Here is a 55,697-nt window from a genome sequence, read left to right on the forward strand (position 1 = left end):
GGAGGGTGGCGCGCTGCCCGGCAGCGCCGAGCAGCGCGGTGGCGCCCGCTACCAGGAGGACACCGCCGGCGAACACTGACACGCCAGCCACAAGCGAAACGCCCGCTCCCTGCGAAGGGGGCGGGCGTTTCGCATGAATGACCGTTGCAGGCCGCGCTGCCGTGCGTGATGGCCGTTGACGCGGCGCCGGCCGCGGTGATCAGGCGACCCGGGATGCGGGGGACGGTACCCGTGCCCGCAGGGTTCTCGGAGAGATGGTGGGCGCCGCCGGGATGCCGAGCATCTCGGCGACCCCCATGACGGTGAACAGCGTGGCGATGAAGGGGTTGGGCTGACAGATCTGGAACTCGACCGCCACGTCGTCACAGATTCGGGCGGCTGCCACGAGGGTGCCGACTCCGGTGGAGTCCAGGTGCGTCACGCCGGCCAGATCCAAGGTGATCTTGTCGACGTCACCGGTGCTGAGAATTGCGGAGATTACGGCCCGAAGCTCGAGGGCCGTGGCGTAGTCGACCTCTCCGTGCAGGGTGATCAGGGCTTCCCGTTCGCTCTGCCGGCGGGTCTGGATCGACAGGCTCACTGCGTCGCCTCCCGCGTGTGACCACCGATACGGTGGCCCTCTGAGGTGCGGTTAGCGTAGCTGACCCGACCGCAACTGCGCTACGGTCCGTAAATCCGGAGATTACTTATTGTCCGGGACGAACTACTCAGGACCGGACGACCGGCTGCCCCTTCAGGGTGACGCCCGCCGACCTCAGCTCCGACAGTGCCTTGTCGACGGTCGCCCGGGCCACCCCGGCCGTCAGGTTCAGCAGCACGGTGGTGTCGAAGCCCTCACGGGCGGCGTCGAGCGCGGTCGCGCGTACGCAGTGGTCGGTCGCGATTCCGACGACGTCGACCGCGTCCACGTCGCGCATCCGCAGCCACGCCGCCAGGCCGATCCCACCGGCGTGCCCCTCGAACCCGGAGTACGCCGCGGCGTGGTCGCCCTTGGTGAACACCGCCTCGACGCGGTCGGTGTCGAGATTGGCGTGGAACACCTGTCCGGCCGTACCCGCGACGCAGTGCGCCGGCCACGAGTCGACGAAGTCGGGGTGCTCGGCGAAGTGCGCGCCCGGGTCGATGTGGTGGTCCTGGGTGGCCACGACGTGGTCCCAGCCGCCGCTGTCAGCCGACAGCGCCTTGGAGATCGCACTCGCCACCTCGGCGCCGCCGCCGACGGCCAGGGAGCCGCCCTCGCAGAAGTCGTTCTGGACGTCAACGATGATCAGAGCGCGGGTCATGGCGTCTCCTTCGCAGGCACACAGGTCACCGGGATCGCGGGCTCGCCCTGGGACAGCTTCAGGCCCTCCCAGGGGATCGAGATCAGGTTACGGCGCAGCAGTTCGCGCGACTCGGTCAGCGTGGGCAGGTCGGCCACCGGTTCGCCGCCGCGCACGTACGGCCGCTGCAGCGCCCGGTCGTGCGGCTGCGGCTCCGCCGTACCCTGCGGCACGATGATCTCCTGGGTGGCCGTGCCGGTGGGCTTGTGCCGGCGCACCGCCGTCTTGCGCCCGCCGACCGTGGCCTTGTTCTCCGAACGCTTGACCACCGGCTGGCCGTCCACCTCGACGAGCTTGTAGACCATCCCGGCGGTCGGCGCGCCGGAGCCGACGACGACGGCCGTACCCGCGCCGTACGCGTCGACCGGCTCGGCGGCGAGCGACGCGATCGCGTACTCGTCGAGGTCACCCGAGACGATGATCCTGGTATCGGTGGCGCCCAGCTCATCGAGCAGGTCCCGGGACTGCTGCGCGAGCACGGACAGGTCACCGGAGTCGATGCGGATCGCGCCGAGATCGGGACCGGCCACCGCGATCGCGTTCCGGATGCCCTGGCTGATGTCGTACGTGTCGACCAGCAGCGTGGTGTCCTTGCTGAACGTGTCGATCTGCGAGGCGAACGCCGCCTTCTCGTCGTCGTGCAGCAGCGTGAAGGCGTGCGCGGCGGTACCGGCGGTCGGGATGCCGTACCGCCTGCCGGCCGCCAGGTTGGAGGTCGAGGCGAAGCCGGCGAGGTAGGCGGCCCGGGCAGCGGCGACGGCGGACTCCTCGTGGGTACGGCGGGAGCCCATCTCGATCAGCGGCCGGCCCCTGGCGGCGGTGACCATCCGGGCGGCCGCCGACGCGACGGCGCAGTCGTGGTTGAGCACCGACAGCACGAACGTCTCCAGCACCACGCACTCGGCGAACGTCCCGCTGACCGTGAGGATGGGGGAGTTCGGGAAGTACAGTTCGCCCTCGGCGTACCCGTCGATGTCGCCCCGGAACCGGTAGGACCGCAGCCAGTCAGCGGTCTGCTCGTCGACCACCTGCCGGGCGAGCAGCCAGTCGACGATCTCGGGGGAGAAGGTGAACTCCGACAGCCGCTCGACGACCCGGCCCGTGCCGGCGACCACCCCGTACCGGCGGCCCAGCGGCAGCCGGCGGGCGAACACCTCGAACACGCACTGACGGTCGGCGGTGCCGTCGCGCAGGGCGGCCGACAGCATCGTCAACTCGTAATGGTCGGTGAGCAGCGCCGTATCTGAGTTCACGGGTCACCAGCCTAATGCGGCGCGGCTACGGCTCGGAATCGTGATCGGTCAGTCGTCCGCCGGCAGCGCCCGCAGCGCGCCGGCCAGCTCCGACCGGCCGGCCACGCCCAGCTTCGCGTACACCCGGAGCAGGTGGTTGTCGACCGTGCGCGCCGACAGGAAGAGCTGGTCGGCGATCTCCTTGCTGGGTACGCCGGCCGCGGCGAGCCTGGCGATCTGGCGCTCCCGGGTGGTCAGCGCCGGCTGCGTGACCACCAGCGTGGGGGACTTCACCCCATCGCAGCGCGCCAGCAGGACGGTCAGCAGCTCCGCGGCCGCCGTGGTCTGGGGCGCCCGGCTCGCGCGCAGCAGCGGGATGGCGGTCGCCGCGGCCTCCGCCGCGTACATCGACAGGCCGAGGTTGGCGAACGCCTCGGCGGCCGCGAGCAGGCCACGTCCGTCCCGGTCGGCGGCCGCGCGGGCGTGCCAGGCCATCACCGGTGCGAGCGGCCCCTCCAGCCGGGTGGCCAGCTCCGCCAGGCGCTCGACGACCTCGTCGGCCCGGCCGAGGCGGACCAGGTCGTGGAGAACGTGCAGCTCGTGGCCGGCGAACCGGTCGGCGCGCAGCCGGCCCAGCAGGTCGGTGAGCGTCTCGACGCCGGTGCGGGTGTCGCCCGCGCCGATCGCGACCCAGGCCCGGGCCTGCTCGAGCCACGGATAGTGGATGTCCACGGTGGGCCGGTGGCTGGCGTCGCACTGCGCCATCGCCTGCGCGGCGAGCGTCAGGTCGCCGGACAGCGCCGCGACGTGCGCGCGTTCGGCGAAGGACAGCGGGGCGTACAGCTTGCTGGTGGCGAGCAGGGCGGCGGCCTGGCCGGCGTACCGGGCGGCGTCGTGTAGCCGGCCGCGCAGCCGGGCGGCCTGGGCGCGGACCAGGGTGACGTACCCGGAGCCGAGGCGGAACTCGCCGGCGTCGGCGAGCCCGGCGAACTCGGCGGCCACCATCGTCTGCACCGCGCCCAGATCACCGGCGCGGATCATCGCGGTGCCGCGGGCCAGCTCGACGGAGAGCTGGATGTGGGGCGCCTGGGGCCGCCACCGCGGAGCGTCCGCCTCGACCGCCGCCATGGCGCGCATCGTCTGCACAAATGCGCCACGCGCGGCGTGCAGCTGGGCAATCGTGGTGGCGGCGATCGCCCGCGCGCCCGCGGCGCTTTCGGCGTCGTCGAGCACGCCCTGCGCGAGCTCGAGCGCGGTCTCGTGCTCGCCGTGGTGCAGGCGCATCACGGACTCGATGGCCCGGGTCCACGACTGGGCGCACGGCGCGGCCAGCAGTGCGCCCTCCTTGGCCAGCTGCTCGCGCGCGCACTCCTCGGCCAGGCCCCAGTACGAGATGACCGCCCGGATGCACAGCCAGGTGCAGCGCTGCTCGTCAGCGGTGATCAGGTCGGTGGCGGCGTCGAGGACCGCCAGGGCGTCGGCCGGCTGGTCGGCCAGCATCAGCAGCGTGGCGAGCGTCTCGGCGGCGTCGGCGCCCGCCCCGGTGCTCCACGCCGCGCGCGCCAGCCGGATCGCCAGCGGGATGTCGTAGCCGGCGAACGCCAGCCGGGCGGCGTCGAGCAGTTGGCGCGGATCGGCGGCGGTGTCGCTGTCGAGACGCCAGACCGCGACCCGCAGCAGGTCGTCGCGGCGGCGGGCGCCGACCGCCTCGACCAGGCCGGCGAGGTCGGCCAGCAGCCGCCGCAGCCGGGTCACCGGACAGCGCTGGCGCACGACCTCCCCGTACAGCGGGTGCGCCAGCCGGACGTTGGCCCGCCGGTCGTCCTGCACGACGCGGATGAGCTGGCGCTCCTCGGCGGTCTCCACGGCGGCGGCGTCGGTGGCCCGTACGAGCAGCGGCAGGCCGATCGGCTCGCCGAACGCCACGAGCTCCAGCACCGTGCGTACCTCAGGGGTGAGCTGGCCGATGCGGGCGTCGATCACCTCGGTCAGCGTCGGCACCAGCTCGAACCGGCCGGTCCAGCGCCACACGCCGTACGAGGCGTCGAGATCCCCGCTGGAGCGCGCCGCGAGGACCAGCTCACGCAGCAGCAGCGCGTTGCCCTGGGACAGCTGCCACAGCCGGTCGATCGACGCGGAGTCGACCGGCCCGCCGAGCACCTGGGCGAGCAGGTCGGCGACCTCCGCCTGGGTGAGCGGCCCCAGCTCGACCCGTTCGACAAGATCGTCCGTCCACAGTGCGCGGACCGGGTCGGGCACCCGCTCGCCGGTGCGGATCGTCGCGAGCACGGTCGCGTGCTCGCTGCGTGCGAGGTAGTAGACCAGCGTCGCGGACAGGGGATCGAGCAGGTGGGCGTCGTCGATCGCGAGCACCATCGGGCGTCCGCCGGCCTGCTGGCGCAGCGCGTCGACGGCCCAGCGCAGCAGGCCGGAGGTGGAGGCGGGGGCCGGCTGGTCGGCGGGCAGCATCTGGGACAGACCGCCCAGCGGGAGCCCGGCCGTCGCCGCGTTAGCCGTGGTCGACCAGACCGACAGGCGCTCGGTGTCCAGGCGGGCGACACCTTCGCGGAGCAGCCGGCTCTTGCCGATCCCGGCGGTGCCACCCACGATCAGGCCGCGGCCGGTGGCGCCCGCGGCCGCCTCGGTCAGCCGGGACAGCTCATCACCGCGCCCGACGAAACTCCACGGAGGCACGGTCGCAGCATATAGATGTTGCCGTTACTGTGCGCACCCTTGCGACGCGGAAACTTTGAGTAGTGGTGCGTCCGTCCTTTGAGTACCGTCTCTCCTGCCCTCGTAAGTGACCGCTCACGTAACGTTCCGGTGCCGACCGGCACGGGGCCGGTGGCTGCTGTCGGAGGCACTCCGACCCAGATGGTCCGTCGGTGGCACTCCGACCCAGATGCTCCGTCGGAGATCAGCTCCGACCCGAGTCCGGGAGGGCGGCGCATGAAGTCGGCAGTGCCGCATACGCCGATGATGACCCGCGGAACGGCCGTCTCCGGACCACCGGCCGCGATGTCCAGGGGCAGGGTGGCGCGGGCCGGAGCGGCGGACGCCGGCGGCGTACCCACGATCGTGATCGCGGGCGCCCCTCGGTGCGGAAAGAGCTCCGTGGCGAACGCGCTGTTGGACGCGCCCCTGCTGGCGCCGCCGGCCGCCGCCGGCGGCGGGATCGTCCCAGGGTCCCCGGTGACCTGCGCCTACGTGTCCATCCGGCACGGCGAGGAGCCGAGGGCGTACGCGTACGTGCCGGGCCGCCGCACCCCCCGACCGTTCAGTGTGGACCAACTGCGCGTGGGCGACGCGGGCGCGGTCGTACGGGGCGGGCCCGGCCGCCCGCCCCGCCGCGTCGAGGTGCTGCACTCCGCCGACCTGTTGCGCAAGGTCAACCTGGTCGACACGCCGGGAGTGGGCGGGTTCGACCGGGTGTACACCGACATCGTGCTCGACGCGCTCGACGCGGGCGCCGGGCTCCTGTTCGTGACCGAGGCCTCGACCGCGCTCCTGGCCGAGCAGCTCGACTTCCTGGCCCAGGTCGAGCAGCGCGGTGTGCCCGTGACGTTCGTGCTGACCAAGATTGACTCGTACCCGCAGTGGCCGGCGGTGCTGTCGGCCAACCAGAAGCTGGTGCACGACCACGCGCCCCGGTTGGCCACTTCCCGGTGGTACGCGGTGAGCACGATCCGCAGCTGCGACGGCGCATCGCCGGCGGCGGTGGAGGAGGCGGCCCGCGGACTCGTCGGGCTCGGCATCGGCGCGCTGCGCCGGGCGCTCACCGAGCCGGCGCCGGGAGAGCTGCCCGCGGGCCCCGACGGCCCGGTCGGGCCGAGTCCGTCCGGGGCGGGCGCGCCGCGCGTCGCCGACGGCGCAACCGACGCGCAGTGGGCGCGGGTGCTCGACCGCGAGATCCGGGCGTTCGCCGCCGAGGCGCGCGAGTGGCTGTCCGGTGCCCTGGCCGCGATCCGCCTCCGCTGCGCCCGGGAGATCAACCGCTCGGACGGCTGCGCGCGGCTGCCGTACGTCATCGACCGTGAACTGCACGCGCTGTCCGTGCGCGCGACCCGGACCGTTGACGACAGCGCCACGGCGATCATGCGTACGGTGTTCGGGACGATCCTGGTGGCGCCGCCCGACGGGGCGGCCGTGGAGCGCGTCCGGCGGGCCACCCGGCGCGCGATCCTGGCCGCCGACGGCGGTGCGCCCGAGTGGGACCGGGCCCTGCTGGTCACGTCGACCGGGGGCGTCGCCGTGACGGCGGGACACGGCGCGGTCGCCGGCTTCGCCGCTGTCGGATCCCGTCCGGCCGGTGACGAGCTGCTGCCGCCGATCGGCGCGGCCCTGAGCGCGAACTGCTACGGCGGGCAGCCGGGCAACACCGACCGCGGCCGCTGTCGCGACTGGCTCGACCACACGGTCGAGGCGCTCGAGGTCGAGCTGGGGCGAGAGCTCGCGGAGCGCTTCGCGTACCTGCGGGAAGCGCTCGCGGTTGTGGCCGCCGACACGGTCGATCACGGCGTCCTGCTCACCTGATCCGCCCGGACAGTGACGACCACCTCACGGCGATTCGGCGCGGTTGTCGCTATCCGGGATGACACGGGGAAGAATGGCGCTATGGCGGCCCCACAGGTGACCCCGGTCGAAACCCCCGACACCACAGAGGTGCCGGCGACCGACCGACCCTGGGTGACGATCGTGTGGAACGATCCGGTCAACCTCATGAGCTACGTGACCTGGGTGTTCCAGAAGCTGTTCGGCTACAGCCGGGAGAAGGCCGAGCGTTTGATGCTGGACGTGCACCACAAGGGCAAGGCGATCGTGTCCAGCGGCGCCCGGGAGCGGATGGAACACGACGCGTCCCGGCTGCACGCGTACGGGCTGTGGGCGACGGTGGACCAGTCGTGATGTTCGTACGGGAAGGCGACGTGTGCGTCGGCCGTTTCGACCCGTCCGGGGCGGCCGTGCTCCAGCAGGTGATGATCGAGGTGGTGGGGCTGCTGTCGGAGCGGCTCGACCGCGCCGACCCCGTGGTCGCCAGGCTCTTTCCAGACATGTACCCGGACGATCCGGACACCTCTGCAGAGCTGCGTCGGTACATGGAAGACGACCTCAAATCGGCCAAGCTCGACCAGGCCGGCGCCATGCTGGCCGCGCTGCCGCCGGGCGGCGGCGAGGTCCGCCTCGACGAGGAGCAGGCCGAGGTGTGGCTGCGCGGCCTCACGGACGCCCGGCTCGCCCTCGGCCTGCACCTGGGCCTGCGCGACGACACCGACCTGGTCGAGGAGATGGACGAGGCGGTGCTGCGGGATCCGGTCTCGGTCCGGGCCGCGCAGCTGTCCGTGTACGCCTACCTGAGCGAGCTGCAGGAGTCCCTGGTCGACGCCCTCATGGGGTGACCATGCACACGTGATGGCGCTCACCTGCCACGCGCCGCTGCGGGTTCGGTAATCTGGGCGCGTGCTGACCATCGACGCCGCGATCCTCGAAGCGATCGTCGCGCACGCCCGCCGGGACCACCCCGACGAGGCGTGCGGGATCGTGGCCGGACCCATCGGGTCGGATCGGCCGACCCGCCATATTCCGATGGAAAACGCCGAGCGTTCCCCGACCTTCTACCGCTTCGACTCGATGGAGCAGTTGCGGGTGTGGCGGGAGATGGACGACCGCGACGAGGAGCCGGTGGTCATCTACCACTCGCACACCGCCACGGAGGCCTACCCGTCGCGCACCGACGTCGGGATCGCCCAGATTCCGGAGGCGCACTACCTGCTCGTCTCCACGCGGGAGTCGGAGACCACCGAGATCCGGTCCTACCGCATCGTGGACGGGGTCGTCACCGAGGAGCCCGTCCACGTCGTCAACGCGGGAGTGGACCAGCACGCCGTCCAGTCCTACATGTTCGGGCAGAGCCCGGCAGCGGTCGACTACGAGTGTCCCGCCGGCAGCTGACGCCGCCGCGCGACCGATCCAGCCGTCACCACTGTCCACCCGTCTGCCCGAGTTTTGAGGAGCATCGAGAAATCATGGCCATCGAGGTTCGCATTCCGACGATCCTGCGTTCGTACACCGGCGGCGCCAAGGCCGTCGAGGGCTCCGGCGACACGCTCGCCGACCTCCTCACCGACCTGGACGGCAAGTACGCCGGCCTGCGGGGTCGACTGATCACCGACGAGGGTGCGCTGCACCGGTTCGTCAACATCTACGTCAACGACGAGGACGTCCGGTTCATCGGCGGCCTGGACGCCAAGCTCAGCGACGGCGACAACGTGACGATCCTGCCCGCCGTCGCCGGTGGCGCGCTCGCGACCTGGGCCTAGACCGATGGCTCGTTACGAGTCGCTTCTGGACGCCTGCGGCAACACCCCGCTCGTCGGACTGCCCCGGCTGTCGCCCAGCGCCGACGTACGGCTGTGGGCCAAGCTGGAGGACCGCAACCCGACCGGCAGCATCAAGGACCGGCCCGCCCTGTGGATGGTCCGGGCCGCCGAGGAGGCCGGCCGGCTGCGTCCGGGGGACACCATCCTCGAGCCGACGAGCGGCAACACCGGCATCGCGCTCGCGATGGTGGCGAAGCTGCGTGGGTACCGGCTGGTCTGCGTCATGCCGGAGAACGTCTCCAGCGAGCGGGTGGCGCTGCTGCGCATGTACGGTGCCGAGATCATCTTCTCGCCGGCGGCGGGCGGGTCGAACCGGGCCGTCGCCATGGCCAAGGAGATCGCCGCCGAGCACCCCGACTGGGTGATGCTGTTCCAGTACGGCAACGAGGCCAACGCCCGGGCGCACTACGAGAGCACCGGGCCGGAGCTGCTGCGGGACCTGCCCACGATCACGCATTTCGTGGGCGGCCTGGGCACCACCGGCACGCTGATGGGCGTCGGGCGGTACCTGCGGGAGAAGGTCGAGGGCGTCGAGATCGTCGCGGCCGAGCCCCGCTACGGCGAGCTGGTGTACGGCCTGCGCAACATCGACGAGGGGTACGTCCCCGAGCTCTACGACGCGACCGTCCTGACCCGCCGGTTCTCCGTGGGCACCCGGGACGCCGTCCTGCGCACCCGGCAGCTCGTCGAGGTCGAGGGGCTGTTCGTCGGCTTCTCCACCGGGGCGGTGCTGCACGCGGCCCTCGCGGTCGCGCACGAGGCGGTCAAGGCCGGCAAGCGCGCCGACGTGGCGTTCGTCGTCGCCGACGCCGGGTGGAAGTACCTGTCGACCGGCGCCTACACCGGCACGCTGGGCGAGGCCGAGGACAAGCTGGAGGGCCAGCTCTGGGCCTGAAGCCCGCGACTGACATCGGTGAAGCCACGCCTCCGTGACCGGGGGGCGTGGCTTCGCTGTCGATGGGCGCGGTTACGACAGGAGCGTCGCGGCGACGGTGAGCACCTCTGCCGCCGAGGCGATGCCCATCAGTTTCCAGGTCAGCTGACCTTTGTGGAGGGTGAGAAAGGCGCCCACGGTGGCGATGACGCCGGGGATGCCCAGCGCGAAGAGCAGCGTCACGTACCACAGCGGCATCGCGGTGAAGATGCCGAACAGGACGCGCGCGCCGAGGACCAGTCCGACAAGGCCGAGCAGCAGCGCCCACGCGCTGACGCCGACGAGGCGACGCAGCCGTACCTCCGTGTCCCACGTGCCGGGCATGCGCAGGTCCGCCAACGCCTGCCGGGCGAGGTTCTCCCACGGCACCGTCGACAGGCGGGTGGTCGCCGAGCGGAGCAGGGCGTTTGCCGAGCGGGGTCGGACCCTCGCCCGGTGCCGGAATTTCGTCCGGGGGACCGCCGGGGTGCTGTTCACCGCCACCGGAGTGGCGATCCTGCCGTTCATCTTCGGAGCCCTTCCTTTTTGAAGTTGATCTCACGAAATGTGGCAAGGGTGCGATTCACTGTCCGCAACGTGAAATTCACGTCACGTCACGGGTTCTCACCCGGCGTGAACGGGGATGTCACGTTGGCGACATGTCGTGCGTGATGTTGAGGGACAGTCGGGTTTGTCGGCGTAGGCTGCGCTGCGTGACGGACGCGCCCATCGGGATCTTCGACTCAGGAGTCGGCGGACTGACCGTGGCTCGCGCCATCCTCGACCAGTTGCCGCACGAACAGGTCCTGTATGTCGGAGACACCGCGAATGTGCCCTACGGCCCCAAGCCTATAGCCGAGGTGCGCCGCTTCGCGCTCCAATGCCTCGACCACCTCGTCGAGCAGGGCGTCAAGCTGTTGGTGATCGCCTGCAACACCGCCTCCGCGGCGTGCCTGCACGACGCGCGTGAGCGCTACCCGGTACCGGTCGTCGAGGTGATCCGGCCGGCCGTGCGCCGGGCCGCCGCGGCGACCCGCAACGGGCACATCGGCATCATCGGCACGAGGGCGACGATCAAGAGCCGGGCGTACGAGGACGCGTTCGCCGCCGCGCCGCAGGTCACCGTGCACAGCGCCGCCTGCCCGCAGTTCGTCGACTTCGTCGAGCGCGGCGTCACCTCGGGCCGGGTGCTGCTGGGGCTCGCGAGCGCATACCTGGAGCCGCTCCAGCGTGCCCAGGTCGATACGCTGGTCCTCGGCTGCACCCACTACCCGTTGCTGGCCGGGCTGCTCGGGCTGGTCATGGGCGACGGGGTCACGTTGGTGTCGAGCGCGGACGAGACAGCGAAGGACGTCTACCGGATGCTGACCGAGCGCGATCTGCTGCGCCCCGACGACGCGCCACCGCCGGAGCACCGGTTCCTGGCCACCAGCGACCCGGACAAGTTCGCCCGCCTGGCCCGCCGCTTCATCGGCCCCGAGGTCGGCCTGACCGGCGTCGCCCCGGTAAAGGTGGCCGCATGAGATTGACGATCATTGGTTGTGCCGGCAGCTTTCCGGGCCCCGAGTCGGCCTGCTCGTCGTACCTGCTCGAAGCGGACGGGTTCCGGCTCCTGATCGACTTCGGCACCGGCGCGCTGTCGGCGCTGCAGCGGTTCTCCGGGCTGTATACGATCGACGCGATTCTGCTGTCGCACCTGCACGCCGACCACGTCTTCGACGCCTGCTCGTACGTGGTGGCGCGCCGTTACGCACCGACCGGCCCGCTGCCGCGCATCCCGGTGTACGCGCCGCCGGGCGCCCCCGAGCGACTGGCCACCGCGTACGGCGGACCCGAGGAGGGGCCGCTCGACGACGTCTACTCGTTCTACGCGCTCCAGCCGGGCTCGTTCCCGATCGGCCCGTTCCAGGTCACCGTCGACCGGGTCAACCACCCCGTCGAGACCTACGGCGTACGCGTGGAGCACCGCGGCCGCGTGCTGGCGTACTCGGCCGACACCGCCGCCTGCGAGTCGCTGCTGCGCCTGGCGCAGGGTGCGGACGTGTTCCTGTGCGAGGCGAGCTACCTCGACGGCGAGGACAACCCGCCCGACCTGCATCTCACCGGCCGCGAGGCGGGCGAGCACGCGGCGAAGGCCGGGGTGGGCAAGCTGCTGCTGACCCACCTGGTGACCGCGTGGGGCAGCGAGGTGTCGACGGTCGAGTCGGCGTCGGCCGTGTTCGCCGGCCCGGTCGAGGTCGTCCGCCCCGGCTGCCGGTACGAGATCTGACCGCGACGGTCGTCCTACGGGCGCTAATGCTGTCCCATTGACGATTCACCGTGGGCGTTCGGGGAATCACTGCGTTGGACCCCGGAAGGAGCCAACGGTGGAACAGCGAGACCCACGGCGGGATCAGGTCGACCAGCGTGACCGGCAGCAGGAGGTTCCCCGCCAGCGCGACCGACAGCACGATCAGGGGCAGCCGGATCAGGCTCAGCCGGATCAGCGGGAACGACAACAGCAGGAGCTGGCCGAAAACCAGAAGCACGGGCCCGACGGCCCGAGCGAGCTGCGCAAGCCGGACTGGAAGGGCGTGCTGAAGCGCACGTTCAAGCAGTTCCAGTCCGACAACCTCGGTGACTGGGCGGCCGCGCTGACCTACTACGCCATCCTGTCGCTGTTCCCCGGGCTGCTGGCGCTGACGTCGGCGCTGGGCTTCCTCGGCAAGAGCGCAACCCACACGGTGATCAGCACCCTCGAGAGCTTCGTCCCGGCGACGGCGAAGCCGATCGTCGGGCCGGCGATCGCGCACCTGCACAGCGGCGGGGCCAGTATCGCGGCGGTCGTCGGTATCCTCGGCGCCCTCTGGTCGGCCTCCGCTTACATCGGGGCCTTCATGCGCGCCTCCAACGCCATCTACGACGTGCCGGAGGGGCGGCCGTTCTGGAAGACGTTGCCGCTGCGGGTAGGTCTGACGATCATGATCGGCGTACTGCTGGTCGTCAGCGCGGTGATCGTCGTCTTCACCGGCAGGCTCGCCACGGTCGTCGGCAACGCGCTGCATGTCGGTCAGACCGCCGTCACGGTCTGGTCGATCGTGAAATGGCCGGTGCTGCTGGTGCTGGTCAGCCTGGCGTTCGCGCTGCTGTACTACCTGGCGCCCAACGCCAGGCAGACCGGCTTCCGCTGGATCACGCCGGGCGGCCTGCTCGCCGTCGTGATCTGGGTGGTCGCCTCCGGCCTCTTCGGGCTGTACGCGGCGAACTTCTCCTCGTACAACAAGACCTACGGCACCCTTGGCGGGGTGATCGCGGCGCTGGTCTGGCTGTGGATCTCCAACATCGCGATCCTGCTGGGCGCCGAGTTCGACGCGGAGCTCGAGCGTGCCCGGGCCATCCAGGGCGGCCTGCGGCCGGAGGACCAGGAGCCCTACCTGCCGCTGCGCGACGACCGAAAGGTGGACCCGAACGCCGAGCCCAAAGAGAACAAGGGCCTCACGTGAGAAGCGTCGGACGCGCCGCTTAGGGTGATCGCATGGCCCGACCAGATGGACGCGCACCGGATCAACTGCGCCCGGTGACCCTGCAACGCAACTGGAGCATGCACCCCGAAGGATCGGTGCTCGTCGAGTTCGGCAACACCAAGGTCCTGTGCACGGCCAGCGTCACCGAGGGGGTGCCGCGCTGGCGCAAGGGCTCCGGCCTCGGCTGGGTCACCGCGGAGTATGCGATGCTGCCGCGCGCGACGACCACCCGCAGCGACCGGGAGAGCGTCAAGGGCCGCATCGGCGGCCGTACGCATGAGATCTCCCGGCTGATCGGGCGCAGCCTCCGGGCCTGCGTCGACCTGAAGGCCCTCGGCGAGAACTCGATCGTGCTCGACTGTGACGTGCTGCAGGCCGACGGCGGCACCCGCACCGCCGCCATCACCGGGGCGTACGTGGCGCTCCACGACGCGGTGTCGTGGCTGGCCAAGGACGGCGCGCTGAAGAGTTCGGTGGAGAAGGTGATGCACCGGTCGGTCAGCGCCGTGAGCGTCGGGATCATCCGCGGCGAGCCGCGGCTGGATCTGTGCTACGAGGAGGATGTCGTGGCCGACGTCGACATGAACGTCGTCTGCACCGGCACCGGTGAGTTCGTGGAGGTCCAGGGCACAGGGGAGCAGGGCGTGTTCACCCGGGCCGAGCTGGACACCCTGGTCGACCTCGGCGCGGCCGGCTGCGTCGAGCTGGCCCGCATCCAGCGTGAGGCGCTGTCGTGAAGGTGCTGTTGGCCACGCGTAACGCCAAGAAGCTGGGCGAGCTGCGGCGAATCCTGGACGCGACCGGGGTCGACGTGGAGCTCGTGGGGCTCGACGACGTTCCGCCCTACCCGGAGACGCCCGAGACCGGCCTCACGTTCGAGGAGAACGCCCTGATCAAGGCCCGGGCCGGGGTGGAGGCCACCGGCCTGCCGACGGTCGCGGACGACTCCGGGATCACCGTCGACGTGCTGAACGGCATGCCGGGCGTGTTCAGCGCCCGCTGGGCCGGCCGGCACGGTGACGACGAGGCCAACCTGCGGTTGGTGCTGGGACAGGTCGCCGATGTGCCCGACGAGCACCTGGGCGCCGCGTTCGTGTGCGCGGCGGCGCTGGCGTTCCCGGACGGCCGGGAGTACATCACCCACGGCCACCTGCCCGGCCGGCTGATCCGGGAGCCGCGCGGGGAGAACGGGTTCGGATACGACCCGATCTTCGTGGCGACGGGCAACAGCCGGACCAATGCCGAGCTCACGTCGGAGGAGAAGGACGCGATCAGCCACCGGGGCCAGGCGATGCGGGCCCTCGCGGAGATCCTCGGCGAGCAGTTGGCGCGCGCGGGCGACTAACCGAGCGCGGTAAGGGCCACATGAGTGATCTGGGCCGATCAGCGCCCGGGCGGCCGCCAGGAATATGTGCGGACCGGCTCCCCGACGAACGGCTCCACCATCGAGATGGCCACCCGGCCACCGAAGGGCTGGGGGAGACGCCTGCGGTGCGTACCGTGTCCAGGCGCACCGTGACCAGGTCGGCCGATCACCCCGGCGTCGTTTCCATCCCAGCGGGTAACGCTCGGGCCGCGGGTGGCGCATTATCGGCGGTAGTGGATCTGTTGGCGGGGCACGGTTGCGACCAGGGGAGGCCAGCGTGGAACGTCCGGCGGCGACGTCGTCCGTCCGGAGGGTGGGTGACGGCACCCGGATGTTCGGTCGTACCGTCATCGCCGGCGGCATCGCGATCGGTCTGATGTTCGGGCTGAGCTGGTGGCTGGCCGGCTGCCAGACCGATCGGGCCACCGTGAGCGAGGAGGCCTTTCCGCGGGGCGGGACGCAGGCCCGGCCCCTGCCGTCGGCGATGCCGTCGAGCGGGGCGCCGCAATCGGCCGTTCCGGCCCCGCCGCTGCCGAGCGAGTCTGCGCCGAGCGAGTCCGCGCCGACCTCGCCCTCGGTCCCGGCGCCGGCCCCGGCTCCGATCCAGGTCCGCCCGCCGGCCGCGACCGTGGCACCGCCGCCCCCGACGACCAGGCCGCCCGTCGTGCTGGCGGCCCATTACGCCACGACGTCGTCCTGGGACACCGGCTACGTCGCCCAGGTCGTGGTCACCACCGGCGCGGCCGGTCCGCAGTACTTCGACCTGCGGCTTCAACTGCCCGCCGGGGTCACGGTGGTCGACTACTGGAGCAACAGCGCGTCGGGCCCGCGCCAAAGCGACGGCGGCGCGGTCACGTTCCACGACGGCCCGGTCAGCGCCGGACGGTCGGTGGTCGTCGGGTTCCAGGCTCGCAAGGACCCGGCGCTGGCCAGGCCCCGCCAGTTCGAGCCCACCTCGTGCACGGTCAACGGCAACGCGTGTAGCTGACCCCGGCGCCGTGCCCGCGTATGGGAGGCTTGGGCGATGCGTCTGGCGTCCATCCACACCTACCCGGTCAAGAGCTGCCACCGCCTCGACCACGACGACGCGGTCGTGGAGCCGTGGGGGCTGGCCGGTGACCGGCGGTGGCTCGTCGTCGAGCCCGACGGCACGTTCATCACGCAGCGCGCGGAGCCGGCGCTCGCCCTCGTCCAGCCGAGCCACACCGGCGAGGGCGGCCTGCTCCTGCGTACCCCCGGAATGCCCGACCTCGACGTGCCCGCACCCGCCGGCGGCGACCTCATGGCGGTCCGCGTCTGGCGCAGCACCGTGGACGCGACGCCGGCCGGCTCGGCCGCCGACGACTGGCTGTCGACGCTGCTCGACCGCAAGGTGCGCCTGGTCTACCTCGACGACCCGACCCGGCGCTCGCCCGATCAGAAGTACGCTCGGCCCGGTGACCGGGTCAGCTTCGCCGACGGGTACCCGCTACTGCTGGCCAACTCGGCATCGCTCGACGCGGTCAACGACTGGCTCGTCGAGGCGGGCGAGGAGCCGGTGCCGATGACCCGCTTCCGCCCGAACGTGGTGGTCGGTGGCGCGCCGGCCTGGGCCGAGGACGAGTGGCTCGGCCGGCGGATCCGCGTCGGCGAGGTGGCCTTCCGGGTGGCCAAGCCCTGCGGTCGCTGCGTGATGACCACGATCGACCAGGAGACCGCGGAGCGCGGCCGGCAGCCGCTGCGCGTTCTCGGGCGGCGCCGGCGCTTCGCGGCGGGACTGCTGTTCGGCGTCAACCTGATCCCGGACCGGACCGGCACGATCGCGGTCGGGGACCCCGTGGAGGTGGACGCGCCGGCGGTGGCCGGGGACGCGTGAGGCTGTGGCACAGGCGACGTTGACGTTCTGACGTTTCATGCAATTATTGTCAGCATGTCAGACGATCGCCTGGAGCGGATCCTGGACGCGGCCTACGCCTGCTTCGCCCGCCACGGCGTCCGACGCACGACCATGGACGACATCGCCGCCGCGGCCGGGATGTCCCGGCCGGCGGTGTACCAGTACGTGCGCAACAAGGACGACGCGTTCCGCCGGCTCGCCCAACGGCTCTTCGACGGCGCCGCGGCGCAGGCCGCCGAGGCGCTCGCCGGCGGCGGAACGCTCACCGAGCGGCTGACCAGGGCGCTCGACGCCAAGCTCGAACTCACGCTGCGGCTGTGGCGTGAAAGCCCGCACGCCGCCGAGCTGCTGGGCGCCAACGCGCGGGTCAGCGCCGACCTGGACGCCGCGTTCACCACCCGGATGCGGGACCTGCTCAGCGCGGCCGTGTCCGGGGCGATGGCGGCCGGTGAAGTCCCCGGTGACCGTCTGACCGCACAGGAGCTGGCGGAGCTGGCGCTGGCCTTGACCCGCGGCCTGGAGGCGGACCTGTCCGACCCGTCCGCCCCGCGGCGGCGGCTGCGCGCCGGAGTGGCGCTGCTGGTCGCCGGTGCCGCACACGAGAGCGAGGAGAGGATGACATGACCGTTGCACTCATCACCGGCTGCTCGTCGGGGATCGGCCGGGCGACCGCGCTGCGGCTGGCCCGGCGGGGGATGACCGTGTACGCCACGGCCCGCCGGCCGGAGACGCTCGACGAGCTGGCCGCTGCGGGGTGCCGGACACTGGCGCTCGACGTGACCGACGAGGCGTCGATGCGGGCGGCCGTGACCGCCATCGAGAAGGCGCACGGCGGGATCGATGTGCTGGTCAACAATGCCGGGTACGGCGAGTACGGGATGATCGAGGAGGTGTCGCTGGACCGGGTACGGACGCAGTTCGAGACGAACGTGTTCGGGCTGGCGCGCCTGTGCCAGCTGGTCCTGCCGGGCATGCGGGCGCGCGGCGGCGGGCGGATCGTCAACGTCGGCTCGATGGGCGGCCGGCTGGTCTTCCCCGGTGGGGGGTACTACCACGCGAGCAAGTACGCGGTGGAGGCGATGAGCGACGCCCTCCGGTTCGAGGTGGCTCCGTTCGGGGTGCAGGTGAGCGTGATCGAGCCGGGACTGATCCGTACCGGGTTCGGCGACACGGCGGCCGGGACGCTGGCGCGCGCCGCCGACCGGACCGGGCCGTACGCGAGCCTCCGCGCGGCGGTCGACGCCCAGATGGCCGCGGGGTACCGGTCCCGGCTACTGGCGGCGCCGGCCGAGGCGGTGGCCGCCACGGTGGAGCGGGCGGTCCGGGCGCGGCGGATGCGCACCCGGTACGTGGTGACGCCGGCGGCGAAGCTGCTGGTGCACACCCGCCGGTTGCTGGGCGCGCGGCTGTTCGACGGGTACCTGCGGCTGCAGTTCCACGGCGCCTGACGCGCGTTGCCGGCCGGGTCCTGGTCAGCTCACCTTCGGGGTGGCGCGGGCGATGATCGCGGCGAAGTCGACGCCGGCCGGCAGCGTCCCGTACGCCTGGCCGTGGTCGCCGGTCAGGCGCGAGGCGCAGAAGGCGTCGGCGACGGCGGGGTGGCCGTGCCGCACCAGCAGCGCGCCCTGGAGGACCAGGGCGAGCCGCTCCACCACGCGGCGGGCGCGCAGTTCGGCGTCGGCCGGGTCGGACAGGTCCGCCTGGACCTGGCGGACCGCGGCGTCCAGTCGGGGCTCGGTGCCGGCCGCCGCGGCCACCTCGGCCCGGAACGCCTCGATGACCTGGGGCTCCCTGGTCATGGCGCGCAGCACGTCCAGGGCGGCGACGTTGCCCGAGCCCTCCCAGATCCCGTTCAGCGGCGACTCGCGGAACAGGCGCGGCATGCCCGACTCCTCGACGTAGCCGTTGCCGCCCAGGCATTCGAGGGCCTCGGCGGCGTGTCCGGGCCAGCGCTTGCAGATCCAGTACTTGCCGACCGCGAGGGCCAGCCGCTTGAACGCGGTCTCGCCGGCGTCGCCGCGCGCGGACCGGTCCGTGGCCCCGGCCAGGCGCATCATCAGGACGGTCGCGGCCTCCGACTCGACCGCGAGGTCGGCGAGCACGTTGCGCATGAGGGGCTGGTCGATCAGGTACCGGCCGAACGCCTTGCGGTGGGTGGCGTGGTGGACGGCCGTGATCACGCCTTGGCGCATCCCGGCCGCCGCGCCGATGACGCAGTCGAGGCGGGTCAGGTTGACCATGTCGATGATCGTGCGGACGCCCCGGCCCTCGTCGCCGACGCGCCAGGCGACCGCGTCCTCGTACTCGATCTCGCTCGACGCGTTCGACCGGTTGCCCAGCTTGTCCTTGAGCCGCATCAGCCGCAGCGGGTTGAGCGTGCCGTCGGGCAGGACCCGCGGCACCAGGAAGCAGGTGAGCCCGCCGGGCGTCTGGGCGAGCGTGAGGAAGACGTCGCACATGGGCGCCGAGGTGAACCACTTGTGCCCGACGAGCCGGTAGCTGCCGTCGGGCTGCGGACGGGCGGTGGTCGTGTTGGCGCGCACGTCCGAGCCGCCCTGCTTCTCGGTCATCGACATGCCGGCGAGCAGCCCCCGTTTGGTCAGCGGCGCCCGCAGCCCGAAGTCGTACACCCCGGCGGTCAGCAGCGGTTCGTACGCCGCCGCCAGGTCGGGGTTGTGCCGCAGCGCCGGTACCGACGCGTACGTCATTGAGATGGGGCAACCGTGGCCGGCGTCGGTACGCCAGGTGTAGAACTTCGCGGCCCGGGCGACGTGGGCGCCGACGCGGTCGTCGGCCCATGGGGCGGCGTGCAGCCCGTACGCGACGGCGGTGCGCATCAGGTCGTGCCACGAGGGGTGGAACTCCACCTCGTCGATGCGGTGGCCGTAGCGGTCGTGGGTACGCAGGACGGGCGGGTGCTCGTTGGCCAGCCGCCCCCACTCGATCGCCTGCTCGGAGCCGCCCAGCCGGCCCAGCTCGTGTACCTCGGCGGCGGCCCAGCAGGCGCCCTCCCGCTCCAGCGCGTCGAGCAGGGCCGGGTCGTCCGCCGCGTCGTAGTCGACCAGCGGTGGGACCTGGTTGAAGACCTCGTGTGTGGTCATGGCGACACTCCAAGGGCGCGGTGTGCGAAGGCGATCAGGTTGGGGATGGTGTCCGGGCCGGCCACGCCGGCGGCGAGCGGGCCCACCATGGCTTCGGCGAACGCGCCGACCAGCGCGGTCGCGGTCAGGTCAGGATCCTGCGCCGGCAGTTCGCCGCGGGCGATGCCGTCGGCGACGTATCCGGCGATGATGTGCGCGTACGCCCGGCGGAAGACCAGTCGTTCGGCGTCGACGGCCGGGTCCACCGGCTCGGCGAGCAGGGCGTACGCCAGCCGGGGCGACTGCAGGGCGCGGCCGGCGAAGGTCTCGATCACCGCGGTGATCCGGGCCGCCATCGTGCCCTCCAGGCCGGCGGCGCGGGAGACCGCGTCGACCTCACGCTGCGAGGCGATGCGGAACACCTCGGCGAACAGGTCGGCCTTGGTCGGGAAGTGGCTGTACACGCTGCCGGTCGCGATCCCGGCGCGCTCGGCGACGGCGGCGACCGAGCAGCCCGCGTACCCGTGCTGGGCCATGATCTCCAGCGCGGCGGTCACGATCCGCTGCCGGGAGGCGCTGAGCCGGGCCTTCACGCGGTCGGTGCTCCGGTAGGCCATACAAGAATTGAACCACTATTCAATCCTTCGGGGAAGCGCCGGGCCGGGCAGCGCCGGGCCGGGAAGCGCCGGGCGCAGACGCAAAACCCCCGCGGTCGTGCAGACCACGGGGGCGTTACGTAGGGCCGGTGTGCAGGTCGCCTCTCGGCGAGTGGCGCGACGCGGCTCCAGCCGGACGGTATTCCGCGAAGGCAAAGGTTGTAGCCCGGGGGACACTCAGCACACCGACGCCCTGCACAACAGCACGCACTGGCGAGTTGTTCCCGTTCCTGGTGCGGGAGAGGGGACTTGAACCCCTACGTCCGAAGACACCAGATCCTAAGTCTGGCGCGTCTGCCATTCCGCCACTCCCGCGCGGCGCCCCTGAGTCTAGAGGCCATCTCCGCGATCTTGGACACCCAGCGGGCCGATAACACCGCCAAGTGTCCAAGATCGCGGAAGGGTCAGATGCCCAACTCGCGGCGCAGCTTCGCGACGTGGCCGGTCGCCTTCACGTTGTAGAGCGCCCGCTCGATGCGGCCGTCCTCGTCGATGACGAAGGTGGACCGGATGACGCCGAGCACGGTCTTGCCGTAGTTCTGCTTCTCGCCGTACGCCCCGTACGCGGTCAGCACCGACTTGTCCTCGTCGGCGACCAGCGGGAAGGTCAGCGAGTCCCGCTCGACGAACTTGGCCAGCTTCGCCGGCTTGTCCGGCGAGATCCCCACGACCGCGTACCCGGCTCCCTGCAGCGAGGCGAGCGAGTCGCGGAAGTCGCACGCCTGCGTCGTGCAGCCGGGCGTCATGGCCGCCGGGTAGGCGTACAGGACGACCTTGCGGCCGCGCAGGTCGGACAGGGACAGCTGGCCGCCGTCCGCGGTCGGCAGCGTGAAGTCCGGGGCCGGGTCGCCCGGGGCGAGTCGAGTCTGGGTCATGACGTCAACCTACCGGTCAGGCGCCGACGGCCTGCTGAATGTTGGTCAGGGTCGGGTTCTCGATCTGCTTGCCGTCGACGTACACCGTCGGGGTGCCGGTCACGCCGCGGTTGACCGCCTTGTCGGTGACGTGCTGCACCCAGGACTTGTACGTGCCGTCGCGTACGCACTTGTCGAAGGCCGAGTCGGAGACCCCCGCGCTGTGACCGAGCTGGATCAGCTTGTCGTCGGGGAGACCCGCGCCGCCCTCCTGCGGCTGGTTGGCGTACAGCGCCTGCAGGTACGGCTGCAGCTTGTCGGAGCTGGCGGCGCAGGCGAACGCGTTCGCCGACCTGGTCGAGTAGTTGGTCGTGGAGTTGCGGTCGAGGAACGCGAGCGGGTGGTACACCAGCTTGATCTTCTTGTCGGAGACCATCTGGTTGAGGCCCGTGCCGGACTCCTGCTCGAAGCGGTTGCAGACCGGGCACATGAAGTCGAGGTACACCTCGACCGTCTTCGGCCCGGAGCCGACGACCAGGCCGTCCGCGTTGGCGGTGGCGTGCGGCGGCGTCGCGTAGCTCGACGAACGCTGGCTCTGGTACACCCCGAAGCCGATGAAGCCGGCGATCACGAGCACCGCCACGACCCCGATCGACACCCACATCCGGCGGGCGCGGGCCCGCTCCCGGGCGATCTGCTCGCGTACGACGCGGGCGGCCTCTTTCTTGTTGACCCGGGAACTCATGCTGCCTCTTCCACTAGGAGCCACTTGTCGACCGCGAGGCGGGTACGCGGCCAGACCACCAGGAACCCGGCGAGCACCAGCAGCCCGAGGTCCCGGATGATGTCCGGCCCGTAGTTCGGGTGCTGGCCCGTCGCAAGCTGCCCGCCTCCGCCGAAGCAGCCGCAGTCGATGGAGAGTCCCCGAGCCCACGCGCTCGCGATTCCCACGATATAGACCGCGAAAAGGACAGCGGAAATCGCCGCGACCAGTCGGGTCGCGAGGCCGAGCAGCAGCAGGAGGCCCAGAGCGATCTCGATGAATGGCAGGGCGGCGCCCACGAAGCGGGCCGCATCCGCCGGCATCAGCTTGAAGGCGGCCACGGCGCGTCCGGATCCGGCGAGGTCGCCGACCTTGGCCCCGCCTGCGATCAGCCACACGGCGGCCAGCCCAACCCGGGCGATCGTGCCCAGCCAGGGGCGCGCTGTGGCCCAGCGGTACGTGTTGCTCACCAGGGTTGGTCGCGCTTTCACCCGGTTTCGGTTCCAATGGTGATCTAGATCACTGTTTGATTCACGGAAAATGTACCTGATGTCGGCGGTGTCGTCGCGAACGGTGGAACTTTCCCGAGGGCCCGGCCGACTACCCGCCACGTGAGGGTTGACCGATGCCCACGTGACGACGGTACGCGCAGCCGTCAGGATGGTCGCGTGACCCGCTGCCGTCCCCTCGTCGCGCTCGCCGGGCTGATCCTCGGCGTGCTGGCCGTGCTCGCCGGCCCAGCGGCCCCCGCGAGCGCGCACGCCGCGCTGCTGCAGACCGACCCGCAGTCCGGCGCGGTGCTGCCGACCGCGCCGGCCGAGGCCGTGCTGACGTTCAGTGAGCCGGTACGCATCGTGCCCAACAAGATCCACATCATCGGCCCCGACGGCCGTACGGTCGACGGCGGCGCCCCGAGGACCGAGGGCCCGCGGCTGCACATCCCGATGAAGCAGACGACCACCCGCGGCACCTATCTGATCAGCTACCGGGTCATCTCGGCGGACAGCCACCCGGTCTTCGGCGCCATCCCGTTCTCGATCGGCGCGCCGTCGCAGAGCCCGCCGACCGTGGGCGCCGGCGGCACCCGGACCGATCCGTTGGTGGAGTGGCTGCTCGGCGCCGCGCGCTACATCGGTTACGCCGGGTTGATCCTGGTGACCGGCCCCGCGCTCATCCTGACCGTGCTGTGGCCCCGGCGGCTGTCCCGGCGCCGTCCGCTACAGATGATCAAGATCGGTGCCGGCCTGGTCGTCCTGTCGTCGCTGGCGGAGGAGTACCTGGAGGCGCCCTACCACGCGGGGACGGGTCTGTTCGGGGCGAGCGCCACCGACCTGAGCGACGTGTTCAACAGCCAGTACGGCGCGGCGCACCTGGTCCGCATCGGCGTCGTCGCGGCGCTGCTGGTGCTGCTGCCGGTCTTCGTCAACCGCCCGGCCGGCGCGGGTGGAAGCGCGGGCTGGACCGACCGTACGCTCGTCGGGCTGCTCGCCGTGGTCGGGTTCGCCACCTGGCCGATCTCGGGTCACCCCGCGGCGACCTCGGTGCCCGTGGTCACCACGGTCGCCGACGCGGCCCACCTCGGCGCGATGGCCGTCTGGATCGGCGGCCTGATCACCCTCTTCGGGTTCCTGCTGCGCCGGGCCAACGCCCGTGAACTGACGGCGATCCTGCCGGTGTGGTCGCGGTGGGCGATGACGGCCGTCACCGTGCTCGTGGTCGCCGGCGTCGTGCAGGCGCTGGTCTCACTCGGGTCGCCGCGCGGGCTGTACGGCACCACGTACGGCCGGTTGCTGCTGGGCAAGGTCGGGGTGGTGGCCCTGGTGCTCGCCGTCGCCTGGTACTCGCGCCGGCTGACCCTCCGGCCGTTGCGCGAGTCCGACGAGTCTCGTACCGCTGAGCCGGGCGGTGAGGCCGTGCTGGCCGCTGTCGGGCTGGCCGAGGCAGGGGCCCGGACGGGGCGCTCCCCGGCGCTGGTCGCCCTGTCGCCGGCCGGTGGCAGCGGCGACGGCGTCGAGACCGACGGCGATGAGGTCGGCGGCGATGAGGTCGGCGGCGATGACGAGGACGGCGACGGCGTCGAGACCGACGACGATGAGGTCGGCGGCGACAGGGACGGCGACGGTGACGAGATCGGCGACGCGGACGCCGCCACCGCGGACGCGGCGTGGGTACGCAAGCGCCTGCGCCGGTCGGTCCTGGTCGAGCTGATCGGCGCCGTCCTGATCCTCGGACTGACCTCGACACTGGTGCAGACCACGCCCGCGCGAGCCGCCCTCGAGCAGACCGCGAGCCGCCAGGACCAGCCCTACAGCGCGACGCTGACGACGAAGCTGTACTCGCTCCAGGTGCAGATCGAACCCTCGACCGTCGGGGCCAACACCGTCCACCTGTACGCCTTCGCGCCGGACGGCAGTCCCGTGTCGGTGAAGGAGTGGACGGCCACCGCCGCGCTGCCCGCCAAGGGCATCGAACCGGTCGCGCTGCCGACCCTGCCGATCACCGACAGCCACGCCGTCGCGCAGGCCCAGCTACCCGCCGCCGGCACCTGGGAGCTACGGTTCACGCTGCGCACCACCGACATCGACGCCGCCACCGTGGTCGCGCGGGTACCCGTGTCCTGACCTGCTGATCAGCTGCCGCTCGGTGAAATCCCGACAGGCGGGCGGGCGTTGGGTCGCCTTGAGCGCCTATCTTTGGGCTCGTCGGTGGCTTCACGGGGAGATGCGGTGTCCGAAGCGGTAGCAGCACGGGGAGCGGGCAGGCGGTCGCGCGACACCCGGCGCGACTGGCGGGACCGGGTTCCGTCGGTGGTCGCCGGGGTGTTGACGGTGCTCGCGCTGCTCTGCGCGGTCGCGGCGGTCAGCGCGGCGTTCCACCACCGGGTCCAGTGGGCCCGGGTGGCCGTGGACGAACTACTGATGCCGGCGCCGGCGAACCTCGGCTACGCGGCGTTCGTGGGGGTGCTGGCCGTCGCGGTGGCGCACCGCAAACGGGTGGCGTTCTGGATGCTGGTGGTCGGCTTCGGTCTGCAGGCCGCCGCGGACCTGGCGCTGTTCGGGGTGTACGACCTCATCCGCACCTCACCGTCGGACTACTGGGAGAACGACCTCAAACCGTTCGAACCGTGGCTCGCCGCCGGCAACCTGGTGCTCACCGTCGCCGTCATCGCGGTGCTGGCGGTGTCGCACCGGCAGTTCTACGCGCGGGTGCAGCGGGCGAGCCTGCCCAAGGCGCTGGCCACCGTCGTCGTCATGCTCGGCTTCTTCTCGGTGGTCGGCTGGGGGCTGGTGGAGGCGTTCCCCGGCTCGCTGCGGACCAACGCCCACGAGTTCACGTACGCCGCCGAGAAGGTCAGCGGTGGCGCGTTCGTGTTCGACATCGCCCGCTCCGGCCGGGCGCCCGGCTGGGTCAACCTGGTGCTCGGGCTGTTCGGCGCGATCAGCCTGTTCGCCTCGCTGTACGTGCTGTTCCGGTCCCAGCGCGCCGCGGCGGCCCTCGCCCCCGACGACGAGCGTCGGGTACGCGCGCTGCTGGCCGCCTCCGGCGAGCGCGACTCCCTCGGGTACTTCGCCACCCGCCGCGACAAGTCGGTGGTGTTCTCGTCGACCGGCAAGGCCGCCGTCACCTACCGCGTCGTCGCCGGCGTCTGCCTGGCCAGCGGCGACCCGATCGGCGACCCGGAGGCCTGGCCGCCGGCCATCGCCGCGTGGCTGGAGCTGTGCCGGGCGTACGCGTGGACACCGGCCGTGATGGGCGCCAGCACCGACGGCGCGACCGCGTACGCCCGGGCCGGGCTGCGCGTGCTCCAGCTGGGTGACGAGGCGATCATCCACGTACGGGACTTCACGCTCGACGGCCGGGACATGCGCCCGGTGCGCCAGGCGGTCAACCGGGTGCGCCGCGCCGGCTACACGTCCCGCATCCGCCGCCACGCCGACATCTCCTCCGACGAGATGGCCCGCATCATCGACCTCGCCGCCCGCTGGCGCGACACCGAGACCGAGCGCGGCTTCTCCATGGCCCTCGGCCGGCTCGGCGACCCCGCCGACGGCCGGTGCGTACTGGTCGAGGCCCTCGATGCGCAGGGGCGTGAGGTGGCGCTGCTGTCGTTCACCCCGTGGGGGACGACCGGCCTGTCGCTGGACCTGATGCGCCGTGACCGGTCCAGCGACAACGGACTCATGGAGTTCATGGTCGCCGAGCTGGTGGCCGCCGCGCCGCAGCTGGCCGTCGAGCGGATCTCGATGAACTTCGCCGTGTTCCGCTCGGTGTTCGAGGAGGGCGCGCGTATCGGCGCCGGGCCGATCCTGCGGGCCTGGCGCGGGTTCCTGCTGTTCTTCTCCCGGTGGTTCCAGCTGGAGTCGCTGTACCGCTCCAACGTCAAGTACCGGCCGGAGTGGGTGCCGCGTTACGTCTGTTTCGAAGACATCCGCGACCTGGCGAAGGTCGGGCTCGCCTCCGGCATCGCCGAGGGCTTCGTGGTCGTGCCGAGCCTGCGCACGCTGCTGCGCCGGGGCGCCGCCCGGCCGGCCGAGGCGCTGCCGGAGGAGGTCTCGGTCGAGCCGGAGCCCGCCGTCGTCACCGACGCCCCGTCCGCCGCCGTCCCGGCGCTGCCGGAGCAGACCCGGGTACGGCTGGCGAAGGTGGAGGCGCTGCGGGTCGCCGGGGTGGAGCCGTACCCGCCGGGCTTTGCCCGTACCCGCGGGTGTGGCGAGATCAGGGCGGCGTACGCGCGGCTCGCGCCGGACACGGCGACCGGTGAGCAGGTCGCGGTCGCCGGCCGGGTGATGCTGGTCCGCGACCACGGCGGGCTGCTGTTCGCCACGCTGCGGGACTGGTCCGGCGACGTGCAGGTCATGCTCGACCGGGACGTGATCGGTGACTGGAAGCGGGCGGTCGACCTCGGTGACCACGTGGGCGTCACCGGCGAGGTGATCACGACGCGGCGGGGCGAGGTCTCGGTCCGGGCCGCGTCGTGGACGCTGACCGCCAAGTGCCTGCACCCGCTGCCGAACAAGCATCGTGGCCTGACCGACCCGGAGGCGCTGGTACGCCAGCGGCACCTGGACCTGATCGTCAACGCGGGCGCGCGGGACATGCTGCGGGTGCGTTCCGCGGCCCTGCACGCGGTCCGCACCGCCCTGATCGACCGGGGCTACCTCGAGGTCGAGACCCCGATCCTCCAGCGGGTACACGGCGGCGCCAACGCCCGCCCGTTCACCACCCACATCAACGCCTACGACATGCGGCTCTACCTGCGCATCGCGCCCGAGCTCTACCTGAAGCGGCTCGCCGTCGGCGGCGTGGAGAAGGTCTTCGAGCTGGGCCGGGACTTCCGCAACGAGGGCGCCGACGCCACCCACAACCCCGAGTTCACGATGCTGGAGGCGTACGAGGCGTACGGCGACTACGTCTCCATGCGGGCGCTGGCCCGCGACCTGGTGATCGGCGCGGCGACCGCCGCGTACGGCGCGCCGGTCGTACGCCGCGGTGACGCGGAGATCGACGTGAGCGGCGAGTGGCCGGTCGTGCCGGTGTACGAGGCGATCTCGCTGGCGCTGGGGGAGAAGATCGACCCGGACACGTCGCTGGAGCGGCTGCGTGACCTGGCCGGGCGGGCCGGGGTGCCGGTGCAGCCGGGCTGGGGACCCGGCCACGTGGTGCTGGAGATGTACGAGCGGCTGGTGGAGGCGAACACCGAGGCGCCCACGTTCTACACGGATTTCCCGACCGAGGTGTCGCCGCTGACCCGCGCCCACCGCGACGACCCGCGGCTGGCCGAGCGCTGGGACCTCGTGGCGTTCGGGATGGAGCTGGGCACCGCGTACACCGAGCTGATCGACCCGGTGGAGCAGCGCCGCCGGCTGACGGCACAGTCGTTGCTGGCCGCCGGTGGCGACCCGGAGGCCATGGAGCTCGACGAGGACTTCCTGCACACCCTGGAGTACGCCATGCCGCCGACCGGCGGGCTGGGCATGGGCATCGACCGGCTCGTCATGCTGCTGACCGGCCGCAGCATCCGCGAGACCCTGCCGTTCCCGTTGGTCAAGCCGACCTCGTAGCCGGTGTGGCGGGTGTCGTCCGCCGGAAACAACTGTGGCCTCCGCCGCGACGGAGGCCACACTCGTCACCAGGGGGGATGGTGACTTTGTTGATGTCACCGGGGGGATGGTGACTTTATGGGTTGTCGGCGACCCGGCGCGGGGGGATGCACCAGACCGTCGTCGACGGCAACGGTACGTATGTGCCGTCTTTGCTGTCCGTGGGGATCATTTCGGACAAGCCACACGATAATGCGAGCAAAGCATGGCAACAAGGTCTGTCTATTCCCGTGAAAATGTGCTATGCCGGCTCGCCCCACGAACCGCACTCCGCCAGCGTCCGGGGGTCGTCGACCGGCGCGGCGGCCGTCCCTTCGGCTTGCGGCGCCCGCCGGAAAGGCAGCGCGACCAGTAGCGCGAGCGTGAGAAGCACGTACCAGTTGTTGATCAGGAAGCCCGGCACGCCCCGGCCGGCGGAGCGCGCGACGACGTGCCAGTCGTACCAACTGATGATGCTGAACGTCGTGGTGACATAGAGCACAGCCGCCATCGCGGCCGGCGGCCACCACCGTCGACCGGTCCGCCTCCGCTCCAGCGCGACGTCGACCAGCACCACCAGCGCGGGTACGAACCACAGCAGATGGTGTGACCAGGTCACCGGGCTCACCAGGCAGCCGACGAACGCCGCCAGGGTGAGTCCGCTGGCCTCGTCACCGGCCGCTGCCGCCCGGCGGGCGCGCCACAGCCCGTACGCCATGACCAGGACGGCCAGCAGTGCCCAGACGGGCCGGTTGGCGACTCCGTCGCCGAGCCGGGCCAGCGAGCCGGTGAGCGACTGGTTCTCCAGCCGGTCCGGGTGACCGATCCGCTCGGTCTTCCACAGCAGTTCGGTCCAGAACCACCAGGTGTCGTGCCAGCCGACGGCGGCGCCGGCCAGATTCGCGGCGAGCGCGGTGGCGATGGCGGTCGCGGCCGCCCGCCAGCGCCGGGTCAGCAGGAGATAGATGATGAAGATGCCCGGCGTGAGCTTGATCGCGGTGGCGAGACCGATGCCGACACCGGTGAGCCGGGACCGCCGGGGCGCGGCCACCAGCAGGTCGATCACGACGAGGGCGGCCAGGACGAAGTTGATCTGACCGAAGCTGAACGTCTCGCGTACCGGCTCCAGCCAGCTCGCCGCGGGTATCGCGAGCGCCACCGCGAACCACGCCGGGTACCCGTACCGGGCCGCCACCGGGGCGATCAGGCACCAGAGGGCGGCGACCCCGGCCGCGACGGACACCGCCGTGAACACGGCCTGGGCGGCCCCGAGGGGGAGCGCGGCCAGCGGCCGCAGCAGCAGCGCGGCGCAGGGCGGGTAGGTGAAGCCGAGAGTGCCCTGTACGGGGTCGGGCTGGCTGTAGGAGTAGAGGTCGTGCCCGGCCGCCCACCAGCGGACCGCCCGGTAGTAGATGCCGAAGTCGAAGAAGTGGTGACGGTTGCCGTACCAGACGTGGGCGCCGCCCGCGACGGCCCACACCGCCAGTAGGACGACGACGCGGCGGGGGCCGATTCGCACACGGCCGGCGCGTGTGGTGGGCATCGCCGCTCCCAGGTCGGTCCCAACCGGATCCCGGCAACTCTATCGGCCCGAACGCCCTGATCGCAGGTGCCATGCTGGCGCGCCGACGGGTGTCCGCTGTCCTTCCGCTGCCGGCGCTGACCGTGCGTCGCCGCGCATGGTTGCCGTGCCGTTGCCTCGCCGGTGCGGAACGCTGCTTCCGGGCGGCCCGCCACGAAAATGCCTGGATGCGGACTACGCTGTCTACGTGAGTGATCTTTTGGTCTGGATCGACTGTGAGATGACCGGGTTGGATCTGACGCGCGATGCTCTCATCGAGGTCGCCGCGGTCGTGACAGACCCGGACCTGAAGCTGCTCGACGAGGGGATCGACGTGGTGATCCACGCCGATGACGCCGTGCTGGACGGCATGGCCGACGTGGTGCAGCAGATGCATGAGCGATCCGGCTTGACGACCGCGGTCCGCGAGTCCACGGTGAGCCTGGCGCAGGCGGAGGACATGATCCTCGAGTACGTGCGCCGCCATGTCCCCGAGCCGAAGACGGCGCCGCTGTGCGGCAACTCGATCGCCACCGACCGGGGGTTCCTGGCGCGGGACATGCCCCGCCTGGACGCGCACCTGCACTACCGGATGATCGACGTGTCGTCGATCAAGGAGCTGACCCGCCGGTGGTACCCGCGCGTGTACTTCGGCCAGCCGGCGAAGGGCCTGGCGCACCGGGCGCTCGCGGACATCCGCGAGAGCGTGCGCGAGTTGGAGTACTACCGGCGGACGGTGTTCGTCCCGTTGCCCGGGCCGGATGTCGACACCGCCAAGGCGGTGGCCGCGTCGCTGTTGAACCCCGACGAGGAAGCCTGACACGCCGCGCACCGATCCCACTCGACGCGGGTGGGGCGGGTATGGCTATCATGGGTCGGCGCCGCGAACGTCGCTTCGCGTCGGCATGGTGGCTGTAGCTCAGCTGGTAGAGCACCGGGTTGTGGTCCCGGGTGTCGAGGGTTCAAGTCCCTTCAGTCACCCCATCTGTAACGCAGCAGGCCCCCTCCTCGGAGGGGGCCTGCTGCGTTGTGGGGGTACTCACACGCTCATGATCCTGAAGGTTTCGTGGGCCTATGGCACCTCGAACTCTCCACGATCATGAGCGTCAGCTTTCGTCGGCCGTGTTGACCAGGAAGTGCGCGGCGCGTACCAGGTAGTGCCACAGCTCCGTCTCCTGCTCGGACGGCAGGTTCAGGGAGTCCACGGCGCGGCGCATGTGGTGCAGCCAGGCGTCCCGCTCGGCCGGTCCGACCCGGAAGGGGGCGTGGCGCATCCGCAGCCGCGGGTGGCCCCGTGTGGCGGAGTAGGTGTTCGGGCCGCCCCAGTACTGCATCAGGAACAGGCACAGCCTGTCCGCGGCGGGCCCGAGGTCGGCCTCCGGGTAGAGCGGCCGCAGCAGCGGGTCGGTGGCGACGCCGGCATAGAACTCGTCGACGAGCTTGCGGAACGTCGGCTCGCCGCCGACCTGGTCGTAGAACGAGGGGGTCTGGGCTGCGGTTGTCACCATTTGATTCTGCCAGCTGCTCGGACGATCGCCGGTCCGTCACGCCTCGGGCGCGGTCAGTGTGACGCGCTCGGCAGCCGGGACCAGCCCTCACCGGAGTCACGGCTGTTCTGCTCGCCGAGGGCCGTGCCCCCGGCCACGTCGGCCGGCGCGACCGGGTTGACCGGTCCGTCGGGCACGCCCACGGCGTCCGCGCCGGGGCCGCCGGGCGCACTGGGGCCGGCGTCCGCGCCGGGTCCGCCGGGTGCCCTGCGACCGCCGGACGCACTGGGGCCGCCGGGTGCCCTGCGGCCGACGGACGCCCCGGGTTGGTCCGCCCGCGCTCGGTGACGGCCCACGGACGCCCCGTTCCGCGTCGCTGCCGCCGCCTGGGCGGGGCTCGCGCCGCCGGTCTCCTCGTTGGCCTGCCGGGCGCGGCGGATCGCTTCCGCCAGGCCCTCGGCGCTGGGCCAGGTGATGCTGATGAACAACATCAGGACGGTGCCGGCGACGCCCCACAGCCCGACCACGAGCGGCAGGTCGGCGCGGCTGGCCAGCGCGCCCGTGACGAAGACCGCCGCGCCCTGGCACAGTTGCACACCGCTCGCCATCACCCCGAAGGCGCGGGCCCGGAACCGGTCGGGCAGCGCCTGCACGAACAGGCCGTTGGCTGAGGGGATCATCGCCGCCGTCGCGAAGCCGCTGACCGCCCCGATCGCGGCCACCCCGTAGACGGCGGGGTCGGCCAGCGCACCCACCAGCACGAGCGGCGCGATGACGGCGAAGGGCCGGATGAGATGCTGTCGGGTCGACGGCTGCACCAGTCGGTTGATCAGGACGCTGCCCAGCGCGAAGCCGGCCGGCATGCTGCACATGATCAAGCCCTGCGCCCAGCCCCGGGTGTGCGGGTCAGCCGCCAGGTGTCCGGCCCACGCCGCCGCGAGCCCCTCGGGTATGACCGGGAAGAGCAGCGCCGCGAACACGACGGTCGCGAGCGACCGCAGCACCTTGCCGCCGAACACCACCGCGAAGCCCTCCGCGGTCTCCCGCAAAAGGTTGCTTCGCCGGTCCCGGGTCAGCGCGGGCTCGCGGTGATGCACCCGCAGCCCGACGATGCACGCCGAGATGCCGAATGTCGCCGCGTCGAACAGCAGCGCCATGCGCGGGTCGTACGCGGCGATCGCGCCGCCGGTGAAGTAACCGAGGATCAACGCCATCTGAGTGGTCGTCTCCAGCATGGAGACGCTCAGGACGTACCGCTCGCCCTCCAGGATGCGCGGATTCAGCGCCGAGCGGGCGGCCTTGAACGGCGGTTCGAACAGCGCCGTCACGAACAGGAGCGCCAGCACCGCGGCGACCGGTATGCGCGGCAGCGCGACCAGCCCGATCGTCACCATACGGGCGAGGTCGCAGACGACCATGGTCCGCCGGTACGGGTGCCGCTCGGCTAGCGCCGAGAGCACCGGCCCCACCCCCAGCCAGGGCAGGAAGCTGATGGCGAACGTGACCGCGCTGAGCAGGGCCGAGCGCGTGTGCTGGTAGACGAGCGCGGTGACCGCCGCACGCGCTATCGAGTCACCGAAGACCGACAGGCCGCTGGAGTAGAAGACTGCCCGGAACTCCCCGCTCGCCAACACGTCGCGGAACGTTGCTGGTCGACCGGCGGCGTGGTCCGGGTCGGACACCGGCTAGTCCTCCAAGTTCCGATCCGACTCGTGTCAAGTCGGGTGCGGGGCGGCGGCCGACGTCCCGGCCGGGGCCCTGGGTCAGGGCGCGGACCGGCGAGCGATGAGTACGACGTCGGGTTTGGACGATCGGACGATAGCTGACCGTCCGGCCGATGCGCGAGACCTCGTACAAAGGTTCCTGTTGGTAATGCGCAAAAAGCGCTAAAAGCCATGATCGGGTGACGCTTTTGCGAAGGCGACCACGGTCGGTAGTCGGGTCCGGGCCCGTCAGTTCTCCGCCGGGGCCGCAGTTTCGGTGGCGGCGCCCGTCGCCGGCGGCTGCGGCGCGGCGGCCGGGTGCGGCGCGGCGGCCGGGTGCGGGGATGGCGAAAAGCCGTCCAGTGCGGCTGGCGGTGCGCCGGCGCCCGCCACGGACGATTCCGGCAGACCCGCGGTCCCGGGCTGCAGCAGCACCCGCCCGGCGCCGATCCGTTCGGCGATACCGGCCTCGTCCAGCGCATGTGTCAGGCGGTGCCGCAGTTCCCGGCCCATCTTCCACTGCGACTCCGAGGTCGTCTTGACCGTGGTCCGCAGTACGGCGCCGTCGGCGGTGATCTGCTCCACCCCGAGGACCTCCGGCGCCTCGAGGATCTCGTCGCTCCACTCCGGATCCTCGGCCAGCCGGGCCGCGGCCGTACGCAGGATCGCCGCGGCCTCCTGTACGCCGGCGAAGCCGACCGGGATGTCGACAACCACCTGGGCCCAGCCCTGGCTCTTGTTGCCGACCCGGGAGATCTCGCCGTTGCGGATGTACCAGACCACGCCCTGGGAGTCGCGGATGGTGGTGATCCGCAGCCCGACCGCCTCGACCGTACCGCTGGCCTGGCCGACGTCGACCACGTCGCCCACCCCGTACTGGTCCTCGAGCAGCATGAACAGGCCGGTCACGAAGTCCTTGACCAGGTTCTGCGCACCGAAGCCGATCGCGAGGCCGACGATCCCGGCGCTCGCCAGCAGGGGAGCCAGGTTGATGCTCAGCTCGCCGAGCACGAGCATCAGCGCGATCACGAAGACGGTCGCGGAGGCGACGCTGCGCAGCACCGAGCCGAGCGCCTCGGCCCGCTGCCGGCGCCGCTCGGGCTGCATGCCGGCGTCGCGCAGCAGTGCACCGGGCATCTTCTCCCGCAGGGGCTTGAGCAGCGTGGGGGAGGAGTCGGTGGTGCTGCGCACCAGCCGGCTGATCATGCGGTGGATCAGTGCCCGCGCGAGGAGCGCCAGCGCGATGATAAGCACGATCCGTAACGGCTTCACCAGAAACCAGTAGCTGCCTTCGGCGAGCCAGAGCTGCCCGGTCTGTTTCAGAATTACGTGGCAGAGCTCGCGTGCCTGCGGACAGCTGGGGGTCGGCTGCGGGGTCGATGCGGCGAACTGGTGAAGGGGGGTCACGGCATAGTTTCGTACCTCATCGACGGCCGCGCCGTCGCGCGGCCCCGTCCGACCGAGGGGATGAATCCCGCCTTATGGCGGTAATTCAACCGGTGATTCGACCGGTACGGGGCGGCTCACACCCGTCGGCTCGATCGCGGCGACGGGTGTGTCGCGGGCGCTGCGCGCTTCACCCCAGGTCCCACCCTGATTAGCGCGTGCAATTCGACGATCTATCGGGGACGATTGGCGCCAAGAGGAGTGGGCGCGACCAGTGACGTAGAGGCGACGACGGGAGACCGCATCACCCAGGAGGGCGGCAGCGATGCCTGACATACGACGCACCATCGGCAGCACCTTGGTCCTCAACGCCACGTACGAGCCGCTGTGTGTCGTGTCTGTCAGACGCGCCGCGATCCTGATCTTATCCGCGAAGGCGGTGTGCGTCTGCGACGGCGACGGCGCGCTCCACAGCATGCGCGCTCAGTTACCGGTGCCGTCCGTGGTGCGGCTCACCCGGTACGTCCGCGTCCCCTACCGCACCCACGTCGGCCTTTCCCGGCGGGCGATCTTCGCTCGTGACGGCGGCCGGTGCGCCTACTGCCGGGGCCCCGCCGAGACGATCGACCACGTGCTGCCGCGCAGCCGCGGCGGCGCGCACGCCTGGGACAACGTCGTGGCCGCGTGCGCCAGGTGCAACCACACGAAGGGCGACCGGACGCCGGCGGAGCTGGGCTGGCGGCTGCACGCCGCGCCGACCGCGCCCAAGGGCACCGCGTGGCGCGTCCTCGGCCACCGCACACCCGATCCCCGCTGGTCGGACTGGCTCGACCTGCCCGAGGTCGCCTGAGCGTCAGGTCACCCGCGCCCGCTCGGCCGGGAAGTCCCTCCAAGCGCCCGACCGCATGATCGTGCGCAGCCGGTCGAACCCTTCGTGGACGTCCACGAACCGGGTGTACAGCGGGGCGAGCCCCATCCGCAGCCGGTCCGGGGTACGGAAGTCGGGGATGACGTTCGCCGCCTTGAGCGCCTGGCAGATCTGCCACGCGTTCGGGTGGTACAGCGTGACGTGCGCCCCCCTCCGCCCCGGCTCGCGCGGCGTGGCCAGGGTGAACCCGTCGCCGGCCAGGAGTGCGTCGAACAGTTCGATCGCGTACTCAGTCAGCGCCGCGCCCTTGGCCGCGATGCGGTCGATACCGGCCTCGGCCGTGATCGACGCGCCCTCGAGCACGGCGTACGCGCCGAGCACCGGCGTGGTGCCGACGAGGAACCGGTCGATCGAGGCGGCCGGGTCGTAGCCGCTTGCCATCGCGAACTGGTCGCGCTGCCCGAACCAGCCCCAGATCGGCTGGCGCAGCTGTTCCTGCAGGTCGGCGCGCACGTACAGGAAGGCCGGCGCGCCCGGGCCGGCGTTGAGGTACTTGTACGTGCAGCCCACCGCCAGGTCGACGTTCGCCTCGCGTAGCGGCACCGGCACCGACCCCACCGAGTGGCACAGGTCCCACAGGGTCAGCGCGCCGACCTCGTGGGCCGCGCCCGTGATCGCCACCAGGTCGGCCAGCGCGCCGGACCGGTAGGCCAGGTGCGACAGGCACACCAGCGCCACGTCCTCGTCGAGCGCCGCCCGTACGTCGGCGGGGTCCAGGCCGTCGTCGATGTCGGCCCGGAGAACCCGCAGTTCGAGCCCGCGCGCGGCGGCCAGCCCCTCCAGGATGTACCGGTCGGTGGGGAAGTTGTCGTCGTCGGTGACGATGACCCGCCGGCCGGGGCGGGCGTCGAGCGCGGCCGCGGCCAGCTTGTACAGGTTGACGCTGGTGGAGTCGGAGACCACGACCTCGCCGGGGGAGACGCCGAGCACCCCGGTGGCGAGGACGTCGCCGGCCCGGCGGGCCAGTTCGATCCACGCGTCCCAGCCGCGGATCAGACCCTGGCCCCACTCCCGCGCGATCACGTCGGCCAGGCGCTGCCGGGTGGCCACCGGCAGCCGGCCGAGCGAGTTGCCGTCGAAGTACACGAGGTCGGGCTCGTCGATGACGAACCGGTCCCGGTACGGCGCGAGGGGATCGCCGGCGTCCAGTTCCTCGGCCCTGCTCAGAAGATCCGTCACGAAGGGCAACTTAGCGGTGCCTGCCCCGGCGTCGTCATCGACCTGCTGGGCTGGCACAATTCGTACCCGCAAGGGTTCTGCGGCACCCCCGACGCGGCGTACTATGCGCCGGCCGATACCGTGAACCCGGCATATTGGTGTCCCTTCGACGCCGGGGGGCGTTGGCTTGTCAATAATTGAGACGGTGCTCATCTACGTCGGCATTCCGGTGCTGGTGGTCGTGGTCGTCTTCGGCCTCGTGTTCGCCGCCAGCGACCGTCGCGGGCACAGTAAGCGCTACCGGCCGGGCCGCCCCTACGAGTTCCGCCCGGTCTGGTTCCTGTCCTCGCCGGAGATGCTGGCCGGCCCCGGTGCCGAAGGGCACACGGCGCTGCCGGGCGCGCACGAGCACAAGGCGCTGCCCGCCGGTGCATCGGACGCCGCGGCGGAGCGGACCGCCCGTACGCCGGCCGAGCAGCGCGCGACTGGAGGCGCAAGTGACCGTTGGTGAGCAGGACGTACGCCCGACCGAGCGCCCTGAGGTGCTCGACGGCCCGTTCAACACCCGACAGCTGCTGCGTCTGGACGAGGCGCTGCGCCTGGCGGACCGGGGGACCGGTCTGACCTTCAGCGTGTACGTCGGTGAGCTCGACGAGCCGGTGCGCGGCCACGCCGAGAAGCTGCACGGTCAGCTGGCCGACCCGGACCACTCGATCCTCATCGCGGTGTCGCCCAACCAGCGGCTGCTCGAGATCGTGACCGGTGCGGAGGCGCGCCGGCGCATTCCCGACCGGGCCGCGAAGCTGGCCGCGCTGTCCATGGCGGCGTCGTTCGGCGGCGGCGACCTGGCCGGTGGTCTGGTGTCGGGACTGGCTCAGCTCACCGACCAGGCCGGCAAGCCGGCCGCCTGACGCCCGGCACGTCCGCGGCTCGATCCCTTTTACGTATCAGCCCCGGTGGTCACCTGACCACCGGGGCTGATACGTGCGTGCGCGTTCGCGATCAGGCGCTCGCCGCCGCGTCCTTCGCCCGGGCCTTCAGAGCGCGTACGACGCCGTCCCGCCCCTCCGTGACGAGGCGCCGCAGCGGGGCGGGGCTGCCCTTGCCGGCCCCGGTGAGCCAGGCGTCGGTGAGGGCCACCGTCTCCTCGCTGACCTGGTAGGAGGGGTAGGCCAGCGCCACGAAGTCCTGCGCCGGTTCGCTGTCGAGCGCGGCCCAGATGTCGTTGACCACCTCGAAGTACTTCGCGGCGTACGCTGCGGTCAGCTCCACCTGCGCCGAGTGCTGGAAGCCGAGGAGCAGCGACCGCAGCAGCCAGTTGGGCAGCTGGTGGTCGGAGACCAGCCGGCGCCACGTCTCGGCCTTCGACTCCGGAGTGGGTTCCAGCGCCCGCGCGAGCGCGGCCTGCCGCTCGCCGCTCGCGGTCCGGTCGGAGTCGAGCTCGGACTCGATCGCGTCCGGCCCGGTCGAGCCCTTGGCGACGAGCGACTGCAGCAGGCTCCACCGCAGATCCGACTCGATCCGCAGCCCCTGCGGCACGTTCTCGCCACGCAGCCAGTCCGCGAGCCGGGCGAGGTCGTTGTCGGAGCGGGCGGCCGACGCGTACGCCCGGGCCCACGCGAGCTGGAACCCGCTGCCCGGTTCGGCCCGCTCGACCGCGTCCGCGGCGAAGCGGGCGAGCTGCTCCCAGCCCTCCGGCGACCAGGACGGGTCGGTGTAGAAGGTCAGCACCGACCGGGCCTGGCCCAGCGTCGCGGTGACCAGGTTGATGTCCTTCTCGATCGCCAGGCCGCGGATGACCATCCGGATGTAGTCGCGGCCCGCCAGCTCGCCGTCGCGCACCATGTCCCAGGCCGCCGCCCAGCACAGCGCCCGCGCGAGCGGGTTGTCGAGACCGGCGATGTGCTCGACCACGGCCGCCATCGACCGTTCGTCCAGCCGCAGCTTCGCGTACGTCAGGTCCTCGTCGTTGAGGAGCAGCACATCGGCGGCGGGCAGCCCGGCCAGCTGCCGGATCTCGGTACGCCCGCCATCGATCTCGACCTCGAGGTGCTCGCGGCGGACCAGGGCGCCTTCGTCATTGAGGTCGTACAGACCGATGCCGATGCGGTGGGTGCGCAGCGTCGGGTACCGCTCCGGGGCCTCCTGGAGCACGGCCACCGACGCGTACGTGCCGTCCTCGGCCAGCGTGATCTCCGGGCGCAGCGTGTTGACCTGGGCCGTCTCCAGCCACTCGGCGGCGAACTTGCGCAGCTCCCGGCCGGACGCGGCCTCGAGGGCCGACAGCAGGTCGTCGAAGGTGGCGTTGCCCCAGGCGTGCTTGGTGAAGTACGCGCGCAGGCCGGCGAGGAACGGCTCGATCCCCACGTACGCGACCAGCTGCTTGATCACGCTCGCGCCCTTGGCGTACGTGATGCCGTCGAAGTTGACCTCCACGGCGTCCACGTCGGGGATCTCGCAGTACACCGGGTGGGTCGACGAGAGTTGGTCCTGCCGATAACCCCAGTTCTTGCGGATCGACAGGAAGGTCGTCCAGGCGTCGGAGAAGCGGGTGGCGGCGGTGTTGGCCCAGTGGCTGGCCCACTCGGCGAACGACTCGTTGAGCCACAGGTCGTCCCACCAGCGCATGGTGACCAGGTCACCGAACCACATGTGGGCCATCTCGTGGAGGATCGTGTTGGCCCGCTGCTCGTACTCGAAGTCGGTGACCTGGCTGCGGAAGATGTAGTGCTGCTCGGCGTGGACCACGCAGCCGAAGTTCTCCATCGCGCCGGCGTTGAAGTCCGGGCTGTAGATCTGGTCGTACTTCGGCAGTGGGTAGCGGACGCCGAACTCGCGGTGGAAGAAGTCGAAGCCCTGCTTGGTGATCAGCAGGATGTCGTCGGCGTCGAGGTAGCGGCTCATCGAGGCCCGGCAGAAGACGCCCAGGTCGATGCCGTCGTGCTGCTCACGCACCTCGTGGTACGGCCCGGCGCAGATCGCCGTGATGTACGTGCTCATCCGCGGCGACCGGGCGAAGTGCACCGTCTTGGCGCCGGTCATCCCGGCGGCGGGCTCTTCGCGCTCGATCGGCATGTTCGACACCACGCGCCAGTGCTGCGGCGCGGTGACGTGCCAGGTGAACTGCGCCTTCAGGTCGGGCTGGTCGAAACAGGCGAACACCCGCTGGGCGTCGGCGGTCTCGAACTGGCTGTAGAGGTAGACCTCCTTGTCGACCGGGTCGACCGTACGGTGCAGGCCCTGGCCGGTCGAGGAGTAGGCGCAGTCGGCGTCGACGACCAGCACGTTGTCCGCGGCGAGGCCCGGCACGACCAGGCCCTTGTCGGCGGCCCAGCCGGAGATGTCCAGCGGCTCGCCGTTGAGGGTGGCACCGCGCAGCGAGTCGGCGGCGACCTCGATGAAGGTGGTGGCGCCGGGCTCACGGCAGCTGAACCGCACCTCGGTCACGGAGCGGAATGTGCCCTCACCGGGATAACCGTTGCCGTCGGTGAGGTCCAGGCTGATGTCGTACGCCGAGACGTCGAGCAGGCGGGCCCGGTCGGCGGCCTCCACCTGCCTGAGGTTGCGAACTCCGGCCACGGTTTTCGTTCTCCATCTGTGTGGGAGAGGCGCGTTGTACCCGCCTCGATTGTGGGTGAGGGGTCCGTTCAGTACCCGCCACCGAGTCATGCGGTAAGAAACGATCCTTTCACAACCGCTCGGTAGCTACGAAGTGGCGCAGCTCACGATACGGGAGTCTCGCTGCGCCTACAGGGCGGCGTAAGGATCGGGGAAGGAGAGTCGACTTTCTTCGTGCGTTCACCCGATATTTCGTGCACCCGATATGAGGAGCTGTTGTGACCGAGCGCGTCACCGCCGACATGTGGTTCGACCCCGCCTGCCCCTGGGCGTGGATCACGTCCCGCTGGCTGCTCGAGGTGGAGAAGGTGCGCCCGGTCGACATCCGGTTCCACGTGATGAGCCTCGCCGTGCTCAACGAGGGTAGGGAGGACCTGCCCGAGGACTACCGCGAGTTCCTGAAGACCGCGTGGGGGTCGGTGCGGGTGGCGATCGCCGCCGAGCGCAAGTTCGGCAACGAGGCGTTGCGCCCGCTGTACACGGCGATGGGCACGCGTATCCACCTCGGCAAGGAGGAGCGCAACCGCGCACTGTACGAGGCCGCGCTGTCCGACGCGGGCCTGCCGGTCGAGCTGGCCGCCGCGGCCGACTCCACCGAGTACGACGAAGCGCTGCGGGCCAGCCACGAGGCGGGGATGCGCCCGGTCGGGATGGATGTGGGTACGCCGGTCATCCACGTGCCTGGTCCGGACGGGCAGCAGATCGCGTTCTTCGGTCCGGTGGTGACGCCGGCACCCAAGGGCGAGGCGGCCGGCCGGCTGTGGGACGGCACTCTGCTTGTCGCCGGTACGCCCGGATTCTTCGAGCTCAAGCGCACGCGCGACGTGGCGCCGTCGTTCGAATAGCCAGAATTGTCCACTTCTTTGGGTGGCGCGCGTCACGACCGCGCATCGCACATCGTTGCTTCTCGGCGAACGCTCTGCTGCATGAGGAGGACCGGTGTCGACGAGCGTGGAACAGGCGCACAGTGAAATCGTCGTCGCCGACGACGAGGTGGAGGGCAGCAGACCCGGCGCGTGCTGGTCGGTCCGCGAGTGTGGCTGGCGCAACGAGCTTCCCGAAGACGTGGTCGAGCTGCTCGCCCCTCCCGTGATCGTCTCCGCCGAGGCGTTCGCGCCGGCCGGTGCGTGCGACGTGGTAGCGGCCGAGGAGCCGGAGCCGGTGGCCTACCGACCCCGGCACGCGGCGCCGGAGGAGGCCCTGCCCGCGTTCACCGCTCCACCGCGGAGGCTGCGCCGCCGGCGCCCCGCCGCGGCCTAGCCACCGGTCGCCGCCGCCCACCCGACGCCGGGTGGGTGGTGAGCGCCGCACCTCGAACCGATACCGTCGGCCCATGACGATCGCGCACCCGATCGCCCGGGCTTGGCTGACGGCCGGTGGACGTGCCGGCCAGACCACCGCGGCGCAGAACTACGACGAGTTCGCCGACGACGCCGAGATCACCTCGATCATCGCGGCCAATCCGTTCAGTGCCCTCGCCGTCGAGATGCCCCACCGGGCGCCGGAGAGCGTGGGGCGCCCGTTCGGCGACTGTCTGCCCGACGCCGTCGCGCGGCTCACCGCGGCCAAGGAGCAGGGGCACTACGTCGAAAACGACGATGTGACCGTCCTGTACCGCATCACGTCGCCGGACGGCGCGCGCGGGTACGGGCTGTGGGCGATGGTCGACACGGCGGAGATCTCCACCAGCGCCGACGAGCCCGGCCTGGTGATCCGCAACGAGGACGTGTTCATCGAGAAGGTCCGCGAGCGGGTCGCCCTCGCCCAGGCCATCGGTCACCTGCTGTCGCCCGTACTCCTGCTGCAGACCGCCCACGGCGACGAACTGCACGCCGCTCTCGCCGCCGCGATCGCCGACGCGGGTGAGCCGGCGGCCAGCGACACCGACCCGGCCGGGCGGGTGCACGAGATCTGGCCTCTCGGGGCCGGCGCCGTCCGCGACCGGCTGCTGGCGCTGGCGACCGGTGGGGAGCTGGTGGTCGCCGACGGCAACCACCGCAGCCTGGCCGCGCAGACTGCCGGCCTGCCGCGCTTCCTCGCCGTGGTGACGACGCCGGGGTCGGTGGCGATCCAGCCGTACAACCGGCTGGTCACCGAGCTGGGGGTCAGCCCGGACCAGCTGGTCGCCCGCCTGACCGCGGCCGGCGCGACCGTCACCCCGCTCGCCGGTACGCCCGACGTGCCGGCCCGTGGCGGCACGGTCCACCTGTACACGAGGGTGGGCTCCTGGGCGGTGACGTTGCCCACGGACGGCGCGGCGAACGTGGTGGACAACCTTGACCACGCGCTGGTCGAGCGGTACCTGCTCGGCGACGCTCTCGGCCTCGACCCGGGCGACAAGCGGATCACGTATGTCGGTGGCGACTATCCGGCCGAGTGGCTGCGGGGCGAGGTGGACGCGGGCCGAGCCGAGCTGGCGGTGCTGATCGCGCCGGTCACCGTCGACGACTTCGTGGCGGTCAACCTGGCCAGGCTGAAGATGCCGCGTAAGAGCACCTGGTTCACGCCGAAGGCGCGCGCGGGATTGGTCGTGGCCGATATCACAGCCGAGGGCTGACCCGTAAACTACCCGGGCCGCTGTCACGTGGATCCTGGGGGTTTGAGGCATGCGCTTCTTCGTGGCGCTCGTGGTGTTCGTGTTCGGCTTCGGGCTGTACGCGGTGGCCGCGTTGCTGTTCGACCGCCGCCACGTCCTGGCCGGCTGGCACGCCGCCCGGCGCGCCCAGGCGGCCGGCGAGGCGGAGGGCTCGATCGGTCGCGCGCCGATCGCGGTACGGATGGTCAGCGCGCTGCCGCCGTGGGCCACCGTCGCCGGCTGCCTCGTGCTCGGAACCCTGCTGATGCTTGGGGCCTGCGCGGGCCTGATCGTGTGGTGACACACTCTGTCGCATGCGCGTTTACCTGGGCTCTGACCATGCCGGCTACGAACTGAAGGTGCACCTCGCCAGCCACCTCGCCACACAGGGCTACGAGGTGGTCGACGTGGGGCCGGCCTCGTACGACCCCGAAGACGACTACCCGGCCTTCTGCCTGCACACGGGTGCGCGGGTCGTCGCCGACGCCGGCTCCCTCGGCATCGTCATCGGCGGCTCCGGCAACGGCGAGCAGATCGCGGCGAACAAGGTTCCCGGCGTACGCGCTGCGCTGACCTGGAGCCTCGACACGGCCCGCCTCGCGCGTGAGCACAACGACGCCAACATCGCGGCGGTCGGTGCCCGCATGCACACCCTCGACGAGGCGACCCAGGTCGTCACGGCGTTCCTGACCACCCCGTTCTCGCGCGGTGAGCGGCACGTACGGCGCATCGCCCAGATCGCGGCGTACGAGAAGGACCGCGAGCTGCCCCCGCTGCCGTAGATCTTCTGGATCTTGGACACGTGGCGGTGTCATAGGCCCGCCACGTGTCCAAGATCGCGGGCGGCGGCGGCCATGCGGGCGCGGACCGTCAGCGGCGCGGACCGCGCGGCGGCAGGTCCTCGCGCGGCACCCAGCCGCGGCGGACGATCACCAGTTCCGCCTCGGCCGCCGCCAGGTCCGCGTCGCTCGGCCGCGCCGCGTCCCGCGCCCGCATGGCCGCCCCGACGGTCACCTGCGACGACCCGCCGCCGACCAGGCCGCGCAGGCCGCGCTCGCCGTACGGGTCGTCGCCCGAGCGTCCGTGCCCGACCGGGTCGTCGCCGGTCCACTCCGGACCGGCGACCGGCTCCGGCCCGTCCGGCCCGTCCGGCTCGTCGTCGGGGTCCGCCACCGCGGTCGTCATCGCGAACGTCCCACCTCGCTCGGCGAGGTCGTGCGGGGTGGGGGAGCGGGGCGCGACGGCCTCCTGCCCGGTGACCGTGTCGGCCTGCGCTGGGGCCGCGTCGGCCCCCCGTTCCGTGGCCGCGCCGCCCCCCTGTTCCGTGGCCGTGTCGGCCCCCCGTTCCGTGGCCGCGCCGGTCTCCGGCCCGGCCGCTGGCCCGGCTGTCGTCTCGGCAGCCGGGGAGGACCGCCGCATCCGGCGGCGTCGCCGCTCCGTACCCATGTGCCAGACCCTAGAAGATGTCGAGCGCCGACGGTTGCCGGCGCCAGCCGAACGCCGCCGCCGCGGCGGTGACGGCACCCGCGCGCAGCTCGCGTACGCGACCCGCCGCGGCCAGCGTGCCGAGCCCCGTGCCACCCAGGTACAGCGCCCCGAGGTCGGCCACGTCGCACGCCAGGTCGGCGGCGTCGGTCGTGGGGGCGCACACCGCGCCGTCGGCGTCACCGGTCAGCCGCCACCGGCCGGTGTTCTCGGCGATCAGGTTGTCGGACACCTCGAGCGCCAGGTCGACCGGTGCGGCGTAGCGGCGGGCCGACAGCGCCGCCGGCACGTCCACCACCCGCACCCACAGTGAGTCCGAGGCCTTCTCGCCCAGCGCGCGGGGTTCGTTGACCAGGTAACGCAGCGGCTCGTCGGCGGCGGCGAAGCGGTAGGACACCGTACGGGTGAGGTCGACCGCGAACAGGAAGTCCCACAGCGCCCGGTACGCGGCCGGCGTCGCGGCCACCAGTTCGACCACCTCGACCTCGCCCTTCGGGCCGGTGTCGGTCCACTCGCCCTTGCGCCGCCACAGCGCGTACCCGTCGACGCCGTCCGGCCCGTCGCACAGCACGGCCCGGCGCTCCGTGTAGCCGTGCCGGCGCCCTGGCGCGTCGTGCAGCCGCCAGCTCCACCAGCTGTCGTCCCGGCTGGACCACCCGGGACGCTCCGCGCGTACCCGCTCGTACACCTGCTGGAGCTCTTTGCGGACCTGCTCTGGCGTGGCGTCGCGCAGCCGGCCGACCGGCGCGCCGTCGGGGCCGGCCAGCCGGATCTCGCGCCGGTCGGCCGTGAACGAGTGGCACAGCGCGGCGAGCCCGTACCCGAACCGCTGGTAGATGCGGCCCTCGCTGGCCCACAGCAGCGCGATCGGCTCGCCGCGCTCGCGGACCTCGCGGAGCTGGTGCACCATGAGGCGGGTCAGCAGGCCGCGGCGACGGTGCGTGGGTCGTACGCCGACGCCCGTGACGTGCGCCGCCGGCACGGTCGCGCCAGGCACTGTCACGTCCCGGGTGTACGCGCCCGCGTGGGCGACGGTCCCGTCCTCGTCGTGGTCGACGACGTGCGCGCGGGTCGGCTCGAAAACCAGCCGTTCCTTCTCGATCTGCTCCGCGGTGAGCTCTTCGCCGAAGGCCGCCCCGACGACGTCGGTCATATGTGGAAGATCGTCGATAGTCTTGAGGGTGTGCAGGCGGTAAACATCCGTGGTCACCGCATCTGTCTACCCTGCGTGGCGGTTGACGGCGAGGAATTTGTCCGACGGTTACCCTGAGATTCGCCTTGAGGGGGAGGTTGGATGACTGTGAACGGTTCGGGGCTGCTGGACCTGGTCTGTGGCCCGGCCGGTCCACTGCCGGAGACCTACCAGCGCTACCGCCTCGTCGCGCACCTCGGCTCCGGGGGGCAGGCCGACGTGTACCGCGCGGTGCGGCTGTGCGGGGGAGTGTCGTCGGCGCCGTTGACGGTCAAGGTCTTCCGGGTCGACCCGCGCCGACCGGTCGTGGACGAACTGCGTTCGTGGGACAAGGGCGACGCGGTGCTGATGGATCTGAACAACCGGGGTGTACAGGCGATCTGCCGCCGCGCGGACGGCTTCTACGGCCCGCCGCCGCACCGCCCGGGGGAGCCGCCCGACGTCGGCGACGCCGTGCCCTATCAGGTCTACGACTACCTGCACGGGGTCAATCTGCGCGAGTACGTGTGCGACCGGGCGGGGCTCGCCCCGGGGGCGCGCCGGCTCAACGCGGTCGACGCGCTCGCCACGCTCGCGGGCGTGCTGCGCGCGCTGCACCACCCGACGGAGCCCGGGGCCACCCCGGTGCTGCACATGGACGTCAAACCGTCCAACGTGATGGTGCTGGCGACCGGAGAGGTGAAGCTGATCGACTTCACCGGCGCGCGGTACTGGCGACCCGAGGAGATCACCCAGATCGCGTACACGCCGGAGTCCGGTGGTCCGGAGGCGTTCGGCGGCGCCTCGCAGGTCGGGCCCGCCTACGACGTGCACGGCTTCGGAGCGGTCGCCTACTTCCTGGTGACCGGCGACTACCCCAGGGAGTCGGGCCAGCAGCGCGCGGCCGGCGAGGAATCGCCGCCGGCCTGGTCAGTGCTGCGCCGCCACCCGGCGCTCGAGCGGCGCCCCGCCCTGCGCGACCACCTGCACGAGATCCTCGCCGACCGGCCCGGCGACCGGCCGTCGACCCACGAGCTGCCGGCATGGGTCGAACGCCTCACCGAGCTGGTCCACCAGGCCGGCATCCCGGACGCCGGGGTGGACTGGGGCGAGCCGGAGACGGCGCGGGTCGTCGGCCGGGCCAGGCCGAGGCCGCCGGTCGCGGGCACCGAGACCGAGGCCTTCCAGCGGATCGAGAAGCTGGAGCGTGAGCTGGTCGAGCTGCGCGCCGCCCTCGGTACGCCCGACGAGCTCCGTGCCCGAGACGAGATCCGCGGGCGGGCCACGGCTGCGGCGAACGGCTTCACGCCCGGTCCGGGCGCCACCCGGTTGGCGTCTGACGGCAGGGCGGGTGCCACCCGGTTGGCCCCTGACGGCAGGTCGGGCGCGCTGGAGGGCCCGACCGGCGAGCAGCGGCGGGTAGCGCCGGACCGGCCGGTGTCGGCGGCGCCGGTTTCGCCCGCGGGCGCCGCGCCCACAGCCGTGTCGCCCGCGGCCATGGCAATGTCACCGGGGTCCGCTGCCGGGTCGCCCGGGTCCGCTGCCGGGTCGCCGGCCGGGCCGGGTGGTGCGGCCGCGGCATCGCCGGCTTCCGCGCACATCCAGGGTCGGGCCGCCGTCCCACCGCCGAAGCGCGTCGACCCGTCGCAGTCGGTCCTCGCGCCCGCGCAGGAGGCCGCACCGTGGCCGCAGCGGCCCCGGGAGGAGCCCGGGACGTGGAAACGCGGCTGGGAGCTGTCCGGCATCGGGGCGTTCTTCGCGTTCATCTGCTGGGGGATCTGGGCGGCGAGTGCGCGTGGGCGGCTGGCGGGTCCGCTGATGGCGTTCGGCCTCGTACTGCTGGTCGCCGCCGGTGTGTTCGCGGTGGTCCGGTTGCTGGGCCGGGTCGTGCTGGTCAACCGGCTGGGCCGGGTGCGGCGTGGAGCCCGGGGCGCCCACACGATCACCGGGGCGTTCCTGATCGTGGCCGGTATCGCGTACCTGCAGCAGACGCCGTGGGTGATGCAGGTGTACCGATGGGTGACCGGCACGTCCTGACCAGGGAGACGATCAAGGCCCAGGCGGCGATCACACCGACTGCCTGGGCCTTCGTTCGTGGAGCGGGCGACGGGAATCGAACCCGCTATCCGACGAGTGTCTGGGTGCCGAGTACGGTGAGCAGGGCGAGGCGGTCGGCGTCCGCGGTGCCGGGCTCGGCCGTGTAGATCATGATGTGCAGGTCGCTGCCCTCCACCGTGAGCACGTCGCAGTCCAGCGTCAGAGGGCCCACGTGCGGATGATCGATGGTCTTACGCGCGGCCTCGTGGCGGCCGACGGCGCTGGAATCCCACAGCTCGGCGAACCGGTCGCTGTTCGCCCGCAGTTCCGCGACCAGCCGCCGTAGCCGCTGGTCGGCCGGGTAGCGGCCGGCGGCCGCGCGCAGGTCGGCAACCAGCACCGTCTCGAACGCGCGCAGGGACTCCGGGGTGTGCCGGGCCCGGGTGCCCGGGCCGAGAAAATGTCGCCACACCGCGTTGCGCTCGTTCCCACGCCACCCGGACGGGTCGCCCATCAACGCCGCGTACGGCGGGTTGGCCAGTAGCAGCGTCCACGACGCGTCGTACACCCCGACCGGTGTCCCGGTCAGCCTGTCCAGCAGCCGCTGGACGCTCGGGGTGACGTGCGCGGGTACCGTTTCCGGGCCGGGCGGCACCAACCCGGCCAGCCGGAACAGGTGGGCGCGCTCGGTCCCCGCCAGCCGCAGCGCCCTGGCCAGGGCTTCGACCACCTGTGCCGACGGATTGGACGCGCGGCCCTGTTCCAGGCGGGTGATGTAGTCAACGGAGATCCCGGCCAGCAGAGCCAGCTCCTCACGGCGCAGTCCGGCCGCCCGTCGGTGCCCGCCGGCGGGCAGCCCGACGGTCTCGGGTGACACCCGGTCGCGCCAGCGGCGCACCGCCGTTCCGAACTCCGTCGCCGTCACGCCACCAGTGTGTACCGCTCACTGGCGGTTTTGCCTGGTACCGGCAGTCCCATGAAGACGGGACGACTGGCTGACCTCACCGCCCGACCGGAGCCTGGAGGCATGACAACAACACTGATCACCGGAGCGAACAAGGGGCTCGGGTTCGAGACCGCCCGTCGCCTCATCGCAGCCGGCCACACCGTCTACGTCGGCAGCCGAGACGCCGAACGCGGGCGCCGAGCCGCTGAGCAACTCGGCGCGCGGGCCGTCCAGCTCGACGTCACCGACGACGCGTCCGTGGAGGCCGCGGCGAAGGCCATCGAGGCTGATGGCGGACTGGACGTACTGATCAACAACGCGGGCATCGAGGGAAGGGGTGCCGGCAACATCGTGATCGGCGCCGCGGACGTGACCGCCGACATGATGCGGGAGACGTTCGAGACGAACGTCTTCGGCACGGTGCGTGTCACCCACGCGTTCCTGCCGCTGCTGCAGCGTTCGGCCGCCCCGGTCATCGTCAACCTCAGCAGCGGCCTGGCCTCGCTGGCCCGGGTCACCGACCCGGGCACCCCGACGTACGCGTACCCGGGGGTCGCCTACCCGGCGTCGAAGGTCGCGGTCAACATGATCACCGTGCAGTACGCGAAGGCGTTCCCGAACATGCGGATCAATGCGGTCGAGCCCGGCTTCACCAGGACCGACCTTAACGGGAACACCGGCACTCAGGCTGTCGAGCAGGGCGCCGAGATCATCGTCCGTATGGCGCAGGTGGGCCCCGAGGGCCCCACCGGAGGCTACTTCGACGCCGAAGGCACCCTGCCCTGGTAGGAGCAGGTGCAACCAGGCTGCGAAGCTCTGCGGACACCGCCAGTGACCGCGAGATCGCCGCCAGGGTGGACCGCCGGATCACCGGTACTGACACGGGTGGACCAATGGCACGCGGCTGGCACGCAAGGCCAAGGATCTTGGAAATGACGAAGGCCCAGGATCGGCGATCACGCCGACTGCCTGGGCCCTCGTCGCTGGAGCGGGCGACGGGAATCGAACCCGCACCGTCAGTTTGGAAGACTGAAGCTCTGCCATTGAGCTACGCCCGCGCGGCCGCGTGGGATGCGGCGCGGCATCTAGGGTACCCAATAGTCCGGTCGCCGTGCGCGGGGGTTGCGTTCCGTGGGTGGCCGGCGCGACGGGAGGTGACGGGAACGCATACACTTCACGTCGCCACCGGGGTGTGGCGCAGCTTGGTAGCGCACTCGCTTTGGGAGCGAGGGGCCGTGGGTTCAAATCCCGCCACCCCGACCGAGACCGCCGACGGCCGTACGTCGGCGGGTGCAGCCCGTCCGCGAAGGCGTCGGGTGGGCTCGCCTAGACTTTTCCCGGCCGACGCGGCCGCCAGTCCGTCCATCATGAGGAGTACCTGTGAAGAGCACCGTCGAGACTCTCAGCCCGACCCGCGTGCGGCTGGCCATCGAGGTGCCGTTCGCCGAGCTCGAACCCAGCCTCAAGAAGGCCTACCGCGAGATCGGCGCGCAGGTCACGATCCCCGGCTTCCGGCGCGGCAAGGTGCCCGCCGCCGTGATCGACCAGCGGGTGGGCCGGGGCGCCGTGCTCAACGAGGCTGTGCAGGAGGCCATTCCGGCGCAGTTCCTCGCCGCGGTCCGTGAGCACGAGGTAAAGACCCTGGGCCGTCCCGAGGTGGAGATCACCGAGTTCGCCGACGGCGCCCCGCTGAAGTTCACCGCCGAGATCGACGTCCGCCCCGAGATCACGCTGCCGAACCTCGAGGAGGTCGAGGTCACCGTCGACGAGGTCCAGATCGGTGACCAGGAGATCGACGAGCAGCTCGCCGCGCTGCGGGACCGGTTCTCGACGCTGAAGACCGTCGAGCGGGCCGCCGCCAACGGCGACTACGTCCAGCTCGACCTGGCCGCGACCGTGGACGGCGAGGAGGTGCCGGGCGGCACCGCGACCAACGTCTCGCACGAGGTGGGCAGCGGTCAGCTGCTGCCGGGCCTCGACGAGGTCCTCGTCGGCATGTCCGCCGACGACTCGACCACCTTCACCACCCAGCTCGTCGGCGGCGAGTACGCCGGCCGCGACGCCGAGGTGGCGGTCACGGTCCGGACCGTCAAGGAGAAGCAGCTGCCGGAGCTCGACGACGACTTCGCCCAGCTGGCGAGCGAGTTCGACACGCTCGACGAGCTGCGCGCGGACCTGCGTACCCGGCTTGAGCGCGTCAAGCGCGTCGAGCAGCTCTACGACGCCCGGGACAAGGCGCTGAAGGCGCTGGTCGAGGCCGCCGACGTGCCGGCGCCGGAGGGCATCGTGCGCGAGGAGGTCGAGCAGCGCAAGGAAGCGATGAACGACCAGCTCCAGCGCATCGGCGCGTCGATGGACGACTACCTCCAGTCCGAGGGCAAGTCGCAGGAGGAGATCGACACGGAGCTGTCCGAGGCGGCCGTCGAGGGCGTCCGCATCCAGCTCGTGCTCGACACCCTTGCTGACGCCGAGGACATCCAGGTCTCCGACGACGAGTTCGGCCACGAGATCGTCCACCGGGCCCAGCGGGCCGGCGTCTCGCCCCAGCAGTACTACGACCAGCTCATCCGGTCGGGCCTGGCCGCCGCGGTCTTCGGTGACGTACGGCGGGGCAAGGCGCTCGCCATGGTCATGGAGCGGGTCAAGATCCGCGACGCTGCGGGCAACGAGCTGTCGCTCGATGACCTCCGGGGTGCGGACGGTGCGGGCGAGGAGCACGACCACGATCACGACCACGACCACGAGGACTGACATCTGCGCACGTAGCACCCGCTTCGGCGGGTGCTACGTGTTTCATGGGTAGGCCCTGCGGGCAGGTGCGCTCAGAGCGAACAACGTCCCTACGCGGAACCTCGCGTCTGCCCCAGGGGCTAGTGTCGGCATATCAAGAACTCTCCCGAAGGGCTGCCATGACCGACCTTCACATTCCAGCGACCCCGGTCGCACGAGGCGCCGACGCCGGCCTCGGCAATCTCGACGACTCGGTCTACAACCGGCTGCTCAAGGAGCGGATCATCCTGCTCGGCAGCGAGGTCAACGACCAGGTCGCCAACCGGATCTGCGCGCAGCTGCTGTTGCTCGCGGCGGAGGACCCGGAGCGCGACATCAACCTCTGGATCAACTCGCCCGGCGGCTCGGTCACCGCTGGCATGGCGATCTACGACACCATGCAGTTCGTCGGAAACGACGTGGTGACGGTCGCCATGGGGCTGGCCGCCTCGATGGGGCAGCTGCTGCTGTGCGCCGGCACCAAGGGCAAGCGGTTCGCGCTGCCGCACGCGCGGATCATGATGCACCAGCCGTCCGGCGGCATCGGCGGCACCGCTGCGGACGTAGCGATCCAGGCCGAGCAGATGCTCTACACCAAGCGCATGTTCCAGGAGCGGGTGGCCTTCCACACCGGTCAGCCCCCGGAGCAGATTGAGACCGACTCCGACCGCGACCGTTGGTTCACCTCGCAGGAGGCGCTGGACTACGGCTTCATCGACCACGTCGTGACCGGGGCACGCCAGGTGCCAGCCGGTGCCGGGACCCGGGACTGAGGAGAAACACGATGACCGACCTGAGTCTGCACTCGGGCCTGCGCGAGGTTCACAACCGGTACATCCTGCCGTCGTTCGTCGAGCGGACGTCGTACGGGATCAAGGAGATGAACCCGTACAACAAGATGTTCGAGGAGCGCATCATCTTCCTCGGCGTCCAGATCGACGACGCCTCGGCCAACGACGTGATGGCCCAGCTGCTCACGCTGGAGTCGATGGATCCCGACCGGGACATCGTGATGTACATCAACTCGCCCGGCGGCTCCTTCACCGCCATGACGGCGATCTACGACACGATGCAGTTCGTCCGGCCGGACATCCAGACCGTCTGCCTCGGGCAGGCGGCCTCGGCTGCCGCGGTCCTGCTCTCGGCTGGTACGCCGGGCAAGCGGATGGCCCTGCCCAACTCGCGGATCATCATCCACCAGCCGGCCACCGAGGGCGGTTACGGTCAGGGGTCCGACATCGAGATCCAGGCCCGCGAGATCCTGCGGATGCGCAGCTTGCTGGAGGAACTGCTGGCGCGGCACTCCGGTCAGGCGTCCGACAAGGTCCGCAAGGACATTGACCGTGACAAGATCCTGACCGCCGACGAGGCGAAGGACTACGGCCTGGTCGACCAGGTGCTGGCCAGCCGGAAGAAGTCCGCGCTGGCGCCGGCGCGCTGACAATCCATTGGTGAGGGGCGGGCGCCGATGGGCGAACCGCCCCTCACCTTCCGGTCATTACCGACGGAATTGGACGGTAAATCGGGTCCTTGACCCTCTCGTCGGAGCCGTCTGGACCGGTACCATCAGCGTTGGAGATGTCGGGTGCCTCGACTGCGCCGGACAGGCGTTGTCGGTTGGTGGGTAGGCCACCTATGGTCGTTCGGACAGGATCGCGCGTGACGGGTCCGGTGCCGAACGGCGGGAGTGAAGACACCACACTCGCAGGGGTCGGAGAAGTGCCCGGGACCGGGTAACGTCGAGGCAGCGGCTGGCACCGAGGGCCGAGAAGCGCCGGGATACCGGCGATGGGGCGAGACCGGACGGATGGTCCGGCCGTGAGTGCAGGGAGATACGTAGGTGGCACGGATCGGCGACGGTGGCGACCTACTCAAGTGCTCGTTCTGCGGCAAGTCGCAGAAACAGGTGAAGAAGCTGATCGCAGGTCCGGGCGTTTACATCTGCGACGAGTGCATTGACCTGTGCAACGAGATCATCGAAGAGGAGCTGGCTGAGTCCGGCGACGTCAAGTGGGACGAGCTGCCCAAGCCCATGGAGATCTGCTCCTTCCTCGACCAGTACGTGGTCGGTCAGGAGCAGGCCAAGAAGGCGCTGGCGGTAGCGGTCTACAACCATTACAAGCGGATCCAGGCGGATGCCGCGGGCGCGTCAGGCAGCGACAACGTCGAGCTGGCGAAGTCCAACATCCTCTTGATCGGTCCGACGGGCTGCGGCAAGACCCACCTCGCGCAGACCCTCGCGCGGATGCTCAACGTCCCCTTCGCGATCGCGGACGCCACGGCCCTGACCGAGGCGGGCTACGTCGGCGAGGACGTGGAGAACATCCTGCTCAAGCTGATCCAGGCGGCCGACTACGACATCCGCCGCGCCGAGACCGGCATCGTCTACATCGACGAGGTCGACAAGATCGCGCGGAAGTCGGAAAACCCCTCGATCACCCGTGACGTCTCCGGTGAAGGCGTGCAGCAGGCCCTTCTGAAGATCATTGAGGGCACGGTTGCCAACGTGCCCCCGCAGGGCGGCCGGAAGCACCCGCACCAGGAGTTCATCCAGATCGACACCACCAACGTGCTGTTCATCGTCGGTGGGGCGTTCGCCGGTCTCGACCGGATCATCGAGTCGCGGGTCGGCAAGAAGGGGCTGGGCTTCGGCGCGCACCTCCGGTCGGTATCCGAGCGCAACCTCGACGACATCTTCGCTGAGGTCATGCCGGAAGACCTGCTCAAGTTCGGCATGATCCCCGAGTTCATCGGGCGGCTGCCGGTGATCACCAGCGTGCGCAGCCTCGACCGGCAGGCACTGGTGCGGATCCTCACCGAGCCGCGCAACGCGCTCGTCCGGCAGTACCAGCGGCTGTTCGAGCTCGACGGAGTGGAGCTCGAGTTCGCGCCGGAGGCCCTCGAGGCCATCGCGGACCAGGCGATCCTGCGGGGGACCGGTGCCCGTGGCCTTCGCGCGATCATGGAAGAGGTTCTCCTCTCGGTCATGTACGAGGTTCCGAGCAACCCCGACATCGGCCGCGTCCTGATCACCCGCGAGGTCGTGCTGGAGAAGGTCATCCCGACCATCGTTCCGCGCGACCTGGCGCGCCAGGCCGTCCGCAGGCACCAGCGGGAAGAGAAGTCGGCCTGAGCCCGCAGACTGGGATGAAGGCCCCGTCGCCACCCGCATAGGCTGCACCCCATGAGAGTGGCGGTGTGTCAGCTGAACGCGCGCGACGATCGCGCCGCGAACCTGCGGGTGGCTCGGGGCCTGCTCCACCAGGCGGCAGCCTCGGGAGCCGAGCTTGCTGTCCTTCCCGAATACGTGGACTACCTCGGCCCGGCGGCGGGAGCGCCGAAACCGGAGTCGGTCGACGGGGAGTTCGGCGCGTTCTTCGCCGACGCCGCCCGTGAGCTCGGTATCTGGGTCCACGCCGGCTCGTTCCACGAGACGGGACCGGACGCCGAGCACACGTACAACACGTCGCTGCTCTTCCAGCCTGACGGCTCGCTCGCGGCGACGTACCGCAAGATCCATCTGTACGACGTGGAGATCCCCGGCCGGGTGTCGTACCAGGAGTCGAGAACGGTTGCGCCCGGTAGCGAGCTTGTCGTGGCTACGGTCGGCGATCTCCGGCTGGGCCTCACCATCTGTTACGACCTGCGTTTCCCTGAGCTGTACCGGGGACTGGCGGTTGCCGGCGCCAACGTGCTGGTCGTCCCCGCGGCCTTCATGATGCACACCGGTCGGGACCACTGGGAGGTGCTCCTGCGGGCGCGGGCGATCGAGAACCAGTGCTACGTGCTCGCCGCCGGGCAGATCGGTGACCACGATCCAGGGCGGACCTGTTACGGGCGCAGCATGATCGTGGACCCCTGGGGGACGGTCCTGGCCCAGGCGCCTGACGTGGCCGGCGTGACGGTCGCAGATCTGGATCTAGACCGGCTCAGCACCATTCGTGCCGAGCTGCCGAGCCTCGCCAACCGCCGCCTCACGAGTAGCTGAACCACCACTCGCTTCGTCCGGCACGCCATGGAATATCCCGCCGGCTGGATTGTTATGACCCCCGCGACGCGGAGGCCTGCGTCGGCCGGTGGAACCCGGGGCGGGCCGTGCGGAGTACCGCCGATGGTCGGGTCGTTGTGATTCTCGCAACCAACCACGATCTTGTTCAGCGCCCACCGGTCAGTATGCCGAGGACGGCGAGGCTGATGATGGCGGCGCCGGTGATCAGGAGCGCCGTGGTCATCCGCGAGCGTCCCCGGCGCGCAAGCCGTACCGACGCCGCGATGAGGGTCACCACCACACAGCCGCCGATCGCGACCTGCCAGATCGGGGCGGCAGAAGCGAGCAGGTCGTCGCCGACCACGTTCGACCCATGTACTGCTGCGGCAGTGCCGGTGTACACCGGGCTCATACGCCCATTGAACTGCGTGCGCAGGGGGCGGCGGAAGGACGGGCAGCGGGCCGGGCGGCTCAGGTTTCCGGGAACTTCCGGGGCTGATTTGACGTTGGGCCCGTCGGACACGTAACTTTCTGTCTACCCGCGGGACACCGGACGGAGATCGGCCGGATCCGCGAGCTCCACTCCTGAGTTCAGAAGTGGATGTTGAACCGCCCGTTGATCGCACTCCTCGCCGAGTTGCGGCTGCGAAACGGTTCGGCTAAAGTAGCTAGGCCGGCGGGAGCCGGGCGGGTGTTGCGCCGCGAGAGTGGCGACGCCGGCCGGTCCGTCGGAATCCCTGACTAAGATCACCAACTGGTGCGTCTTGTCGTGTGCGGGAGATCCAAGCAGAAAGCCGAAACAACGGCTTGACGCCGAAGGTCGAACCGCGTAGCGTAGGGGAGTTGCCCCGGATGCGGGCCGT

The 55,697-nt window shown here is 71.2% G+C and carries 53 protein-coding genes and 4 tRNA genes; 35 read left to right on the top strand and 22 right to left on the bottom strand.

What is annotated here, in order from left to right; genetic code table 11:
• Positions 1 to 199: 199 nt before the first annotated feature.
• The 4 genes from HC031_RS28815 to HC031_RS34600 all read right to left on the bottom strand — a co-directional run bounded on the left by HC031_RS28815 (position 200) and on the right by HC031_RS34600 (position 5,248).
• On the bottom strand, positions 200 to 580 hold the full coding sequence (locus tag HC031_RS28815) for an anti-sigma factor antagonist (protein ID WP_167928599.1): 381 nt from the start codon (positions 578 to 580) through the stop codon (positions 200 to 202).
• Between the two features lie 127 nt (positions 581 to 707).
• Positions 708 to 1,283, bottom strand: coding sequence for an isochorismatase family protein (locus tag HC031_RS28820; RefSeq protein WP_167928600.1), 576 nt, complete (start codon positions 1,281 to 1,283; stop codon positions 708 to 710).
• Positions 1,280 to 2,575, bottom strand: coding sequence for a nicotinate phosphoribosyltransferase (locus tag HC031_RS28825; protein WP_167928601.1), 1,296 nt, complete (start codon positions 2,573 to 2,575; stop codon positions 1,280 to 1,282). The genes HC031_RS28820 and HC031_RS28825 overlap by 4 nt, the downstream gene beginning before the upstream one ends.
• A gap of 48 nt (positions 2,576 to 2,623) precedes the next feature.
• Complete coding sequence (locus HC031_RS34600; protein ID WP_167928602.1) at positions 2,624 to 5,248, bottom strand: LuxR C-terminal-related transcriptional regulator; 2,625 nt, start codon at positions 5,246 to 5,248, stop codon at positions 2,624 to 2,626.
• Between the two features lie 255 nt (positions 5,249 to 5,503).
• Here HC031_RS34600 and HC031_RS28835 point away from each other — a divergent pair, with 255 nt between their 5' ends.
• The 6 genes from HC031_RS28835 to HC031_RS28860 all read left to right on the top strand — a co-directional run bounded on the left by HC031_RS28835 (position 5,504) and on the right by HC031_RS28860 (position 9,826).
• A complete protein-coding gene (locus HC031_RS28835) occupies positions 5,504 to 7,087 on the top strand; it encodes a dynamin family protein (RefSeq protein ID WP_167928603.1) in 1,584 nt (527 codons plus the stop codon).
• 81 nt (positions 7,088 to 7,168) lie between these two features.
• A complete protein-coding gene (gene clpS, locus HC031_RS28840; RefSeq protein WP_167928604.1) occupies positions 7,169 to 7,459 on the top strand; it encodes an ATP-dependent Clp protease adapter ClpS in 291 nt (96 codons plus the stop codon).
• Positions 7,459 to 7,950 (top strand): DUF2017 family protein, encoded by a 492-nt coding sequence (locus HC031_RS28845; protein ID WP_167928645.1) that lies wholly within the window; start codon positions 7,459 to 7,461, stop codon positions 7,948 to 7,950. The genes clpS and HC031_RS28845 overlap by 1 nt, the downstream gene beginning before the upstream one ends.
• Positions 7,951 to 8,011: 61 nt before the next feature.
• Positions 8,012 to 8,503, top strand: a complete 492-nt coding sequence (locus tag HC031_RS28850; protein WP_167928605.1) for a Mov34/MPN/PAD-1 family protein — start codon at positions 8,012 to 8,014, stop codon at positions 8,501 to 8,503.
• Positions 8,504 to 8,577: 74 nt separating this feature from the next.
• Entirely contained in the window at positions 8,578 to 8,871 is a 294-nt protein-coding gene (locus HC031_RS28855) for a MoaD family protein (RefSeq protein ID WP_167928606.1), read from the top strand.
• A gap of 4 nt (positions 8,872 to 8,875) precedes the next feature.
• Positions 8,876 to 9,826 carry a PLP-dependent cysteine synthase family protein gene (locus HC031_RS28860; protein WP_167928607.1) on the top strand — a complete coding sequence of 317 codons (951 nt, stop codon included), beginning with the start codon at positions 8,876 to 8,878 and terminating at the stop codon, positions 9,824 to 9,826.
• Positions 9,827 to 9,898: 72 nt separating this feature from the next.
• On the opposite strand, the gene HC031_RS28865 is transcribed toward HC031_RS28860, so the two are convergent.
• Positions 9,899 to 10,372, bottom strand: a complete 474-nt coding sequence (locus HC031_RS28865; protein WP_167928608.1) for a hypothetical protein — start codon at positions 10,370 to 10,372, stop codon at positions 9,899 to 9,901.
• Positions 10,373 to 10,557: 185 nt separating this feature from the next.
• Here HC031_RS28865 and murI point away from each other — a divergent pair, with 185 nt between their 5' ends.
• The 9 genes from murI (at position 10,558) to HC031_RS28910 (ending at position 18,037) form a co-directional block, all read left to right on the top strand.
• A complete protein-coding gene (murI, locus tag HC031_RS28870; protein ID WP_167928609.1) occupies positions 10,558 to 11,367 on the top strand; it encodes a glutamate racemase in 810 nt (269 codons plus the stop codon).
• Positions 11,364 to 12,113, top strand: a complete 750-nt coding sequence (locus HC031_RS28875; protein ID WP_167928610.1) for an MBL fold metallo-hydrolase — start codon at positions 11,364 to 11,366, stop codon at positions 12,111 to 12,113. Before murI ends, HC031_RS28875 begins: the two co-directional genes overlap by 4 nt.
• A gap of 97 nt (positions 12,114 to 12,210) precedes the next feature.
• Positions 12,211 to 13,326: a YihY/virulence factor BrkB family protein gene (locus HC031_RS28880; RefSeq protein ID WP_420813695.1), complete on the top strand. Its 1,116-nt coding sequence runs from the start codon at positions 12,211 to 12,213 to the stop codon at positions 13,324 to 13,326.
• Between the two features lie 32 nt (positions 13,327 to 13,358).
• On the top strand, positions 13,359 to 14,084 hold the full coding sequence (rph, locus tag HC031_RS28885; protein ID WP_167928611.1) for a ribonuclease PH: 726 nt from the start codon (positions 13,359 to 13,361) through the stop codon (positions 14,082 to 14,084).
• Positions 14,081 to 14,692, top strand: a complete 612-nt coding sequence (gene rdgB, locus HC031_RS28890; protein WP_167928612.1) for an RdgB/HAM1 family non-canonical purine NTP pyrophosphatase — start codon at positions 14,081 to 14,083, stop codon at positions 14,690 to 14,692. Before rph ends, rdgB begins: the two co-directional genes overlap by 4 nt.
• A 298-nt stretch (positions 14,693 to 14,990) precedes the next feature.
• Positions 14,991 to 15,701 (top strand): cellulose binding domain-containing protein, encoded by a 711-nt coding sequence (locus HC031_RS28895; RefSeq protein WP_167928613.1) that lies wholly within the window; start codon positions 14,991 to 14,993, stop codon positions 15,699 to 15,701.
• A 36-nt stretch (positions 15,702 to 15,737) separates the two neighbouring features.
• Entirely contained in the window at positions 15,738 to 16,568 is an 831-nt protein-coding gene (locus tag HC031_RS28900; RefSeq protein WP_167928614.1) for an MOSC domain-containing protein, read from the top strand.
• Between the two features lie 54 nt (positions 16,569 to 16,622).
• Positions 16,623 to 17,213: a TetR/AcrR family transcriptional regulator gene (locus HC031_RS28905; RefSeq protein WP_167928615.1), complete on the top strand. Its 591-nt coding sequence runs from the start codon at positions 16,623 to 16,625 to the stop codon at positions 17,211 to 17,213.
• Positions 17,210 to 18,037 (top strand): oxidoreductase, encoded by an 828-nt coding sequence (locus tag HC031_RS28910; protein ID WP_167928616.1) that lies wholly within the window; start codon positions 17,210 to 17,212, stop codon positions 18,035 to 18,037. The genes HC031_RS28905 and HC031_RS28910 overlap by 4 nt, the downstream gene beginning before the upstream one ends.
• A gap of 24 nt (positions 18,038 to 18,061) precedes the next feature.
• Here HC031_RS28910 and HC031_RS28915 read toward each other — a convergent pair whose 3' ends face one another.
• The 6 genes from HC031_RS28915 to HC031_RS28940 all read right to left on the bottom strand — a co-directional run bounded on the left by HC031_RS28915 (position 18,062) and on the right by HC031_RS28940 (position 22,433).
• Complete coding sequence (locus HC031_RS28915) at positions 18,062 to 19,690, bottom strand: isovaleryl-CoA dehydrogenase (protein ID WP_167928617.1); 1,629 nt, start codon at positions 19,688 to 19,690, stop codon at positions 18,062 to 18,064.
• Positions 19,687 to 20,286 (bottom strand): TetR/AcrR family transcriptional regulator, encoded by a 600-nt coding sequence (locus HC031_RS28920; RefSeq protein WP_167928618.1) that lies wholly within the window; start codon positions 20,284 to 20,286, stop codon positions 19,687 to 19,689. Before HC031_RS28920 ends, HC031_RS28915 begins: the two co-directional genes overlap by 4 nt.
• Positions 20,287 to 20,556: 270 nt before the next feature.
• Positions 20,557 to 20,640: transfer RNA gene (locus HC031_RS28925), tRNA-Leu, on the bottom strand.
• Positions 20,641 to 20,729: 89 nt separating this feature from the next.
• Positions 20,730 to 21,200, bottom strand: coding sequence for a thioredoxin-dependent thiol peroxidase (gene bcp / locus HC031_RS28930; RefSeq protein ID WP_167928619.1), 471 nt, complete (start codon positions 21,198 to 21,200; stop codon positions 20,730 to 20,732).
• Positions 21,201 to 21,216: 16 nt separating this feature from the next.
• Positions 21,217 to 21,924, bottom strand: coding sequence for a DsbA family protein (locus tag HC031_RS28935; RefSeq protein ID WP_167928620.1), 708 nt, complete (start codon positions 21,922 to 21,924; stop codon positions 21,217 to 21,219).
• Complete coding sequence (locus HC031_RS28940; RefSeq protein ID WP_338090881.1) at positions 21,921 to 22,433, bottom strand: MauE/DoxX family redox-associated membrane protein; 513 nt, start codon at positions 22,431 to 22,433, stop codon at positions 21,921 to 21,923. Before HC031_RS28940 ends, HC031_RS28935 begins: the two co-directional genes overlap by 4 nt.
• Positions 22,434 to 22,610: 177 nt before the next feature.
• Between HC031_RS28940 and HC031_RS28945 the strand changes: the two genes are divergently transcribed.
• Positions 22,611 to 24,563 carry a copper resistance protein CopC gene (locus tag HC031_RS28945; protein WP_167928621.1) on the top strand — a complete coding sequence of 651 codons (1,953 nt, stop codon included), beginning with the start codon at positions 22,611 to 22,613 and terminating at the stop codon, positions 24,561 to 24,563.
• 105 nt (positions 24,564 to 24,668) lie between these two features.
• Positions 24,669 to 28,004: a bifunctional lysylphosphatidylglycerol synthetase/lysine--tRNA ligase LysX gene (gene lysX / locus HC031_RS28950; protein WP_167928622.1), complete on the top strand. Its 3,336-nt coding sequence runs from the start codon at positions 24,669 to 24,671 to the stop codon at positions 28,002 to 28,004.
• A gap of 280 nt (positions 28,005 to 28,284) precedes the next feature.
• On the opposite strand, the gene HC031_RS28955 is transcribed toward lysX, so the two are convergent.
• The gene (locus tag HC031_RS28955) at positions 28,285 to 29,565 is read right to left on the bottom strand and encodes a glycosyltransferase 87 family protein (protein ID WP_167928623.1); all 1,281 of its coding nucleotides are present in this window, start codon (positions 29,563 to 29,565) and stop codon (positions 28,285 to 28,287) included.
• A 226-nt stretch (positions 29,566 to 29,791) separates the two neighbouring features.
• On the opposite strand from HC031_RS28955, the gene orn reads away from it, so the two are divergent.
• Together orn and HC031_RS28965 are read left to right on the top strand one after the other, a co-directional pair.
• Positions 29,792 to 30,403: an oligoribonuclease gene (orn, locus tag HC031_RS28960; RefSeq protein WP_167928624.1), complete on the top strand. Its 612-nt coding sequence runs from the start codon at positions 29,792 to 29,794 to the stop codon at positions 30,401 to 30,403.
• Between the two features lie 88 nt (positions 30,404 to 30,491).
• Positions 30,492 to 30,567: transfer RNA gene (locus HC031_RS28965), tRNA-His, on the top strand.
• Positions 30,568 to 30,689: 122 nt separating this feature from the next.
• Here the strand turns inward: HC031_RS28965 and HC031_RS28970 are convergent.
• The 3 genes from HC031_RS28970 to HC031_RS28980 all read right to left on the bottom strand — a co-directional run bounded on the left by HC031_RS28970 (position 30,690) and on the right by HC031_RS28980 (position 34,180).
• Positions 30,690 to 31,091, bottom strand: coding sequence for a globin (locus tag HC031_RS28970; RefSeq protein WP_167928625.1), 402 nt, complete (start codon positions 31,089 to 31,091; stop codon positions 30,690 to 30,692).
• Between the two features lie 53 nt (positions 31,092 to 31,144).
• A complete protein-coding gene (locus HC031_RS34140) occupies positions 31,145 to 32,752 on the bottom strand; it encodes an MFS transporter (protein WP_338090882.1) in 1,608 nt (535 codons plus the stop codon).
• Positions 32,753 to 33,022: 270 nt separating this feature from the next.
• Positions 33,023 to 34,180 (bottom strand): mechanosensitive ion channel domain-containing protein, encoded by a 1,158-nt coding sequence (locus HC031_RS28980; RefSeq protein WP_167928626.1) that lies wholly within the window; start codon positions 34,178 to 34,180, stop codon positions 33,023 to 33,025.
• Between the two features lie 304 nt (positions 34,181 to 34,484).
• On the opposite strand from HC031_RS28980, the gene HC031_RS28985 reads away from it, so the two are divergent.
• On the top strand, positions 34,485 to 35,009 hold the full coding sequence (locus tag HC031_RS28985; RefSeq protein WP_167928627.1) for an HNH endonuclease: 525 nt from the start codon (positions 34,485 to 34,487) through the stop codon (positions 35,007 to 35,009).
• 3 nt (positions 35,010 to 35,012) lie between these two features.
• Here the strand turns inward: HC031_RS28985 and kynU are convergent, their stop codons facing one another.
• The gene (gene kynU, locus HC031_RS28990; RefSeq protein WP_338090883.1) at positions 35,013 to 36,266 is read right to left on the bottom strand and encodes a kynureninase; all 1,254 of its coding nucleotides are present in this window, start codon (positions 36,264 to 36,266) and stop codon (positions 35,013 to 35,015) included.
• 184 nt (positions 36,267 to 36,450) lie between these two features.
• On the opposite strand from kynU, the gene ctaJ reads away from it, so the two are divergent.
• Positions 36,451 to 36,756, top strand: a complete 306-nt coding sequence (gene ctaJ / locus HC031_RS28995; protein WP_167928629.1) for an aa3-type cytochrome oxidase subunit CtaJ — start codon at positions 36,451 to 36,453, stop codon at positions 36,754 to 36,756.
• Entirely contained in the window at positions 36,743 to 37,156 is a 414-nt protein-coding gene (locus HC031_RS29000; protein ID WP_167928630.1) for a DUF5130 family protein, read from the top strand. The genes ctaJ and HC031_RS29000 overlap by 14 nt, the downstream gene beginning before the upstream one ends.
• Positions 37,157 to 37,247: 91 nt before the next feature.
• Here HC031_RS29000 and pepN read toward each other — a convergent pair whose 3' ends face one another.
• Entirely contained in the window at positions 37,248 to 39,824 is a 2,577-nt protein-coding gene (pepN, locus tag HC031_RS29005) for an aminopeptidase N (RefSeq protein ID WP_338090884.1), read from the bottom strand.
• Positions 39,825 to 40,081: 257 nt separating this feature from the next.
• On the opposite strand from pepN, the gene HC031_RS29010 reads away from it, so the two are divergent.
• From HC031_RS29010 to HC031_RS29030, 5 genes are all read left to right on the top strand, one after another.
• The gene (locus tag HC031_RS29010; protein WP_338090885.1) at positions 40,082 to 40,708 is read left to right on the top strand and encodes a mycothiol-dependent nitroreductase Rv2466c family protein; all 627 of its coding nucleotides are present in this window, start codon (positions 40,082 to 40,084) and stop codon (positions 40,706 to 40,708) included.
• Between the two features lie 94 nt (positions 40,709 to 40,802).
• The gene (locus HC031_RS29015) at positions 40,803 to 41,123 is read left to right on the top strand and encodes a hypothetical protein (protein WP_167928632.1); all 321 of its coding nucleotides are present in this window, start codon (positions 40,803 to 40,805) and stop codon (positions 41,121 to 41,123) included.
• Positions 41,124 to 41,196: 73 nt separating this feature from the next.
• Positions 41,197 to 42,420: a DUF1015 family protein gene (locus HC031_RS29020; protein ID WP_167928633.1), complete on the top strand. Its 1,224-nt coding sequence runs from the start codon at positions 41,197 to 41,199 to the stop codon at positions 42,418 to 42,420.
• Between the two features lie 49 nt (positions 42,421 to 42,469).
• Positions 42,470 to 42,739 carry a hypothetical protein gene (locus HC031_RS29025; protein WP_167928634.1) on the top strand — a complete coding sequence of 90 codons (270 nt, stop codon included), beginning with the start codon at positions 42,470 to 42,472 and terminating at the stop codon, positions 42,737 to 42,739.
• A gap of 13 nt (positions 42,740 to 42,752) precedes the next feature.
• Positions 42,753 to 43,220 (top strand): ribose-5-phosphate isomerase, encoded by a 468-nt coding sequence (locus HC031_RS29030; protein WP_167928635.1) that lies wholly within the window; start codon positions 42,753 to 42,755, stop codon positions 43,218 to 43,220.
• 88 nt (positions 43,221 to 43,308) lie between these two features.
• Here HC031_RS29030 and HC031_RS34935 read toward each other — a convergent pair whose 3' ends face one another.
• Positions 43,309 to 43,884, bottom strand: a complete 576-nt coding sequence (locus HC031_RS34935) for a hypothetical protein (RefSeq protein ID WP_420813699.1) — start codon at positions 43,882 to 43,884, stop codon at positions 43,309 to 43,311.
• 10 nt (positions 43,885 to 43,894) lie between these two features.
• Positions 43,895 to 45,133, bottom strand: coding sequence for a GNAT family N-acetyltransferase (locus HC031_RS29040; RefSeq protein ID WP_338090886.1), 1,239 nt, complete (start codon positions 45,131 to 45,133; stop codon positions 43,895 to 43,897).
• 84 nt (positions 45,134 to 45,217) lie between these two features.
• Here HC031_RS29040 and HC031_RS34940 point away from each other — a divergent pair, with 84 nt between their 5' ends.
• Positions 45,218 to 47,131 carry a serine/threonine protein kinase gene (locus HC031_RS34940; protein WP_167928636.1) on the top strand — a complete coding sequence of 638 codons (1,914 nt, stop codon included), beginning with the start codon at positions 45,218 to 45,220 and terminating at the stop codon, positions 47,129 to 47,131.
• A gap of 85 nt (positions 47,132 to 47,216) precedes the next feature.
• Here HC031_RS34940 and HC031_RS29050 read toward each other — a convergent pair whose 3' ends face one another.
• On the bottom strand, positions 47,217 to 48,056 hold the full coding sequence (locus HC031_RS29050) for an MmyB family transcriptional regulator (protein ID WP_167928637.1): 840 nt from the start codon (positions 48,054 to 48,056) through the stop codon (positions 47,217 to 47,219).
• Between the two features lie 102 nt (positions 48,057 to 48,158).
• Between HC031_RS29050 and HC031_RS29055 the strand changes: the two genes are divergently transcribed.
• Entirely contained in the window at positions 48,159 to 48,866 is a 708-nt protein-coding gene (locus HC031_RS29055; RefSeq protein WP_167928638.1) for an SDR family NAD(P)-dependent oxidoreductase, read from the top strand.
• 195 nt (positions 48,867 to 49,061) lie between these two features.
• Here the strand turns inward: HC031_RS29055 and HC031_RS29060 are convergent.
• A tRNA-Gly gene (locus HC031_RS29060) sits at positions 49,062 to 49,135 on the bottom strand.
• A gap of 128 nt (positions 49,136 to 49,263) precedes the next feature.
• Between HC031_RS29060 and HC031_RS29065 the strand changes: the two genes are divergently transcribed.
• The 6 genes from HC031_RS29065 to HC031_RS29090 all read left to right on the top strand — a co-directional run bounded on the left by HC031_RS29065 (position 49,264) and on the right by HC031_RS29090 (position 54,834).
• Positions 49,264 to 49,337: transfer RNA gene (locus tag HC031_RS29065), tRNA-Pro, on the top strand.
• Between the two features lie 120 nt (positions 49,338 to 49,457).
• The gene (gene tig / locus HC031_RS29070; protein WP_167928639.1) at positions 49,458 to 50,828 is read left to right on the top strand and encodes a trigger factor; all 1,371 of its coding nucleotides are present in this window, start codon (positions 49,458 to 49,460) and stop codon (positions 50,826 to 50,828) included.
• A gap of 158 nt (positions 50,829 to 50,986) precedes the next feature.
• Positions 50,987 to 51,619 carry an ATP-dependent Clp protease proteolytic subunit gene (locus tag HC031_RS29075; protein ID WP_167928640.1) on the top strand — a complete coding sequence of 211 codons (633 nt, stop codon included), beginning with the start codon at positions 50,987 to 50,989 and terminating at the stop codon, positions 51,617 to 51,619.
• An 11-nt stretch (positions 51,620 to 51,630) separates the two neighbouring features.
• A complete protein-coding gene (locus HC031_RS29080) occupies positions 51,631 to 52,287 on the top strand; it encodes an ATP-dependent Clp protease proteolytic subunit (protein ID WP_167928641.1) in 657 nt (218 codons plus the stop codon).
• A gap of 399 nt (positions 52,288 to 52,686) precedes the next feature.
• Complete coding sequence (clpX, locus tag HC031_RS29085; protein WP_167928642.1) at positions 52,687 to 53,979, top strand: ATP-dependent Clp protease ATP-binding subunit ClpX; 1,293 nt, start codon at positions 52,687 to 52,689, stop codon at positions 53,977 to 53,979.
• A gap of 51 nt (positions 53,980 to 54,030) precedes the next feature.
• Positions 54,031 to 54,834, top strand: coding sequence for a carbon-nitrogen hydrolase family protein (locus HC031_RS29090; protein WP_167928643.1), 804 nt, complete (start codon positions 54,031 to 54,033; stop codon positions 54,832 to 54,834).
• A gap of 166 nt (positions 54,835 to 55,000) precedes the next feature.
• On the opposite strand, the gene HC031_RS29095 is transcribed toward HC031_RS29090, so the two are convergent.
• Entirely contained in the window at positions 55,001 to 55,246 is a 246-nt protein-coding gene (locus HC031_RS29095; protein WP_167928644.1) for a hypothetical protein, read from the bottom strand.
• Positions 55,247 to 55,697: the final 451 nt, after the last annotated feature.

Source organism: Planosporangium thailandense (assembly GCF_011947195.1).
Lineage (GTDB): Bacteria > Actinomycetota > Actinomycetes > Mycobacteriales > Micromonosporaceae > Planosporangium > Planosporangium thailandense.

Bases quoted from the DNA above. Each gene is read 5' to 3' on its own strand.
- clpS (WP_167928604.1), top strand. From the start codon at position 7,169: ATGGCGGCCCCACAGGTGACCCCGGTCGAAACCCCCGACACCACAGAG.
- HC031_RS29030 (WP_167928635.1), top strand. From the start codon at position 42,753: ATGCGCGTTTACCTGGGCTCTGACCATGCCGGCTACGAACTGAAGGTG.
- HC031_RS28835 (WP_167928603.1), top strand. From the start codon at position 5,504: ATGAAGTCGGCAGTGCCGCATACGCCGATGATGACCCGCGGAACGGCC.
- HC031_RS34935 (WP_420813699.1), bottom strand. From the start codon at position 43,884: ATGGGTACGGAGCGGCGACGCCGCCGGATGCGGCGGTCCTCCCCGGCT.
- HC031_RS28820 (WP_167928600.1), bottom strand. From the start codon at position 1,283: ATGACCCGCGCTCTGATCATCGTTGACGTCCAGAACGACTTCTGCGAG.
- HC031_RS28955 (WP_167928623.1), bottom strand. From the start codon at position 29,565: ATGCCCACCACACGCGCCGGCCGTGTGCGAATCGGCCCCCGCCGCGTC.
- HC031_RS29025 (WP_167928634.1), top strand. From the start codon at position 42,470: ATGCGCTTCTTCGTGGCGCTCGTGGTGTTCGTGTTCGGCTTCGGGCTG.
- HC031_RS28905 (WP_167928615.1), top strand. From the start codon at position 16,623: ATGTCAGACGATCGCCTGGAGCGGATCCTGGACGCGGCCTACGCCTGC.
- HC031_RS29075 (WP_167928640.1), top strand. From the start codon at position 50,987: ATGACCGACCTTCACATTCCAGCGACCCCGGTCGCACGAGGCGCCGAC.
- HC031_RS28920 (WP_167928618.1), bottom strand. From the start codon at position 20,286: ATGGCCTACCGGAGCACCGACCGCGTGAAGGCCCGGCTCAGCGCCTCC.
- HC031_RS28910 (WP_167928616.1), top strand. From the start codon at position 17,210: ATGACCGTTGCACTCATCACCGGCTGCTCGTCGGGGATCGGCCGGGCG.
- HC031_RS28985 (WP_167928627.1), top strand. From the start codon at position 34,485: ATGCCTGACATACGACGCACCATCGGCAGCACCTTGGTCCTCAACGCC.
- HC031_RS28845 (WP_167928645.1), top strand. From the start codon at position 7,459: ATGTTCGTACGGGAAGGCGACGTGTGCGTCGGCCGTTTCGACCCGTCC.
- HC031_RS28915 (WP_167928617.1), bottom strand. From the start codon at position 19,690: ATGACCACACACGAGGTCTTCAACCAGGTCCCACCGCTGGTCGACTAC.
- HC031_RS28855 (WP_167928606.1), top strand. From the start codon at position 8,578: ATGGCCATCGAGGTTCGCATTCCGACGATCCTGCGTTCGTACACCGGC.
- HC031_RS28865 (WP_167928608.1), bottom strand. From the start codon at position 10,372: ATGAACGGCAGGATCGCCACTCCGGTGGCGGTGAACAGCACCCCGGCG.
- HC031_RS28900 (WP_167928614.1), top strand. From the start codon at position 15,738: ATGCGTCTGGCGTCCATCCACACCTACCCGGTCAAGAGCTGCCACCGC.
- HC031_RS29095 (WP_167928644.1), bottom strand. From the start codon at position 55,246: ATGAGCCCGGTGTACACCGGCACTGCCGCAGCAGTACATGGGTCGAAC.
- rph (WP_167928611.1), top strand. From the start codon at position 13,359: ATGGCCCGACCAGATGGACGCGCACCGGATCAACTGCGCCCGGTGACC.
- HC031_RS28935 (WP_167928620.1), bottom strand. From the start codon at position 21,924: ATGAGTTCCCGGGTCAACAAGAAAGAGGCCGCCCGCGTCGTACGCGAG.
- HC031_RS28860 (WP_167928607.1), top strand. From the start codon at position 8,876: ATGGCTCGTTACGAGTCGCTTCTGGACGCCTGCGGCAACACCCCGCTC.
- HC031_RS29080 (WP_167928641.1), top strand. From the start codon at position 51,631: ATGACCGACCTGAGTCTGCACTCGGGCCTGCGCGAGGTTCACAACCGG.
- HC031_RS34940 (WP_167928636.1), top strand. From the start codon at position 45,218: ATGACTGTGAACGGTTCGGGGCTGCTGGACCTGGTCTGTGGCCCGGCC.
- HC031_RS28875 (WP_167928610.1), top strand. From the start codon at position 11,364: ATGAGATTGACGATCATTGGTTGTGCCGGCAGCTTTCCGGGCCCCGAG.
- HC031_RS29020 (WP_167928633.1), top strand. From the start codon at position 41,197: ATGACGATCGCGCACCCGATCGCCCGGGCTTGGCTGACGGCCGGTGGA.
- HC031_RS29055 (WP_167928638.1), top strand. From the start codon at position 48,159: ATGACAACAACACTGATCACCGGAGCGAACAAGGGGCTCGGGTTCGAG.
- HC031_RS29090 (WP_167928643.1), top strand. From the start codon at position 54,031: ATGAGAGTGGCGGTGTGTCAGCTGAACGCGCGCGACGATCGCGCCGCG.
- bcp (WP_167928619.1), bottom strand. From the start codon at position 21,200: ATGACCCAGACTCGACTCGCCCCGGGCGACCCGGCCCCGGACTTCACG.
- HC031_RS28970 (WP_167928625.1), bottom strand. From the start codon at position 31,091: ATGGTGACAACCGCAGCCCAGACCCCCTCGTTCTACGACCAGGTCGGC.